At 63.2% G+C, this 56,483-nt stretch carries 52 protein-coding genes and 2 pseudogenes (1 of these 54 running past the window's edge); 25 read left to right on the top strand and 29 right to left on the bottom strand.

All coding sequences use genetic code 11. The annotated features are described in order from the left end of the window. From astA to rpe, 7 genes are all read right to left on the bottom strand, one after another. Window positions 1–748: the 5' portion of an arginine N-succinyltransferase gene (astA, locus tag ACLHZ1_RS16805; RefSeq protein WP_111874024.1), read on the bottom strand. The gene continues 272 nt to the left of window position 1, outside the view; 748 of the gene's 1,020 nt are visible here — the first part of the coding sequence; its start codon is at window positions 746–748; its stop codon lies off the left edge, out of view. A gap of 76 nt (window positions 749–824) precedes the next feature. After that, the gene (locus tag ACLHZ1_RS16800; RefSeq protein WP_408747440.1) at window positions 825–2,042 is read right to left on the bottom strand and encodes an aspartate aminotransferase family protein; all 1,218 of its coding nucleotides are present in this window, start codon (window positions 2,040–2,042) and stop codon (window positions 825–827) included. A gap of 473 nt (window positions 2,043–2,515) precedes the next feature. Next, window positions 2,516–3,097, bottom strand: coding sequence for an aminodeoxychorismate synthase component II (locus ACLHZ1_RS16795; RefSeq protein WP_427263002.1), 582 nt, complete (start codon window positions 3,095–3,097; stop codon window positions 2,516–2,518). Between the two features lie 14 nt (window positions 3,098–3,111). Then, window positions 3,112–3,327 carry a hypothetical protein gene (locus ACLHZ1_RS16790; protein ID WP_427263001.1) on the bottom strand — a complete coding sequence of 72 codons (216 nt, stop codon included), beginning with the start codon at window positions 3,325–3,327 and terminating at the stop codon, window positions 3,112–3,114. Window positions 3,328–3,449: 122 nt separating this feature from the next. Continuing rightward, a complete protein-coding gene (gene trpS, locus ACLHZ1_RS16785) occupies window positions 3,450–4,454 on the bottom strand; it encodes a tryptophan--tRNA ligase (protein ID WP_408792639.1) in 1,005 nt (334 codons plus the stop codon). An 18-nt stretch (window positions 4,455–4,472) separates the two neighbouring features. After that, on the bottom strand, window positions 4,473–5,138 hold the full coding sequence (locus ACLHZ1_RS16780; RefSeq protein WP_427263000.1) for a phosphoglycolate phosphatase: 666 nt from the start codon (window positions 5,136–5,138) through the stop codon (window positions 4,473–4,475). Next, entirely contained in the window at window positions 5,128–5,799 is a 672-nt protein-coding gene (gene rpe, locus ACLHZ1_RS16775) for a ribulose-phosphate 3-epimerase (RefSeq protein WP_427262999.1), read from the bottom strand. Before rpe ends, ACLHZ1_RS16780 begins: the two co-directional genes overlap by 11 nt. 190 nt (window positions 5,800–5,989) lie before the next feature. Here rpe and ACLHZ1_RS16770 point away from each other — a divergent pair, with 190 nt between their 5' ends. Next, a complete protein-coding gene (locus tag ACLHZ1_RS16770) occupies window positions 5,990–6,181 on the top strand; it encodes a DUF2970 domain-containing protein (RefSeq protein WP_041993102.1) in 192 nt (63 codons plus the stop codon). A gap of 12 nt (window positions 6,182–6,193) precedes the next feature. Here the strand turns inward: ACLHZ1_RS16770 and ACLHZ1_RS16765 are convergent, their stop codons facing one another. The 9 genes from ACLHZ1_RS16765 to pilM form a co-directional block, all read right to left on the bottom strand. Next, the gene (locus ACLHZ1_RS16765; protein WP_427262998.1) at window positions 6,194–7,069 is read right to left on the bottom strand and encodes a Dam family site-specific DNA-(adenine-N6)-methyltransferase; all 876 of its coding nucleotides are present in this window, start codon (window positions 7,067–7,069) and stop codon (window positions 6,194–6,196) included. 69 nt (window positions 7,070–7,138) lie between these two features. Continuing rightward, window positions 7,139–8,695, bottom strand: a complete 1,557-nt coding sequence (locus tag ACLHZ1_RS16760; protein WP_427262997.1) for an SPOR domain-containing protein — start codon at window positions 8,693–8,695, stop codon at window positions 7,139–7,141. Further along, entirely contained in the window at window positions 8,688–9,767 is a 1,080-nt protein-coding gene (aroB, locus tag ACLHZ1_RS16755; RefSeq protein ID WP_427262996.1) for a 3-dehydroquinate synthase, read from the bottom strand. Before aroB ends, ACLHZ1_RS16760 begins: the two co-directional genes overlap by 8 nt. A 14-nt stretch (window positions 9,768–9,781) precedes the next feature. Further along, entirely contained in the window at window positions 9,782–10,300 is a 519-nt protein-coding gene (gene aroK / locus ACLHZ1_RS16750) for a shikimate kinase AroK (protein WP_041993090.1), read from the bottom strand. Window positions 10,301–10,491: 191 nt separating this feature from the next. Next, complete coding sequence (locus ACLHZ1_RS16745; RefSeq protein ID WP_427262995.1) at window positions 10,492–12,555, bottom strand: type IV pilus secretin PilQ; 2,064 nt, start codon at window positions 12,553–12,555, stop codon at window positions 10,492–10,494. Window positions 12,556–12,632: 77 nt separating this feature from the next. After that, a complete protein-coding gene (locus ACLHZ1_RS16740) occupies window positions 12,633–13,160 on the bottom strand; it encodes a pilus assembly protein PilP (protein ID WP_427262994.1) in 528 nt (175 codons plus the stop codon). Continuing rightward, the gene (tapO, locus tag ACLHZ1_RS16735; RefSeq protein WP_427262993.1) at window positions 13,157–13,753 is read right to left on the bottom strand and encodes a PilO family type IV pilus biogenesis protein TapO; all 597 of its coding nucleotides are present in this window, start codon (window positions 13,751–13,753) and stop codon (window positions 13,157–13,159) included. Before tapO ends, ACLHZ1_RS16740 begins: the two co-directional genes overlap by 4 nt. Continuing rightward, entirely contained in the window at window positions 13,750–14,319 is a 570-nt protein-coding gene (gene tapN / locus ACLHZ1_RS16730; protein WP_427262992.1) for a PilN family type IV pilus biogenesis protein TapN, read from the bottom strand. The genes tapO and tapN overlap by 4 nt, the downstream gene beginning before the upstream one ends. Continuing rightward, window positions 14,307–15,365 (bottom strand): type IV pilus assembly protein PilM, encoded by a 1,059-nt coding sequence (gene pilM / locus ACLHZ1_RS16725; protein WP_427262991.1) that lies wholly within the window; start codon window positions 15,363–15,365, stop codon window positions 14,307–14,309. The genes tapN and pilM overlap by 13 nt, the downstream gene beginning before the upstream one ends. Before the next feature lie 285 nt (window positions 15,366–15,650). Between pilM and ACLHZ1_RS16720 the strand changes: the two genes are divergently transcribed. Continuing rightward, on the top strand, window positions 15,651–18,173 hold the full coding sequence (locus ACLHZ1_RS16720; RefSeq protein WP_427262990.1) for a penicillin-binding protein 1A: 2,523 nt from the start codon (window positions 15,651–15,653) through the stop codon (window positions 18,171–18,173). Between the two features lie 77 nt (window positions 18,174–18,250). Here ACLHZ1_RS16720 and oxyR read toward each other — a convergent pair whose 3' ends face one another. The 3 genes from oxyR to ACLHZ1_RS16705 form a co-directional block, all read right to left on the bottom strand. After that, on the bottom strand, window positions 18,251–19,150 hold the full coding sequence (oxyR, locus tag ACLHZ1_RS16715; RefSeq protein WP_408792675.1) for a DNA-binding transcriptional regulator OxyR: 900 nt from the start codon (window positions 19,148–19,150) through the stop codon (window positions 18,251–18,253). A gap of 120 nt (window positions 19,151–19,270) precedes the next feature. After that, window positions 19,271–19,903 (bottom strand): DsbA family protein, encoded by a 633-nt coding sequence (locus tag ACLHZ1_RS16710; protein ID WP_427262989.1) that lies wholly within the window; start codon window positions 19,901–19,903, stop codon window positions 19,271–19,273. A 78-nt stretch (window positions 19,904–19,981) separates the two neighbouring features. Further along, window positions 19,982–20,842: a Vmh family MBL fold metallo-hydrolase gene (locus tag ACLHZ1_RS16705; protein WP_427262988.1), complete on the bottom strand. Its 861-nt coding sequence runs from the start codon at window positions 20,840–20,842 to the stop codon at window positions 19,982–19,984. Between the two features lie 125 nt (window positions 20,843–20,967). Between ACLHZ1_RS16705 and ACLHZ1_RS16700 the strand changes: the two genes are divergently transcribed. Beyond that, window positions 20,968–21,864, top strand: coding sequence for a LysR family transcriptional regulator (locus tag ACLHZ1_RS16700; RefSeq protein ID WP_427262987.1), 897 nt, complete (start codon window positions 20,968–20,970; stop codon window positions 21,862–21,864). 34 nt (window positions 21,865–21,898) lie between these two features. On the opposite strand, the gene ACLHZ1_RS16695 is transcribed toward ACLHZ1_RS16700, so the two are convergent. From ACLHZ1_RS16695 to ACLHZ1_RS16670, 6 genes are all read right to left on the bottom strand, one after another. Beyond that, the gene (locus tag ACLHZ1_RS16695) at window positions 21,899–22,672 is read right to left on the bottom strand and encodes a BPSS1780 family membrane protein (protein ID WP_427263004.1); all 774 of its coding nucleotides are present in this window, start codon (window positions 22,670–22,672) and stop codon (window positions 21,899–21,901) included. A 37-nt stretch (window positions 22,673–22,709) separates the two neighbouring features. Further along, on the bottom strand, window positions 22,710–23,744 hold the full coding sequence (locus tag ACLHZ1_RS16690) for a fimbrial protein (protein WP_427262986.1): 1,035 nt from the start codon (window positions 23,742–23,744) through the stop codon (window positions 22,710–22,712). Further along, window positions 23,741–24,454, bottom strand: coding sequence for a fimbrial biogenesis chaperone (locus tag ACLHZ1_RS16685; RefSeq protein ID WP_427262985.1), 714 nt, complete (start codon window positions 24,452–24,454; stop codon window positions 23,741–23,743). The genes ACLHZ1_RS16690 and ACLHZ1_RS16685 overlap by 4 nt, the downstream gene beginning before the upstream one ends. A 53-nt stretch (window positions 24,455–24,507) precedes the next feature. Then, window positions 24,508–26,967, bottom strand: coding sequence for a fimbria/pilus outer membrane usher protein (locus tag ACLHZ1_RS16680; RefSeq protein WP_427262984.1), 2,460 nt, complete (start codon window positions 26,965–26,967; stop codon window positions 24,508–24,510). A gap of 165 nt (window positions 26,968–27,132) precedes the next feature. Next, on the bottom strand, window positions 27,133–27,894 hold the full coding sequence (locus ACLHZ1_RS16675) for a fimbria/pilus periplasmic chaperone (RefSeq protein ID WP_427262983.1): 762 nt from the start codon (window positions 27,892–27,894) through the stop codon (window positions 27,133–27,135). A gap of 10 nt (window positions 27,895–27,904) precedes the next feature. Continuing rightward, window positions 27,905–28,450, bottom strand: a complete 546-nt coding sequence (locus ACLHZ1_RS16670; protein ID WP_427262982.1) for a fimbrial protein — start codon at window positions 28,448–28,450, stop codon at window positions 27,905–27,907. A 275-nt stretch (window positions 28,451–28,725) separates the two neighbouring features. On the opposite strand from ACLHZ1_RS16670, the gene ACLHZ1_RS16665 reads away from it, so the two are divergent. Beyond that, a complete protein-coding gene (locus ACLHZ1_RS16665) occupies window positions 28,726–29,553 on the top strand; it encodes a peptidoglycan DD-metalloendopeptidase family protein (protein WP_427262981.1) in 828 nt (275 codons plus the stop codon). 74 nt (window positions 29,554–29,627) lie between these two features. Here the strand turns inward: ACLHZ1_RS16665 and ACLHZ1_RS16660 are convergent, their stop codons facing one another. Continuing rightward, entirely contained in the window at window positions 29,628–30,968 is a 1,341-nt protein-coding gene (locus ACLHZ1_RS16660) for an MATE family efflux transporter (RefSeq protein WP_427262980.1), read from the bottom strand. Between the two features lie 155 nt (window positions 30,969–31,123). Here ACLHZ1_RS16660 and mscM point away from each other — a divergent pair, with 155 nt between their 5' ends. The 8 genes from mscM (at window position 31,124) to frdD (ending at window position 41,240) form a co-directional block, all read left to right on the top strand. Continuing rightward, window positions 31,124–34,390, top strand: coding sequence for a miniconductance mechanosensitive channel MscM (gene mscM, locus ACLHZ1_RS16655; RefSeq protein ID WP_427262979.1), 3,267 nt, complete (start codon window positions 31,124–31,126; stop codon window positions 34,388–34,390). Between the two features lies 1 nt (window position 34,391). Further along, the gene (locus ACLHZ1_RS16650) at window positions 34,392–34,553 is read left to right on the top strand and encodes a hypothetical protein (RefSeq protein ID WP_427262978.1); all 162 of its coding nucleotides are present in this window, start codon (window positions 34,392–34,394) and stop codon (window positions 34,551–34,553) included. 64 nt (window positions 34,554–34,617) lie between these two features. Beyond that, window positions 34,618–35,376, top strand: a complete 759-nt coding sequence (locus ACLHZ1_RS16645; protein ID WP_427262977.1) for a glycerophosphodiester phosphodiesterase — start codon at window positions 34,618–34,620, stop codon at window positions 35,374–35,376. A 69-nt stretch (window positions 35,377–35,445) separates the two neighbouring features. After that, window positions 35,446–37,323 (top strand): methyl-accepting chemotaxis protein, encoded by a 1,878-nt coding sequence (locus tag ACLHZ1_RS16640; protein ID WP_427262976.1) that lies wholly within the window; start codon window positions 35,446–35,448, stop codon window positions 37,321–37,323. Window positions 37,324–37,859: 536 nt separating this feature from the next. Beyond that, window positions 37,860–39,644 carry a fumarate reductase (quinol) flavoprotein subunit gene (frdA, locus tag ACLHZ1_RS16635; RefSeq protein WP_408792711.1) on the top strand — a complete coding sequence of 595 codons (1,785 nt, stop codon included), beginning with the start codon at window positions 37,860–37,862 and terminating at the stop codon, window positions 39,642–39,644. Further along, window positions 39,637–40,371: a succinate dehydrogenase/fumarate reductase iron-sulfur subunit gene (locus ACLHZ1_RS16630; RefSeq protein ID WP_041993027.1), complete on the top strand. Its 735-nt coding sequence runs from the start codon at window positions 39,637–39,639 to the stop codon at window positions 40,369–40,371. Before frdA ends, ACLHZ1_RS16630 begins: the two co-directional genes overlap by 8 nt. Window positions 40,372–40,382: 11 nt before the next feature. After that, a complete protein-coding gene (locus tag ACLHZ1_RS16625; protein ID WP_427262975.1) occupies window positions 40,383–40,781 on the top strand; it encodes a fumarate reductase subunit C in 399 nt (132 codons plus the stop codon). 102 nt (window positions 40,782–40,883) lie between these two features. Beyond that, the gene (gene frdD / locus ACLHZ1_RS16620; protein WP_427262974.1) at window positions 40,884–41,240 is read left to right on the top strand and encodes a fumarate reductase subunit FrdD; all 357 of its coding nucleotides are present in this window, start codon (window positions 40,884–40,886) and stop codon (window positions 41,238–41,240) included. A gap of 77 nt (window positions 41,241–41,317) precedes the next feature. Here frdD and ACLHZ1_RS16615 read toward each other — a convergent pair whose 3' ends face one another. Together ACLHZ1_RS16615 and ACLHZ1_RS16610 are read right to left on the bottom strand one after the other, a co-directional pair. Next, on the bottom strand, window positions 41,318–42,538 hold the full coding sequence (locus tag ACLHZ1_RS16615; protein ID WP_427262973.1) for a winged helix-turn-helix domain-containing protein: 1,221 nt from the start codon (window positions 42,536–42,538) through the stop codon (window positions 41,318–41,320). A gap of 74 nt (window positions 42,539–42,612) precedes the next feature. Next, the gene (locus ACLHZ1_RS16610; protein ID WP_427262972.1) at window positions 42,613–43,254 is read right to left on the bottom strand and encodes a class I SAM-dependent methyltransferase; all 642 of its coding nucleotides are present in this window, start codon (window positions 43,252–43,254) and stop codon (window positions 42,613–42,615) included. A gap of 130 nt (window positions 43,255–43,384) precedes the next feature. Here ACLHZ1_RS16610 and ACLHZ1_RS16605 point away from each other — a divergent pair, with 130 nt between their 5' ends. The 7 genes from ACLHZ1_RS16605 (at window position 43,385) to ACLHZ1_RS16575 (ending at window position 49,903) form a co-directional block, all read left to right on the top strand. Continuing rightward, the gene (locus tag ACLHZ1_RS16605) at window positions 43,385–44,050 is read left to right on the top strand and encodes a thermostable hemolysin (RefSeq protein WP_106887565.1); all 666 of its coding nucleotides are present in this window, start codon (window positions 43,385–43,387) and stop codon (window positions 44,048–44,050) included. Further along, window positions 44,047–45,552: an AMP-dependent synthetase/ligase gene (locus ACLHZ1_RS16600; protein WP_427262971.1), complete on the top strand. Its 1,506-nt coding sequence runs from the start codon at window positions 44,047–44,049 to the stop codon at window positions 45,550–45,552. Before ACLHZ1_RS16605 ends, ACLHZ1_RS16600 begins: the two co-directional genes overlap by 4 nt. Continuing rightward, window positions 45,549–46,205, top strand: a complete 657-nt coding sequence (locus tag ACLHZ1_RS16595; RefSeq protein ID WP_427262970.1) for a TenA family transcriptional regulator — start codon at window positions 45,549–45,551, stop codon at window positions 46,203–46,205. The genes ACLHZ1_RS16600 and ACLHZ1_RS16595 overlap by 4 nt, the downstream gene beginning before the upstream one ends. Continuing rightward, entirely contained in the window at window positions 46,202–47,050 is an 849-nt protein-coding gene (locus ACLHZ1_RS16590; protein ID WP_427262969.1) for an SDR family oxidoreductase, read from the top strand. Before ACLHZ1_RS16595 ends, ACLHZ1_RS16590 begins: the two co-directional genes overlap by 4 nt. A 1-nt stretch (window position 47,051) precedes the next feature. Continuing rightward, window positions 47,052–47,699: a tetratricopeptide repeat protein gene (locus ACLHZ1_RS16585; RefSeq protein WP_427262968.1), complete on the top strand. Its 648-nt coding sequence runs from the start codon at window positions 47,052–47,054 to the stop codon at window positions 47,697–47,699. An 81-nt stretch (window positions 47,700–47,780) separates the two neighbouring features. Continuing rightward, window positions 47,781–48,473: a response regulator gene (locus ACLHZ1_RS16580; protein ID WP_427262967.1), complete on the top strand. Its 693-nt coding sequence runs from the start codon at window positions 47,781–47,783 to the stop codon at window positions 48,471–48,473. Beyond that, a complete protein-coding gene (locus tag ACLHZ1_RS16575) occupies window positions 48,470–49,903 on the top strand; it encodes an ATP-binding protein (RefSeq protein ID WP_427262966.1) in 1,434 nt (477 codons plus the stop codon). Before ACLHZ1_RS16580 ends, ACLHZ1_RS16575 begins: the two co-directional genes overlap by 4 nt. A gap of 73 nt (window positions 49,904–49,976) precedes the next feature. Here the strand turns inward: ACLHZ1_RS16575 and ACLHZ1_RS16570 are convergent, their stop codons facing one another. After that, window positions 49,977–50,474, bottom strand: a complete 498-nt coding sequence (locus ACLHZ1_RS16570) for an ATP-dependent zinc protease family protein (protein ID WP_427262965.1) — start codon at window positions 50,472–50,474, stop codon at window positions 49,977–49,979. 402 nt (window positions 50,475–50,876) lie between these two features. Here ACLHZ1_RS16570 and ACLHZ1_RS16565 point away from each other — a divergent pair, with 402 nt between their 5' ends. The 6 genes and pseudogenes from ACLHZ1_RS16565 to ACLHZ1_RS16540 form a co-directional block, all read left to right on the top strand. Continuing rightward, window positions 50,877–51,920 (top strand): GMP reductase, encoded by a 1,044-nt coding sequence (locus tag ACLHZ1_RS16565; protein WP_427262964.1) that lies wholly within the window; start codon window positions 50,877–50,879, stop codon window positions 51,918–51,920. 144 nt (window positions 51,921–52,064) lie between these two features. Then, window positions 52,065–52,178 (top strand): annotated as a pseudogene (locus ACLHZ1_RS16560) (GMP reductase); the annotation flags it as partial. A gap of 15 nt (window positions 52,179–52,193) precedes the next feature. After that, window positions 52,194–52,307: pseudogene (locus ACLHZ1_RS16555) on the top strand (GMP reductase); the annotation flags it as partial. Between the two features lie 94 nt (window positions 52,308–52,401). Next, window positions 52,402–53,571: an elongation factor P maturation arginine rhamnosyltransferase EarP gene (earP, locus tag ACLHZ1_RS16550; protein ID WP_427262963.1), complete on the top strand. Its 1,170-nt coding sequence runs from the start codon at window positions 52,402–52,404 to the stop codon at window positions 53,569–53,571. Window positions 53,572–53,616: 45 nt separating this feature from the next. Further along, window positions 53,617–54,183: an elongation factor P gene (efp, locus tag ACLHZ1_RS16545; protein ID WP_041992985.1), complete on the top strand. Its 567-nt coding sequence runs from the start codon at window positions 53,617–53,619 to the stop codon at window positions 54,181–54,183. 962 nt (window positions 54,184–55,145) lie between these two features. After that, the coding region (locus tag ACLHZ1_RS16540; protein ID WP_427262962.1) for a retention module-containing protein at window positions 55,146–56,483 on the top strand (1,338 nt) is incomplete at its 3' end.

Here is a 56,483-nt window from a genome sequence, read left to right as displayed (position 1 = left end):
AGCCGCGGTTCACGAAGCCTTCGTCCTGCAGCATCTTGATGGCGGGGCGAGTCTTCTCATGGGTCTTGCCGATGACGGCCCGCGCCTCATTGCTGAGCAGATTGACGTAGATGGGGTACTTGGGCATCAACTCGGCGATGAAGCGCTTCTTGCCGATCCCGGTGAGATAGTCGACGGTGGGAAAATCCATCGAGAAGAAGTGCTTTTGCAGCCACTCGTAAAACGGGCTGTGGCCATTGGCATCGGAGACGCCGCGCATCTCGGCGAAGACGGTCTTGTCAAACAGCTCCGGGTGCTCGGCCATGAACAGGAAGCGGTGCTTGGAGAGCAGTCGGCCATTGAGCCCCTCGCGGGCACATTCGCGCAAAAACAGGGTACAGAGCTCGGAATTGCCGGTGTAGTCGTTGGACAGGGTCAGCGTCTCGACCACGTTGTAGATGCCGAGCTTGGGGGAAGAGTGGACGACCTTGCCGATGTGATAGTTGTAAAACGGCTGGGACAGGCCCACGGCCGCGTCGATGGCACAGGTGCCGACCATGTCCCCGCTTTCCAGATCCTCGGCCACGAAGAAATAGAGGCAGTCGCCCTTTCCCGCGGGTTTGTCCGAAAAGGTCTGGGTGGAGGCATCGATCTTGCGCTGCAGCAGCTCATCATTGACCGGCAAGGAGGTCATGCCGGTACCGGATTCGATGGCACAGGTCTTGAGCCCGGCAAAATCTTTCTGTTCGATGGGACGAATTAACAACATAGATGACAACTCCCTTTCATTGACGACAGGTGGGGTCCCGGCTCCTGCCGGGAGTGGCCCCCACCTCAATTCGGGATCAGGCGTTAACGACCTGAGCCACGGCCAGCTCGAAGCGAGCCAGCCCTTCCTTGATGTCCGCTTCCGGGATCACCAGGGAGGGAGCAAAACGCACCACATTGGTACCGGCCACCAGGGCCATCAGCCCCTGATCGATGGAGGCCAGCAGGAAGTCGCGGGAGCGGCCCTTGAAGTCATCGTTGAGCACGGCGCCCAGCAGCAGGCCCTGGCCACGGACTTCGCTGAAGCAGTGGTACTTGGCGTTGATGGCGTCGAGCCCGGCACGGAACAGCTGCTCGCGCTGCTTGATGCCGCTGAGCACTTCCGGGGTATTGACCACGTCCAGCACGGCCTCGGCCACGGCGCAGGCCAGCGGGTTGCCGCCGTAGGTGGAGCCGTGAGTCCCCACTTTCAGGTGAGCCGCGATCTCCGTGGTGGTCAGCATGGCACCGATGGGGAAGCCGCCGCCGAGCGCCTTGGCGCTGGTGAGGATATCCGGGGTGACCCCCAGGCCCATGTAGGCAAACAGCTCGCCGGTACGGCCGACCCCGGATTGCACCTCGTCATAGACCAGCAGGGCATTGTGCTTGTCGCACAGCTCGCGCACCCCTTTGGCAAACTCGTCGGTGGGACGAATGATGCCACCCTCCCCTTGCAGCGGCTCCATCACCACGGCGCAGGTATTGTCGGAGATGACGGCGGCCAGCTCGGCCAGATCGTTGTAGGTGACATGGGTGATGTCGGCGGGCTTGGGACCGAAGCCGTCGGAGTAGGCCGCCTGGCCGCCGACGCTGACGGTGAAGAAGGTGCGGCCATGGAAGCCCTGATGGAAGGCGATGATCTGGGTCTTGTGGGCACCGAACTTGTCGATGGCATAGCGGCGAGCCAGCTTGAGGGCCGCTTCGTTCGCCTCGGCGCCGGAGTTGCAGAAATAGACCTTCTCGGCGAAGGTGGCGGCGACCAGCTTCTTGGCCAGGCGCAGGGCCGGCTCGTTGGTCATCACGTTGGAGAGGTGCCACAACTTCTCGCCCTGGGTTTTCAGGGCCTCGACCAGCTTGGGATGGCAATGACCCAGGCCATTGACCGCGATACCGCCGGCGAAATCCACATACTCACGCCCTTCCTGATCCCAGACACGTGACCCTTCACCACGCACCGGGATGATCTTGGCGGGTGCATAGTTGGGAACCATGACTTCATCAAACACTTCACGTGTCACTGCCAACAACTCTGACATACTTGCTCTCCTTCCAGATGGCGACAGAATAATCCACCGCCTAAAAGTTAAATCCGTGTAAACGTGACGGGATTATCACAGAAAAAAAGTAAAAAGTCTGTAACCTGACGACCTACGAGGAACAATGTTCGATTGCTCATGAGATTTTAGGCAGCCCCATTGCATAACGGCTCAGAGGGTGTTGGCAAGAGATAATTTGGGCAGGAAGCGGGGTGAATAAAGTGTCAGGGAAAATTTTTTCGGCGACATATGAAAAACGAGAGTCAGATCACGACTTTCGGCCGAAATGGGGTGAAATCCCCCCGGGATCCCGGGGACAGAGAGCCAAAAAACCTAGTCGAATGAAGCCCTTTCTCCATGACCATTTCGACCGTTGCGCCCAGGGGCGGCCTCGTCTGGACGGGAGCAGAGCGCCGGTCGCTGGGCTTGGTGGATTATCCGGCTAAAGGGAGAAACGGCGCAGAAAATAGGGATCAGCGCCGGGACAGGAAGTTGGCCAGCAGATCGTGGCCCTGCTCGCTCAGTATGCTCTCGGGATGAAACTGCACCCCTTCCACCGCCAGCGTCCTGTGGCGCAGCCCCATGATCTCGTCGAACGAACCATCGGCATGCTCGCTCCAGGCGGTCACCGCCAGGCAGTCAGGCAGGGTGTCGCGCCGGACCACCAGGGAGTGGTAGCGGGTCACCCGCAGCGGATCCTGCAATCCGGCAAAGACCCCCTCCCCCCCATGGCGGATCAGGGAGGTCTTGCCGTGCATCACCCGGCGGGCACGCACCACCTCGGCGCCAAACGCCTGGGCCAGGGACTGGTGGCCGAGGCAGACCCCGAGGATGGGGATCCGGCCGGCGAAATGGGCGATAGCGGCCAGCGAGATGCCTGCCTCATTGGGGGTGCAGGGGCCGGGGGAGATCACCAGGTGATCGGGGGCCATGGCCTCGATGTCGGCCAGGGTCAGTTCATCGTTGCGCTTGACCACGACCTCCTGTCCCAGGGAGCCGAAATACTGCACCAGGTTCCAGGTAAAGGAGTCGTAGTTGTCGATCAGTAACAGCATGGGCAGCGGGAAGCTTAGCGGTCCAGGTAGCGGCCCTGTTCCATCTCCCGCTCCCGTTGGCACTCGGCGAGGTAGATGGCGGCGACGATGGCGGGGGTGGCATGGTGCCGGTCGATGGCGTTGGAGACCATCAGTTGCAGGGTATTGAGGTTCTTGGCCTTGCGGAACTTGCGCAGCCAGTGGCCCTTGTCACCCAACTCTTCAATGGCGGTTTTTTCTTCGGTCAACATGTTCACTCTTGGGACTCAAGGTCCACTCAAATCAGGATCCGGAGATCGCTCATAGCGGCGGGCAAAACAAAGAAAGCCAGGTCGATACCCGGCTTCCTACGGTGTCACCACAATCCGATATATCAGGCTCTTGGAACGAAGCCGACCACATCATATACGCTGGCCAGGGTTTTTTCAGCCCTTTCCCTGGCCTTTTCTGCGCCGGCGGCGAGAATGGCCTTCAGGTGGGACTCATCCTGACGCAGCGCGTGGAAGCGGGCCTGCAGCGGCTCGAGCAGGGCGACCACGGCCTCGGCGGTCTCCGTCTTCAGATGACCATACATCTTGCCTTCGAAGTGCTGTTCCAGCTCAGGAATGGTGCGACCGGTCACACCCGACATCAGGGTCAGCAGGTTGGACACCCCGGGCTTGTTCACCGGATCGAAACGCACCACGGCGGGATCGTCGGAGTCGGTGACGGCACGCTTGATCTTCTTGACGATCTGCTTGGGATCTTCCAGCAGGCCGATGAAGTTCGCCTCGTTGTCGTCGGACTTGGACATCTTCTTGGTGGGATCCTGCAGGCTCATCACCCGGGCACCCTCTTCGGGAATGAAGGGCTCCGGCAGGGTGAACACCTCCCCATGCAGGTTGTTGAAGCGGGTGCAGATGTCGCGGGTCAGCTCCAGGTGCTGCTTCTGATCGTTGCCGACCGGTACCTGATTGGCCTGGTAGAGCAGGATATCCGCCGCCATCAGCACGGGGTAACCAAACAGGCCGACGTTGACGTTGTTCTCAAAGCGCGCCGACTTGTCCTTGAACTGGGTCATGCGCGACAGCTCGCCCATCTGGGTGTAGCAGTTGAGGATCCAGCCGAGCTCGGCGTGCTGGGGCACGTGGGACTGGATGAAGACGGTGCTCTTGGCCGGATCGACCCCCACCGCCAGATAGAGGGCGGCGGCATCGAGACACGCCTTGCGCAGGGCCGCCGGATCCTGGCGGGTGGTGATGGCGTGCAGGTCGACGATGCAGTACAGGCAATCGAAGTCATCCTGCATCTTGACCCATTGGCGCAGGGCGCCCATGTAGTTGCCTATGGTGAGTTGGCCGGAGGGCTGGGCGCCGCTCAGTACGATTGGTTTAGCCATGGAGAGGAGTCCTTGTTCTTATTCGGCCAGCAGGGCGTCGAGTTCACAGAAGCGCTCGCACACCCAGTCAGGGTTGGAGTCGGCGATGGGACGGCCATAGTTGTAACCGTAAGTGAGACCCACCACCTTCATGCTGGCGGCCTGGGCGGCCAGCACATCATTCTCGGAGTCGCCCACCATCAGGGTGCGGGAGGGCTTTACCCCCAGTTCGTGGCAGGCGTGCAGCAGCGGCTCTGGCCTGGGTTTCTTCTCGGGCAGGCAGTTGCCCCCGAGCCAGAGCGCGAAGCAGTCGCCGATGCCGAGGGCATCGAGAATGGGCGCCACGAAGTGGCTGGGCTTGTTGGTCACCACCGCCTGCTGGTAACCCAGGCGTTGCAGGCGACGCAGGCTCCGCTCCACCCCCTCATACATGGCCAGCCCTTCCAGCAGGCAGGCCTGGTAGTGGCGATCAAACAGGGGACGCGCCCGCTCAAACAGCTCGTCGCCGTCGCGATACGCCAGGGCGCGGCTGATGAGCTTGTCGGCGCCATTGCCGACCCAGGTACGCACCACGGCCTCATCGACCTCGGCCAGTCCCAGGTCGGCGAGGGTGCGATTGACCGCCAGTGCCAGCTGGGCGGCGCTGTCGATCAGGGTGCCGTCCAGATCGAACAGCACCAGGTCGAAGGGACGCTCAACGGACATGGGCCAGCTCCGCCCGCATCTGGTCGATCACCGCCTTGTAGTCCGGCTGGCTGAAGATGGCGGAGCCCGCCACGAACATGTCGGCACCGGCCTCGGCGATCTCGCGGATGTTGTCCACCTTGACGCCGCCGTCGATTTCGAGGCGAATGTCACGGCCGCTCTCGTCGATCAGGCGACGCACCTGACGCAGCTTGTCGAGGGTGCCGGGGATGAAGCTCTGACCACCAAAGCCCGGGTTGACCGACATCAGCAGGATCACGTCCAGCTTGTCCATCACGTACTCGAGGCAGGTGAGCGGGGTGGCCGGGTTGAGCACCAGACCGGCCTGGCAACCCTGCTCCTTGATGAGACCCAGGGTACGATCCACGTGATCGGAGGCTTCCGGGTGGAAGGTAATGAGGTTGGCACCCGCCTTGGCGAAATCGGGCACGATGCGATCCACCGGCTTGACCATGAGGTGCACGTCTATCATCGCCTCGATGCCGAAGTCGCGCAGCGCCTGACAGACCATGGGGCCTATGGTCAGGTTGGGCACATAGTGGTTGTCCATCACATCGAAATGCACCACGTCGGCCCCGGCGGCCAGCACCTTGGCAACATCGTCACCCAGGCGGGCGAAGTCGGCGGAGAGGATCGAGGGGGCTATCAGAAAGTCTTTCATCACGTCATCCATTGGCAGCTAGGCGAAAAGCGGCGCAATTTTACCCCAAAGCGGGCCAGGAAACGAGGCCGATCACCGCCTCTCCCCGCCCGAAGACGCGGGAGCGAACCTGCCGGGCAGACCAGAGACGGGGAATGCAGGGGAGGAAGCGGCCAAAGCTGGCTAGGCTGATAACCATCAGGAGGCCCTCATGAACCAACGACTCTCCCTATGGCATACCCTCACCAGCACCCTGGCGGCCCTGTTTGGCGTGCAATCCCAGCGCAACCGCCAGCGGGACTTTGCCGGCGGCTCGCCCCTTCTGTTCATCCTGATGGGGCTGCTGCTTATCGCCGCCCTGGTCGGCAGCCTCTGGTTGCTGGTGAGCTGGGTACTGGGATGAGGCAGGCCTTGCTCAGGCGCTCGCCTCGCTCTCGATCAGATCTCCGGGATACCAGCCCTGCTCGGGGGCGATGCCGGGTGGATAGAGCGCCAGCAGCTCGGCCACCTTGTTGCGGGTGCCGCCATTGCGGCTGATGGTGCGCTTGACCAGGATCTCGTCGAGCCTGGCGCCGCGATACAGCTCGCGGGTCAGCTCGATGTCGTGGTTGCTGATGAGCACGGGCACCCCCTTCTCGGCGGCCGTATGGCGGGCCAGCCGGGCCAGGATCGCCTGATCGTCCAGGGTGAAGCCCCCGGCGGAATAGGTGGTGAAGCTGGCGGTGGTGGAGAGGGGAGCATAGGGGGGATCGCAGTAGATCACCCAATCCGGCTCCGCCCGCTTGATGGCGTCGGCATAGCTCTCACAGATGAAGGTGGCTTTTTGCGCCTTCTCGGCGAAGGCCCACAGCTCCTTCTCGGGGAAGTAGGGCTTCTTGTAAGAACCGAATGGCACGTTGAAGCCGCCCTTCTTGTTGTAGCGGCACAGGCCATTGAAGCCATGGCGATTCAGGAACAGGAACAGCAGGGAGCGATCGAAGCTGCCCTCTGTCTGATTGAACTGGGTACGCAGCCGGTAGTAAGCCGCCTTGTGGTTGTTGTCGGCCACGAACAGCTTGCGCGCCTCGGCGATCAGCCGATCCGGCTTCTGCTTGAGATGGTTGTAGAGCGCAATCAGATCCGGATTGATGTCATTGAGCACATAGGCGTCATAGTCGGTGTTGAGAAACACGGATCCGGCGCCGACGAAGGGTTCAAGCAACACACGCCCTGCTGGCAACCGCTCGGCAATCTCTTCCACCAGGGAGTATTTTCCCCCGGCCCATTTTAAAAAAGCGCGTGTTTTCTTCATGGAAATCCGGCGTTAAGGAGGCAGCAACCCAAAAAGGGGGACGATTCTACCCCCTTATCCGACCTGCTGCTATGGCTTCAGCTCTTTTTGTACCTGGGCGAACGACTTGGGCCAGGGTTGTCCCTTGAGCAGGGCCGGCGGCAACTGGCGGATCGCCGCCTTCGCCTGCTGGGCACTGCCGTAATCCCCCTGCAACACCACGAACCAGGGACTGCCGCGAAATTGGGTCTGATAGAGCCAGATCTTGCCGGCCAGACGGTGTTCGGCCACGAACTTGTCGACCGCCGGGCGATTGCTCGCCCCCATCAGCTGCACGCTGTAGTGGGTCCTCGCCTTCTTCTGCAAGGTGGCGACCGGCGTCAGGGGGACACGGGGGGCGGCCACGGTCGGCTCCTGGCTCTTGCCCGGGTCAAGTTGGGTTGTGCTTGTCTGGCGCTGGGCCGGTGCTGCGCCCTGGCTGGGTTGAGCGGCCTGACTCTGGGGCTTGCCGGGGGCGGCCTCGCCGGTCAGCTCCTTGACCACCTCGGTCGGCAGGGCACCGCTGACGCCGGGCTGAGTCATCAGCTTCTCGACCACGTCATCGGAAATGACCAGGCGGCGCCCCTCGTAGTTGCCGGCATCCGCTGTCACCGTCTCGCTCTGTACCGCCTTGGGCAGGTCCTGACTCTCCGCCTGCCAGTCACGCACCAGGGCCGCGCTGTCCTGGTTGCCACTGCCGGTGCCGATCGCTCCGCTCTGGGCTGATCCCTCCTGGGTCAGGGACCCTTGCGGCTGTTCGCCTGGGATGGGCAGTGGCAGCGGGGCCTCGAGGGCTTGATTTCCCGCCACGCCTTCCGGTTTGTCCCCGAGCAGCGCCGGCACCAGGTAAGTAAGCGCCAACAAGATGCCGATGACGGCGACAAACCCCAGCACGACCGTCTTGATGGGCAGCTTGGGTTGGGGCTTCTTGGGTCTTCTGTCGGTCATGATATCCTCCAGGGCCTGCATGATGGTGGACGGGTGGCCTTTCGCCTGGCTCAGGATCTCCTCTACCTTGCTCTTGGGCAAGAGGCTGGCCGGTATCTTCTGTGCCTTCGCCTTTTCATACAGGAAGATCCGCTGTTCGGGGGCGCTCAGGGGCGCGACTTCCAGCTCCAGGGCAGGCATGGCCCGCCCCTTCAGCCCCGCCCGTCCCCTGCGACACCAGCCGTCATCCCCGCTGAGCAGGATCGCCAGCTGATGGGGTCTGGTCAGGGTATCGTTGTGGCGGCACAGGGCCCACAGCTCGCCAAGCAGCTCGGTGGGCAGGTCACTGGCCCGCTCGATGAGCAGCAGCAGGGTGGCGGGTTTGCCCTCCAGCATGCGAAAGAAGCTGTCGGCCAGGGCATCCTGAGGATTGAACAGGGGCCTGTCGACCACCTGCTCGAGCAGTAACTGGCGCACCTCGGCCATCTTCATGTCGGGGCGGCCGATGAGGCTCACCACGGTCACCTTCTCGGGCAGACGGCTGAGCAAGGACTCGCAGAGGGTGGCACGGCCGCTGCCGGCCGGACCGGAAAGAAAAATGAAGGGGTGATTGAATTCAATCAGATGCAGCAGCCGTTCGACCAGCTGCCGCTGGGAGGGAAACTGGAGTAACTTACTCACATTCGGACTCGATCACCGACTGCAGTTGGGCATCAGACACATCGGCCACCACTTCGGCATGACCAATCCCCACCGGCAATACCAGGCGCAGCTTGCCCGCCAGCACCTTCTTGTCGCGGCGCATGTGGCGCAGGTAAGCATCGAACCCCATGCCGGCAGGGCCCTTCACCGGCAGTCCGGCGGCCAGCAGCAGGGCGCGGATCCGCTCCTCCTGCTCGCCATCGAGCTGGCCGCGCAAGCGGGCCGTGGCAGCAGCCTGCATCATGCCTGCGGCAACCGCCTCACCGTGCAGCCAGTTGCCGTAGCCCTGCTCCGCCTCGATGGCGTGACCGAAGGTGTGACCCAGATTGAGCAGCGCCCGCACGCCGTGCTCCGTCTCATCCTCGGCCACCACTTCCGCCTTGATCTCGCAGCAACGCTTGATGGCATAGGCCAGCGCCGCCGGATCCAGCTGTTGCAGCCGGGACATGTTCTGTTCCAGCCAGTGGAAGAAATCCGCATCCCAGATGATGCCGTACTTGATCACCTCGGCCATGCCGGCGGCAAACTCGCGCGCGGGCAGGGTTTGCAGGCACTCGGTGTCGATGACCACCAGCCTGGGCTGGTAGAAGGCACCTATCATGTTCTTGCCGAGGGGATGGTTGACGGCGGTCTTGCCGCCGACGGAGGAGTCGACCTGGGAAAGGAGGGTGGTGGGCACCTGAATGAAGGGGATGCCACGCTGGAAACTGGCGGCCGCGAAGCCCACCACATCCCCTATCACACCACCACCCAGGGCGATCAGTGTGGTATCGCGTCCATGGTTGGTCTCAAGCAGCGCAGACATGATGCGCTCGAAGGTCGCCAGGGTCTTGTGCGCCTCACCATCCGGCAGGATCAGGTGTTCTACCTGATAATCCGTCAGCAGCTGGCTCACCCGCTCGAGATAGAGGGGCGCCACGACAGTGTTGGTCACTATCATGACCCGCTTGCCCTTGATGGCCTGAGTCAGCGCCTCGGGGCGCTGCAACAGTCCAGCCGCAATTTCTATGGGGTAAGAGCGCTCACCCAGTTCGACCTTCAACCTTTCCATGGACGTCCTCGAGATTACATACCGATCAGCTTGACGATTTGATTGGCGACGACTTTAGCACTCTGATCATCGGTGTGGATAACAAAGTCGGCCACTTCCTCGTACAGGGCGTTGCGCTCTTGCGCCAGACGCTCCAGTACCTCGCGGGGCGGCTCTTCGGTTTGCAGCAGCGGGCGACGCTTGTCTCTCTGTGTGCGTGCCAGTTGCTTCTCTATGGTGGTTTCGAGGTAAACGACGATGCCGCGGGCAGAGAGCTTGTTGCGGGTCTCGCGGCTCTTGATTGCTCCGCCGCCCGTTGCCAGCACTATGCCTTGCTGCTCGGACAGATCGCCGATCACCTTCTCCTCGCGGATCCGGAAACCTTCTTCGCCTTCAACATCGAACACCCAGCTGATATCGGCACCACTGCGGCGCTCAATTTCATGATCTGAGTCGAAAAACTCCATATGCAGTTGTTCTGCCAGATGTCTACCTATGGTGCTCTTGCCCGCACCCATGGGACCTATCAGGAAAATATTGCGTTTCTCAGCCATGTCTTTTCGTTAGTAATTACAAACTGTACGACCCCGATGAACTATGGATCGGGGTACCTATGAACCTTATCTTTCGATGGATCAGGAGGGGGATTATCTCAATAGAAATCGGGACTGGCAACCGCAGCCCTTACGCCCCAGCCTCATTGGGGCGTAAGGTTATATGTGTTTTACCCTCACATGTAAAGCATTCAGAAGCTGTCGGTCACTATCCTCGGGGTCACGAAAATCAGCAGTTCCCGCTTCTTGTTCTCGCTGGTGGTCTTGCGAAACAGGGCGCCAAGACCCGGGATATCCCCCAGCAGCGGCACCTTGCTGACATCGTTCTTGATGGTCTGCTGATAGATGCCGCCGAGCACCAGAGTCTCCCCGTTGTTGACCAGCACCTGGGTGGTGATGGACTGGGCATTGATCGAGACCGCATCCCCGGTACCGGTCGGTACCGTCTCCCCCTTGGTATCCTGGGTCACGGTCAAGTCCAGGATGACCCTGTTGTCCGGGGTGATCTGCGGCGTCACCTTGAGGCTCAGCACCGCCTTCTTGAAGGTGACCGAGGTGGCGCCGCTGGAGGAGGACTCCACATAGGGGATCTCGGTACCCTGCTCGATCAACGCCGGCTTCTGGTTCGCCGTGGTGACGCGAGGGCTCGCGATGATCTCCGCCTTGCTCTCTTTCTCCAGCGCGGAGAGTTCGAGATCCAGCAGGGTGCCGTTGGCGAGACGGGCCACCTGGAAGGCCAGGGTACCGGCGGCATTGGTTACCGGCAGATTGACGTTGAGCCTGTCTTCGATATTGCCCGCCACCCCAGTGCCATTGGAACTGTCATTGCCCTCTATGGTGCCCGAGGTGCTGTTGCCGTGACCATCGTTCTTGGTCACCCCCCAGCGCACCCCGAGCGCCTCGTCGAAGCCATCATCTATGGTCACCATCCTGGCCTCGATCACCACCTGCTTGACCGGAATGTCGAGGATGTCCAGCATCCGCTTGATGTTGCTGATGACCTCAGCCGTGTCTTTCACCACCAGCACATTGGTGCGTTCATCCACGCTCACGGCTCCCTTGGTCGAGAGCAGCTTGGTGCTCTCGGAGGAGAGCAGGGCCGCCACTTCCGCCGCCTTGGCGTAGTTGATTTGCAGGTAATCCGTGTAGAGGGGGGCGAGATCCGCCACCTGATTGCGGCTCTCCAGCTGCTGCTTCTCGCGGGCGGCTATCTCTTCGGCCGGCGCCACCAGCAATATGTTGTCATCGAGCCGTTTGTCCAGCCCCCGTACCTTGAGAATGATGTCGAGCGCCTGCTCCCAGGGCACCCCATCGAGACGCAGGGTGATGTTGCCTGAAACCGAATCCGTGGTCACCAGGTTGAGGTTGTTGAAATCCGCGATGAGCTGTAACACGGTGCGTACTGGTATGTCCTGGAAGTTCAGGGAGATGGGTTTGCCCTTGTACTGCTTGGCAACCGTGCCAACCGGTGCCCGTTTCTTCACCTCTATGATGAACAGCTTGTCCGCCTGATCGTAGCGATAATCGAACTGGCCGGTCACCGCCAGTTCGAATCGGGTGTCATTGCCCTGGCGAAACGTCTCTATCTGGGAGACCGGGGTCGCAAAATCCAGCACATTGATGATGTTCAGCAGGTCATCCGGGATCCGGGTGCCATGAAACTTGGCGACCACCTTCTGCCCGGTACTGCTGACATCGACGGCCGCCGAGCTGTTGTCCAGACGCACCAGAAATTCCCCCTGGCCATCCTTGCCCCGGCGAAAGTCGACCCCCTTGACCGAATTGAAATAGGCACCGCCCTGAGCACCATTGCTGACGGGCGAGAGCATGGGCGCCTTGGCGACGGGGGCCGGCTCAGGCTTGGATGCCTTGTCGCCGAGGGAGACCAGCAGCTTGTTGCCCTGTTGACGCACCTGATAGGGCATCAATCTGTCCAGTGCGATCCGCACCTCCAGCCCGGTACCCTTGCCATCGACCTTGATGCTGTCGACCCCCTCCTGCTGGATGGGCAGCGGATTGACCTTGAGCGCCCCGACCGCCCCCGGGATGCTGAGCATCAGCTGGTTCGGTTGATAGTCCAGGCGATCGGTAAACCCGGATACGGGCTCGCTGAAGCCAAGCTCCAGCAGGAGTTCACCGGCCAACAGGGGGTTGACCTTGACCTCCTGCAGGGTCGGGATCGCCCATGCCAGCTGCAAGCCACTACCCAGTAACAGCGCAGCCACCCTGAAAAGTATCGCTATTGTTGTTCTCATCGACGCTCGTCCCTGATTATCGTGTTGCTTCAAGAAGATGGGTCATTACCGGCCGCGAACCTCATGCTCATCCCTGATTATCTTTTTGCCTCGAGACCCGCCATCACCAACTGGGTCTCTCGCGTCACCCAACACCCCTTGCCGTCGGGTATGGTCTCCAGCAGATCGACCGCCGTCTTGCTGATCCGGATGATCCTCCCCTGATCCAGCCCCATGTAATGATTCAGCCCCATGCGCATCGACTGGCCATCCGGCGTGCGAATGAGCGCCCACAACTGCCCCTGTCGGCCCATGGTGCCCTGCATGGCCAGGCTTGCCAGCGAATAGTTCTCCAGCACCTCCTTGGGTCTGTCGGCAACGATCTGGGCACAATCAGCCTTGGGTTTTTGCTCCACCCCGGCGCGGCTTTCCGGCTGGGGCGCGATAAATGGGCTTCGTTTGTCACTCGAATCATAGCCCATGGGGGAGAAGGGCGTGATGGTGGGCAGTGGTGCTATGGCAACTGGTGGCCTGGCCCTGACCTCACTGATGTAACCCTCCAGGTTCTCCTGACTGTTACAACCGGCCAGCACGAGCACGAGCCAGCATCCGGTTAGCCGTTTCATTTTTTCTGCCCTCCGGCATTGCCATTGTATTTGTAAGTCTTGGCCAGCATGGACATGGCGATGATGTCGCTGCCGGTGCCATGGCTCAGGGTAAAGGAATCAAGGATGACGATGCGCGGCAGGGCTGCCATGGCGGCGGTGAACTTGCCTATCTCATGATAAGTACCGGCCACCTCGATGCGCATGGGCAGTTCGGTAGAGAACTCATGGGGCGTCTCAGGCTCCCAGTGAATGCGCCTGAGGGTGAGGCCATTGTCGGTCGCGATGAAGCTGATGTCATCGAGCAGGCCGGCGACCTCATGGGTATTGGGCAACTGCTTGAGCTGGGTCTCGACCAGCTGCTCCAGCTCGATCAACTGCGTCTTGTAGGCGGGCAAGCTGGCGGCCAGCATGGCCTTGCTCTCGAACTGCGCCTTGAGATCCCCCTCTTTGCCTCGCTCCTGGGTCAAGGCGGTCAGGGAACTAGCAACCACATAGTAATAGATGGCGGCAGCGAGCAGGGCACAGCCGAACAGGATCAGCAGCAGCTTGGCCGCCTTGGGCCAGCCACCTATGTTGTTCAGATCCAGATCGTTGAATTGTTGCAGATTCATGATTTGTCCCCCATGCCATCGACCGGCGACTCTGTGACCTGAAACATCATGGAGAACTGGCTGAGGGCGACGGGGGCCACATCCGAGGCGAAGATGGTGCTTATTCGCGATGCTCCCAGCCAGCCGGCCCCGTCGATGCGACGCATCATGCTGGCCACCCGGCCATAGGCTTCCGCCTTGCCGTTCACATCAATGGCATCATTTTTCAACGCCAGCGTGTTGAGGTAGACGCCATTGGGCACCAGGAGTGGCAACTGGTTGAACAGGCGCACCGGCAAGTTGCGCCGCTGCTGCAACCGCTCGATGAGATGCATCCTGTCGAGCAGACTCTGGCGTTTCTCCTTGATGAGCCGGATCTCGCCCAGTTGGGCATCCAGGGTGGCCATCTCCTGTACCAGACGCTGATTCAGACCGCGCTGCTGGGCTATCTGCTGGTTGACGAACCAGTCCACCGCAAATCCCAGAGAGGCCGTCACCGCGAGGCAAACCCCGAACAGCATCCCGAATTGCGTCTTCTCGCGCTTTTGCTTGGCTTCACGCCAAGGCAGCAAGTTTATATTTGACATGGGGTGAAGCTCCGCAGGGCCAAACCAAACGCCGTCATGTACTTGGCGCCATGGCCACGGGCGTCATCGGCGCCACGGCCAAACAGGGCAAAGGGATCGGGATGCAATACCTCCAGGGATAACTCCTGGCGCAGCATGTCGGCCAGGCCGACGACCAGGCTCCCTCCCCCGGTCAGCACCAGCTTGGCCAGCTCCCGCTGCCCCGACGAGCTGGCAAACAGTTGGATGTTGCGGCGCACCTGTTGCAACAGGCTCTGCAGATAGGGTTGCAGCACCTCCATCTCATGGTCGGCAGGCAACTGTTGCTGGGTCTTGGCGAGTTCGGCCTCTTCCAATGGGAGGTTATAAAAGGAGGAGATGGCCTGGCTGTACTGGTCGCCACCAAAATTCTGCAGTCGAAAATAGGTGACCTCGCCCCTTTGCAGGGCGGCAAAAGTCATGGCGCTCGCCCCTATGTCGATGACCGCCACCGGTTTTTCCAGGCTGGCAAGCTCGGGCTGACAGGCCAGCACGGCACGCACCAGGGCATGGGCCCCGACATCCACCACCCGGGTGGCCAGTTCGGCTTCGGCCAGGGCGCTGACCCGACCATTGACGCTCTCGGTGCGGGCGGCGCTGAGCAATACCCGCTGGCGATCCGTCTCGGCAGCGTCAGCCAGCACCTCGAAGTCCAGGCTGACTTCATCCAGGGGATAGGAGATGAGTTGCTCAGCCTCCCGCTGAACCTGATCCTCCAGCTCCCCCTCGCTGAGACTGGCATCGACCAGTATCACCTTGGTAATCACGTTGGATCCGGTCACGGCGGTCGCCACCTGCTGATTGCTGCCGGCCAGTTGTCGCTTGAGAGCCTTGAGGGATTGGCCGGCCCGCTCGATGTCCTGCACCTGATAGTCGATCAAGGCCCCCTTGGGCATGGGCACATCGGCAACCGATTCGAGCCTGGGCCTGGCCGCAGAGCCGTTGAGGGTGACCGCCTTGATGGACTGGCTGCCAAAATCCACCCCTATCAGGGGGATCAGAGTTCCTTTCTTGAATAGCCCAACCATATACACATCCATGCGTTGCTGGTTTTGGCATTGATTGTAGAACAGCTGGCGCCATGTTGAGGGAGACCTCAATTTAGAATGGTTGAATTATCAGTGCCATAACACATCTTCACCATATCGCCAGTACAATGGTCATCCTGGCGCGGCTTGGTGAAAAGGGCCCGGGATGCTAATCTGAGCGCTCTTTGGCCAGCGATCCCCTGCCAGAAAATATCGAGTTTTCGCAGACGGTGAGGGTATACTCTGCGCCCTTTGGTTAATTTTAAGACGATTGGTAGTTCTTCCATGCTGAAATGGCTCGTACGCCTGTTTATTGTGATGATGCTGGGTGCCGTGCTGGGTGTCGCCAGCCTCATTGGCATCTATTTCTACATCAAACCCCAGTTGCCGGATGTCTCGGCCCTGCGCGACGTCAAACTGGCCACCCCCATGAAGGTGTACAGCCGCGACGGCGAACTGATCGCCCAGTTTGGCGAGATTCGTCGTATTCCGCTGCAGTTGAGCGAGATCCCCCAGCCCATGATCGATGCGGTGCTGGCCACCGAAGACGCCCGTTTCTACGAGCATCCCGGTATAGACCCCATCGGGATCCTGCGGGCCGCCACGGTCTGGGCCGTCTCTGGCCGTCCTCAGCAGGGGGCCAGTACCATCACCCAGCAGGTGGCTCGCAACTTCTTCCTGACCAATGAAAAGACCATAGTGCGCAAGGTGAAGGAGGTCTTCCTCGCCTGGCGCATCGAACAGAATCTCAGCAAGGACGACATTCTGGCGCTCTATCTCAACAAGATCCCCCTGGGCTATCGCTCATTCGGGGTCGGTGCCGCCGCCCAGGTCTACTTCGGCAAGGAGGTGAGCGAGCTCACCCTGGACGAGATCGCCATCATCGCGGGTCTGCCCAAGGCCCCCTCCATGCTCAACCCCATTCGCTCTCCCGAGCGCGCCTTCGCCCGCCGCAACGTGGTGCTGGGTCGCATGCTCGATACCGGCAAGATCACCCAGGCCCAGTATGACGAAGCCAGCAAGATGCCCATCAAGGCTCGCTACCATGGTGCCGAGACCACACTGCACGCCCCCTATCTGGCCGAGATGGTGCGCCAGAAGATGGTGGAGCAGTTCGGCGAAGATGCCTACACCATGGGGCTGCATGTCTATACCACCGTCAGTGCCAACCGCCAGCGCGCCGCCAAGGAGGCCCTGCTGGAAGGCATCATCGCCTACGACACCCGTCACGGCTACCGTGGCCCGAGCGCCCAGCTCTGGAAGGAAGGGGAGCCCCAGTGGGACTACAACCAGATAGTCGCACACCTCAACAAGGCGCCCACCTACTCCCCCCTGATCCCCGCCGTGGTGACCAAGCTGGGGGACAAGAGCGCCAGCCTGGTGCTCAAGAACGGCAAGCAGGCCGAGCTGAACTGGGATGGCATCAAGTGGGCTCGCGCCTTCATCACGGACTCCCGTCAGGGCAATGCCCCCAAGAGCGCCAGGGATGTGCTGAGAGTGGGCGCCCAGGTCTGGGTGCGAGAGCAGGGTGAGACCCTGATCCTGGCCCAGATCCCGGACGTCAACGCGGCCCTGGTCGCCATGAACCCGGCCGATGGTGCCATCGAGGGCCTGGTGGGCGGCTTCAGCTTCGAGCTGTCCAAGTTCAACCGGGTCGACCAGGCGCGCCGCCAGATCGGCTCCAACATCAAGCCCTTCCTCTATGCCACCGCCCTGGAGCAGGGCTATACCCTGGCGTCCATCATCAACGATGCGCCGATCAACCAGTGGGATCCCGCCAAGGGCCCCATGTGGCAACCTAAGAACTCCCCGGCCGTCTATGAGGGCCCGACCCCCCTGCGCATCGGTCTGGCCAAGTCCAAGAACGTGATGTCGGTGCGGCTGATGCGGGCCATCGGCCTCGACACCTACATCGACGGCCTGACCCGGTTCGGCTTCCCCCGCGAACACATACAGCGCCATGAATCCCTCGCGCTCGGGGCCGCCGAGTTCACTCCGCTGGAGGTGGTACGCGGCTTCGCCATGCTCGCCAATGGCGGCTATCAGGTGACCCCCTACTTCATCAGCGAGGTGAAAGACAGCTTCGACAAGACGCTGTTCTCCGCCAACCCTGCCGCCGCCTGTCGTGGTTGCGGCACCCTGGCCACCGCCGACATGAACGCCCCCGATGCCTACCTCAACGTGGCCGGTGACTGGCGCGCCCAGTGCGCCATCGACCCCGTGGTGCCCAACAATCTGGCGCCCCAGACCATCAGCGCCCAGAGCGCCTTCCTCATCACGGACACCCTGACCACCGCCATCTGGGGTGGCCGGGGCTGGATGGGCACCGGCTGGCGAGCGGCCCGCGACCTCAAGCGTCGCGACATCTCGGGCAAGACCGGGACCACCAACGAATCCCGGGATGCCTGGTTCTCCGGCTATACCCCGAATCTGGTAGCGACCGCCTGGATCGGGTTTGACAACCATCAGCGGGCCCTGGGCCGGGCCGCCTACAACCCGAACATGGGTCGCGATCAGACCGCGGGAGGCGAGTTTGGCGGCAACGCGGCGCAACCCATCTGGATCGACTTCATGAAGGTGGCCCTCGACAAGGTGCCCGAGCAGCCGATGCCGGTGCCCGAGGGCATCATCAAGCTGCCGATCGATGGCGAGACCGGGCTGCTCTCCCACAGCGGCGCCACCACCACCGAGTATTTCAAGGAAGGGACCGAGCCGACCCGCTATGCGACCCCGAGCTCGGACGGCAATCGCGTCTATGGTGACGGCTACTATGGCGAGGGCCCCGTCTCCACCGACGATCTGTTCTGAATGATGCGGCTCTCCCTCACAAAACCCATGAAAAAACCGGCGCACTGGCGCCGGTTTTTTTGTGTCAGACTCCTGGGTCAAGCAGCCAGATGTGCCTTCATCAGGGTGCGGATGCGGGCCGCCAGCTCATTGAAGCAGGGGCGACGCACCGAATAGTGGCGATAGAGCAGCGAGATGGCCCGCCCCGGCACGGGATCGACCACGGGCCTATAGCTGACCCCGCCCTCGTCACGCTGGGCAGGCACCGCCAGCCGGGGGATCAGGGTCATGCCGCTGCCCGCCGCCACCATGTTGCGCAGCGTCTCCAGGCTGGTGCCCTTGAAGCGCACGTCCTCCCCCACGCCGGCGGCGAAACAGAACCCCATGGCCTGATCCCGCAGGCAGTGGCCGTCTTGCAGCATCAGCAGCTTCTTGCCCTTGAGATTGCCAAGCGGCACCGCCTTGGCCTGGGCCTCAGGGTGCTGCCTGGGCACCGCCAACCACATGGGCTCCTCATAGAGCGGCAGAGAGCCGAAACCGTCCATGCCGTCCAGTTCCGCCAGGATCACGCAGTCCAGCTCCCCCTCCTCCAGCCGCTTCATCAGCAGCTGGGTCTGCTCCTCGTAGAGGTAGAACTCGAGTTTGGGAAAATGTTCGCGCAGATCCTGGATGATGTGGGGCAACAGATAGGGGCCGACCGTGGGGATGAGGCCGATGTGGATCTCCCCCGACATGGGTTCGGCGAAGTGCTGGCCTATGCTCTTGAGCTCGCGCGCCTCCCGCAGCACCTTGCGGGCCTGCTCGGCCATGGCGTCACCGGCGGGGGTGAACAGCACCTTGCGGGAGGTACGCTCGATCAGGATCACCCCCAGCTCGTCCTCCAGCTTGCGCAACTGACCGCTCAGGGTCGGCTGGCTGACGAAGCAACGCTCCGCCGCCTTGCGAAAATGCTTCTCCTCTTCCAGCGCCACCAGGTATTCGAGATCGCGAAGGTTCATATATCTCCACTGCTTGCCGATAAAATCGGCCCCTAGCATGCCCAATAAGTGCTTGAGGAACAAGGCGATCGACGCCAGCGCCCGCCTGCCCTCGCCTCCCCTGGGCACCCGCGCAGATCATCAGCCCTGTTGCAGACGGGCCAGGAAGGCGGCGGGATCCCCCAGGTAGGCCCCGACCGCGATGGGCTGCAGCTCATCCCCCCACGCCAGCCCCAGGGTCGGATAACCCTGGCCCCCGAGGCGACGCAGCCAGGCCTGACTCTCCCTCAGGGCGGGCTCCAGCGCCTGCTGTTCATAGGCGTGGCGAAAGGCCGCCTCGTCCAGCCCCAGCTCGGTCGCCAACCGGGTCAGCGTGGCGAGATCCCCGACCCAGACGCCGTCCCGATAGTGGGCACTCTGGATCCGCTGCAGCAGGGTCAGCTCGTCCGCCCCCAGGGCACCCGCCGCCAGGATGGCCCGAATGGGGGGCGCCGAATCGAGCATGAGCGTCTCGTCGAGCAGCAAGCGGTTGAAGTAGACCTCACCGAAAGGTTGCCCCGTCATCGCCTGGATCCGCTCGTCGTGAGGTTTGACGTAGTCCCGCAGCGCCGGTCCCATCCGTTGACGCCGCTCCCCAAGCCAGAGCCCGCCCGGATGGAGCCGGATGCTCACCGTCGCCAGGGTGGCCGCCGCGGCCAGCAGGGGCGCCGCGCCATAGCACCAGCCACAGAGGGGGTCGTACACATAATGCAGTGTCTTGTGAGGTATCGACATGCTGTTCGCCTCTTTGTTCAATGACAAAAAAACCGGGCCAGGGCCCGGTAAAAAAACACAGGGAAGCAGGCGTTGGTCTTACCAGCTCATCTCGCCGGTATTGACCTTGGCACCGATGGCCAGGCCGTCATCGACCGGCAGGGACGGGTAAGCCTGCTTCAACCCTTCGATCAGCGCAACAGAACCCTTGCTCCTGGCCAGCGCCTGCTCGAAACGCTGCACATAGTCACGGGTAAAGGTGACGGCATCCACGCCCTTGGGCTCGTCCCCCAGAAAGTGGCCGGGCACGACGCGCTCGGGTTTCATGGCCAGCAGCGCATTGAGGGTCTTGACCCAGTGGGCGCGGGCTTCCTTGGTCTGGCTGTCGGCCATCCATACATGCACGCCGCTGTAGACAGGCACGCCACCGAACGCGGTCTTGATGGACGGCGCCCACAGGTAGGCGGTCGGGGTGTTCATCTCCTTGACCTCGATCGTCTCCCCCTCCAGGGTCAGATGGCTCGCCGTCATCACCTGGGGAATGGTCAGGCTCTTGGGCGCGCTCTCACCCAGGATCGGCCCCCAGTACGCCAGCTTGGCATCCTTGGTCTTGTTGATGTGATCGACCACGTGCTGATCGGCCAGCACCTTGACGTTCGGGAAGGCCGCCATGATGGGCTCCAGACCGAAATAGAAGTCGGGATCGCCACCACTGATGTAGACGGTGGTCAGCTGCTTGCCGCTCTGCTTGATCATCTCCACCAGCGCCTGGCCACTCTTCACGTCGAACTGGGCATCGATCAGGATGGCTTCCTTGTCACCGGCCACCAGGGAGGAGGAGACGGGGAAGATGGCGTTCTCGCCGGGGTTGTAGACGGTGACGCTCAGCGGCACCGCCATGGCGGCGCCACTGAGCAGGGTGGTCGCCAGGGTCAGATTGTGGATCAGGGTGCGCTTCATTCGGTATTCCTCAACAAGTTAGCGGGGTTCATCAGATGGACAGAGTGTATTGGATCACTTAAGGTACAAATACCGCATAAAAAGCGCATCACTGTTGCTTATATCGATCATATAGAGGTCTGAAGATGGATCGACTCACCGCGTTGCGGGTCTTCGTCAGCGTCGTAGAACAGGGCAGCCTGAGCGGCGCCGGAGAGAGGCTGGAGATGTCGCGCGCCATGGTTTCCCGCTACCTGGCCGAGCTGGAGCGCTGGATGGGGGCCCGCCTGCTCCACAGAACCACCCGTCGCCTCAGCCTGACCGGGCCGGGGGAAGAGGCGCTGAACCGGGCCAGGGCCATGCTGGCACTGGGGGAGGAGATGGAGCAGATCGCCATCCGCGGTGACGAGGCGCCCAAGGGCCAGCTGCGCATCACCAGCAGCTACTCTCTCTCGGATGCCCTGCTGGTGGGGGCGGCCAACGAGTATCTGGCACTGTATCCCGGCACCGCCATCGATATCCTGCTGCTGGACAGAACCGTCAACCTGGTGGAGGAGCGCATCGATCTGGCCGTGCGCATCACCAACGATCTGGATCCCAATCTGGTGGCCCGCCGCCTCGGCACCTGCCACTCCGTGGTCTGCGCCAGCCCGGCCTATCTGGCCAGGCACCCGATCCCGCAGAGCGTCCAGGATCTCGCCCTGCACAACTGCCTCACCTACACCTATTTCGGCAAGAGTCTGTGGGAGTTTCAGGGGCCAAGCGGACCACAGTCGGTGCCGGTCAGCGGCAACCTCAGCGCCAACATCTCCAACCTGCTGCTGAGCGCCACCCTGGCGGGCGCCGGTATCAGCCTGCAACCCCGCTACTCGGTGGAGCAGCACCTGGCGCGCGGGGAGCTGGTGGCCCTGCTGCCTGAGTGGCAGCCCAAACGGCTCGGGGTCTACGGTGTCTATGGCACCCGCAGACAGATGTCTCCCCTGCTGCGCAGCTTCCTCGACTTTCTGGTGGCCCGGATGGCCGAGGATCCGCTCTGGCAATGAAAAGGGGCCGAACGGCCCCTTATTAATCGCGGGATCAGGCTTCGAAGCCCGTCATGGGGAGTGGCTCCCCCTCCTCCCTGGGCGCGAGGAAAATATCCTGATAGGCCATGTAGATGGAGTAGTTGAGGGCGGGCAGCACCACCAGCAGGCCGATCAGCATCAGCAGGGTGCCAAGCAGCAACATGGCGCAGCCCAGCAGGCCCCACCAGAGGAAGGGCCACATGTTGCGCAGGCACCCCTGAAAGCTCAGCCTGGCGGCCTGCCAGACGCTGACATCGTGAAAATAGATCAGCGCCGGGGCGAAGGTCACCGCCATCAATACGGGCACCAGCAGCGCCATCCCCACCAGCAGGCAGAGCAGCACGCCCCTGGCCTGCTCCACCGTCAGGGTGAGCTGCTCCGGATCCTGGCTGAAGATATCCTCCAGCCCCCACAGGGAGAGCAGCCCCAGACAGAGCATGACCACCAGGGTGAAGAGACCCAGGGTGAGCAGGCCCCCCATCACCAGTAGCGTCAAACGGTGACGAAAACCGGCGAAGAGATCGGAAAAGGTCAGCCGTCCCTGCTCGTCACCGCCCTTGGCCACCACCATCCAGCCCGCCATCCACACCATGTAGAGCAGCTGGGAGATGAAGCCCCCCGCCGGCAGCTGCTCGATCAGCAGGCCGATGCCGAGCCAGAGCAGCAACATGGCGACACTCGGCCCCATGCCCTTGTTGAAGATGTCGAATCCGCTTCGGATCCACAACCAGCCACGACCCAGGGGGTGGCGCTGGGGCTCGACGCGCAAGGCGCGGTTACTGTTCATCATTAAGCCTCGGTTCGGTTGTCGGGGAGGAGGGCGCTCAGGGTACCGTCACCGTCACCATGATGGTGGCGGTATAGGATCCGGTTCGCACCGGTTGGCCCGGCAGCCTGGTCGGGTACACCCTCACCCTGTAATCTGTCTTGTGGGTAATGTGCGAATAGGGTACCGCGATGCCGGTATCCAATGGAATAGGTGTGTCCCCATCCTGCTCGAGCAGCCCTAGGCCCACCCCCGCCAGAGAGGTAGTGATGAAGTTGCCCTGGCTGGCGAGGGCACCGCCGAAACGGTAATCGAGGGGAGTAATATAGTCGCTCGGCACCTGACTGCAGGTCACGCTCACGTTGACGCTGCGCGGGGCATAGCCCTGGGGCACGCCTCCCTCGACGAAGGCGCTCTGGGCCACGGCGCCGAGATCCAGGGGAATGCTGCTACCCGCCGGGAACTGGCAGCTCGGGGTCGAGGTGACGCTGATGTTCATGGCCAGCCGGCTGAACTCGTTGCCGACCCCGGTATCCGGCGCATTGACCCGGCGCACGAACAGGCTGGCAACCGTGCCGCTGAAGGTCTGGGTGCCGGTGATCCCCTTGAGCAGCTTGAGGGTGTAGCTGCCGCCATTGACATGGATGCCGCCGAGCGCCAGGTCGAGCAGATTGCCGACACAGAGCAGCAGCACGCCTGACGTGGTCGCATTGAATGGCACGGTCTGATAGCTCCCCCCCACGTTGAACGCCACCCTGAGCCCGAAGTAGTCATTGAGCCTGATCAGGGTGCCCATCGGGTCGGCAATGGTGGGCAGCGTGGTGGTGCCCTGATAATGGGTCGTCGTCAGCAGACCCAGGGTGATGCCGGTGCAGTCGCAACTGGCCGAGCTGGTGGTGGCAAACGTACCGCCGGTCTCCTCCCCTGGCTGGTAGAGCGCCGACGGGCTGGCCAGGGGCACGGTCGCCATGAAGGGACTGATGCACTGGCCGTTGACGGCATGGGCCCCGGGCAGGTAACTGAGCGCCACCAGCAAGATGAGCACTGTGCCAAGCCCCCTCAGGCCCGGTCCCTTGCGATCTTCCCCCATCATCCCCCTCCCAGCCCAAAGCCCTGTTCATGGTAATTGCCATCGTCATCGATCCAGCGCAGCCGGCCACGACGGACGTTCTTGAGCCCCGCCATAGGCAGCCTCAACTCCCCCAGGGGCGGGATCAGCGCCGCCTGGCGCCAGGCCTGCGGCCCCTGCCCCCCTTCCAGCAACACCTCGCTCACGCTGATGTGAAAAGGGCTGCCATTGCGCACCCTCAGCCCCTGTCCAGGCTCCAGCCGCCAGACCAGGCGAGCCACCGCCTGACGGGGGGTGCCCGCCAGGCCGGCGGGGCGATAGAACAGCTTGATGCGGGTGCGATAGGCGATCTGCACCCTGGCCCCCGCCGCTTGCGCCTTGGGGGGCAATCCCAGCACATTGAGCCAGAACAGGGATTCCCGATCCCGGGCCAGGGGGCGACTCGCCACCCTGTAGATCCGCAGCGCCTGCCCCTTGCCCGCCCCCAGTCGCATCACGGGCGGCGTCACCAGAAAGGGCGCCTCGCTCCGGCCTGGCCCCAGGTTCGCCTCCCCCTCATCGACCCAGGCCTGCAACAGGCTGGGGGCCCCATCGTCGTTGCGCACCATGAGGCTGGCCTCGGTCGCCTCTGCCGGGTAGATGAGACGGGTCGCCAGCAGATTGATGGCCCCCTGCGCGCCCCCCTGAGCCAGCAGGCACCCGCACAACAGAGCATATCGAATCCCGTTTGTCATAGTGCCTCCCCGGCCAGCCTGACCCGCCCGGCAGGGCGCCTTTCTCTGCCCCATCACCGCGCCTCCTCCCGCAGGCAGCGAGCCGCCACCTGCTGATAGGGAATGGCGGGATCCACCTCGGGTTGCCGATAGTCCAGGCGACAGCGTTGATGGTCGCCCTTGCCCCACTCCACATGGAGCGGCCCCGGTTCACCGCGCACGAAGATGAGGCCCCCCTGACCCACCACGGCCACGGAGCGACCGACGGCGTCCACCACATCGGCGCCAAAGGGCAGCGGCTCCTGGCTCCCCAGGCTGGCCTGCAGCAGCAGGGGCTGGCCAATCCGGGTCTGGTAGTCGAGCTTGACGATGGCGCCGCGCCTGGGCGCCACCAGCTGAGCGCTGCCGTCTATCTCCACGTCCACCGGCAGGCCGCTCGGATCCAGGCTGATGATGTTGTTGCGATAGGGATTGAGCCCGGCCACGACGGCGTAGCCATCCCCATCCACCTCGCTGCCGATCCCCTGGCTTATCCTGGCCCCCTGGGCGCCCCTGGCCTCCACCAGCGCCATCGTCTCCCCCTGACTCTGGCCGAGGGCCCAGCCCTCCTCATGGATCAGCAGAGTCCCCTTGGCCGATGCCACGTACTGGGCGTAATCCTCCCCCTGGCTGGTGCTGACGCCGAGCTGGGTCTTGGCCCCCTGATACTGCAGGTTGCCGCCATAGCCATAATGGCTGGCCGTCCCGCCGCCATGGCTGGCATAGAGGCCGTAATAGAGGCGACCATCACGGGCTCCGCCATTGAGATCCGCCCGGATCAGATGGCCCTGTCCCTCCTGATAGGAGAGGGTGCTGCCAAGGCGGGGGCTGCCCAGGCTATCGCCTATGGGGATGCTGAGGCTCAGCACGTATTGGTTCCCGCCGTCATCGTCGAGGGAGTGACTGGCGGAGAAGGTGAGGCTGCCCCAGCCAAACCCCTTGTTGTAGCCGAGCTGGAAGCTGCTGTTGTTCCCCTCTCCCCCCCAGTAGTTGCGGGTGATGCCGCTCAGATAGAGATCCCCCAGCTCCCCCACGGGCTGGCTGATGTTCAGCTGGAAACGGTTGCGCTCCCGCTGCACCAGGCTGGGGCTCTCCCCCTGCAGCACCGCCATGTCGTTCAGATCCAGATACCCCTCGCTCGAGAAACGGTAGGCGGCCAGGGTGACGTAGGTGCGGGTGTAATCCATCTGCTTGCTGTAGGCCAGGCGATAACTCTGACCCGACTGCGCCTCGGCAAGGCCCGACTCAGCGGGCAGATCCCGCGCCCAGGAGCCGGTGACGTCGAGGGCCAGGGCGCCATAGTCGGATCCGAGTGCCAGGCCGCCGAGCAGGGCACCGTAATCCTGGGCCCCGATGAGCCCGCCGTAGAGGGTCAGGGTGTTGGAGAGGCCGCGCCGGTAGGTGCCTTGCAGAAAATGGGGGCCCTGATCCCCGTTGTCGCCGCGATGGCGGCCCAGGGTCAGGCTGAAGCGGGACGCATCTGCGCGCAGCATCTGCACCACGGAGGAGAAAGGCAGGGTGAAGCTGCGGCTGCGGCCATCCGCCTCCGTGATGGTGACATCGAGATCCCCGGCGAAGCTGGTGGCATAGAGATCATCGATGGCGAAGGCCCCCGGGGCGACCTGGGTCTCATAGATGAGGTCGCCCCCCTGGCGTATGGTGACCCTGGCATTGGTGTCGGCGCTGCCGCGCACCACGGGGGCGAAGCCCCGTTCGAAATCCGGCAGCATGGCATCATCGCTGGCGAGCTGGATGCCGGTGAAGGGGACGCTGTCAAAGCTGTCCCCCGGGGTGAAATACTCCCCCAGGGTGAGCTGGGCCCGCGTTGCCGTGACATCCCGCTGGACATAGCTGTTGAGCGCCCGATAGTCCCCATGGCCCTCGAAGGATCCGTTGTGGCGCAAACGCCAGCCCGCCAGATTGAGCCCGCCATTGAGGTTGACGTTGCCGCTGAGCCGCTCGGAGGCGCCACGCTGGTCGCTGTAATAGAGGTTGGCGTTATACCCGACGAAGGCGGCGTTGATCCCCTCGACCCACTGATCCGGCCCCACATGGTTGCGGCGCACCCGCCCGACATAGGCCTGGGGCAGGCTGAGGGCGCCGGTCAGGCTGGGCAAGTCCAGGGTGAAGCTGGCCTCGGGCACCAGGGCCGCCACCTCGATGCAGTCGCTCTTGAGCAGTGTCTTCACCGTCCGCTGACGGGGGAGGCGCTCGACCAGCAGGCCCCACTGCTCGACCTGGCTGGCCTTGAAACAGAAGCGGGGGGCGTCGGTGGTCTCCCCCGCCCGTATCTCCAGTCGCTGGCTCAGCTTCTCCTTGCCATTGATGATGATGTCGAGCTGATAGAGTCCGGGGGGGACGAAGTCGGGGCGGGAAAAACGGGTCAAGTCTATCTCCATGCCGAGACTGCTCAGCAGCTGGCTGTCAAACTCCACCTCGGCGGCGGGCGCCGCGGCCGGTTCGGCGGCCATGGCCCCCTGGCCGATGAGCAGCAAGAGCGGCAACCACCCGAGATGAGCACCCCGCCACAGCGCGCGGAGGCCGGAAAGCGAAAAGCCGGGGGGAGGCATGGCAGGACGCTCACGGGCTATCAGGGCTCACCTCCTTCCAGGGACGAACAAGGGCCGGATAGGGGACCGAAAACGCCGGCCCCTTGCGCGTCAGTTGAACGAAAAGCGGCCCCTCTCCCGGGCCCCGTAGTCATTGAGCCAGTAGAAGTTCACCGCCTTGGCCTTCACGGCGCCCCGCAACTGTTCCAGCGGAAAATCGAAGCTGTCCCCCGGCGCCACCATGCCGCCGCTGCGGTTGCTGAACGCCCTGGCCTCGGCTGTCTGCAACTGGAGATGGCTGATGCTGACGTGAAAACGGCCCGGATTGCTGGCCCGCAGCACATAGCCCTCGGCCCGGGGCACCAGCTGCCAGCGCAAGCGATTGGCCGACTGCTGGATATCGCCGGGCAACCCCTGGGGCCGGTAGAACAGCTTGATCCGGGAGCGAAAGGCCAGCTGCACCAGGTTCTGGCCCGCCATGGCCGCCTTGGCACTGGGGGGTACCTCCAGCACATTGAGCCAGAGCACGGACTCCTTGTCGGCCGGCAAGCCCTGCCCCACATAGGCGACGCGAAGGGATTGACCCCGCTGCGCCTCGATGCGGGTGATGGGAGGAGTGATGAGAAAGGGCAGCTGGTCGGCCCCAGGCCGGATCCGGCGATCGCCGGCATCCATCCAGACTTGCACCAGCGCCGGCGCCATGCCCTTGTTGGTCAGCTCCAGCGTCACCTCACGGGCCGTGGCGGGGTAGATGACCCGGGTGCCGGATATCTGGACCTGGGCCCAGACCAGCATGGGAAGCAGGGCCAGGGTGCCTATCAGCAGACGGCCCCACCACCTGACGCCAAGGGCCTGACTCGCCAGCGGGGTCATGGGCGCTCACTCAGTGATAATCGAGGGAGTAGATGAGATCCGCCGATACCAGACCGGCTCCCACCGTCCCCGTGGCGATGTAGCGGGCGCTGTAGTAGAGGGTGGCATCCCCGGTGGCGCTGAAGTCGACCAGCACATCGTTGCCCGTGTTGTCCCTCAGATCGATGGCCGTGCTGTTGGCCGAGAGGATCTGCACCTCGACGTTGGCGGCGGGGTTCTTGCCGCCGGAGGCCACCGCCTTGTTGCTCAGGTTCCCGGTACTCTGCTCGACCCCTATGTTCTCGAAGTAGGCGCGCACCGAACCCGTGGTGGGGCAGCTGGTGAGATCCAGTTTGAAGCCCGTGGTGCCGGCGGTCTGCCCAAGACCGGAGAGGGCATTGGTGCTGACGGTGGGCAGGGTCACGAACGCCGACGAGTTGCCACCGTTGACCGAGATGTCACAGGTGCCCGCGGTGACTTCTCCCGTGATGGTGATGGTGCCGTTGAACGCCAGGGCGGCGCCCGACACCAGCAGGCCGGTCGCGGCGCCAATCGTTACTAGTGGGGTCATTTTCATCACAGCCTCCAGCCAATCCATTGAGGTAGGTACGCTCCATGTACTGTGACTGAACCACTTGCCACCCAGTACCGGACTGTTGGGGTCATTCAGCGCCCCAACTACTACTGACCCATAAGTAAATAGCACACGCCAATGAAATGCGCTTGCACCGTCTGAACATGACGCAAGCCGCCATGACGCCTCCCCCGGACCGCAGTGCCGAGCGCCGACGCCAGACAGCCGGATGACAATGTGGCATCATCGCCCCCTCAATGACCCATGCCGGAGCCCCCATGCGCCTCTTGTTCTCTCTGTGTCTGCTGCTGTGCAGCGCCAGCCTCCATGCCGAATCCGGCTTCATCAGCCGCCTGCTCAACCAGCCGGTACCCGGCGGTGTCGCCGTCATCCCCCTCGACGAGGGGGGCCAGTCTCCCGCTCCCCGCTATCAGGACAAGCCGGTGCTGGTGGTCAAGGAGGAGGAGAAACGGTGGATCGCCATCGTCGGCATACCGCTCAAGAGCAAGCCGGGGCGTCACCAGCTCAGCCTGGCCGATGGCCGCACCCTGGGGTTCACCGTCACCGACAAGCACTACCGCGAGCAGCGCATCAAGCTCAAGAACAAGCGTCAGGTCAATCCCGATCCGGATGATCTCGCCCGGATCCAGCGCGAGCTGGCGGAGCAGACCCAGGCCTATCAGACCTTCAGCCAGACCCAGCCGAGCAACCTGCTATTCGACAAGCCGGTGCAGGGCCCGCTCTCCAGCCCCTTCGGCCTGCGCCGCTTCTTCAATGGCGAGGAGCGCAACCCCCACTCCGGCCTCGACTTCGCGGTCGGTGCCGGCACCCCCATCAAGTCCCCCGCCGCCGGCAAGGTGATCCTGATCGGCAACTACTTCTTCAACGGCAATACGGTGTTCGTCGACCATGGCCAGGGGCTCATCAGCATGTTCTGCCACCTCTCCAAGACGGAGGTCACCCAGGGCCAGACCCTGCAAAGGGGCGCCGTCCTCGGCCGGGTCGGTTCCACCGGACGCGCCACCGGCCCCCACCTGCACTGGAACGTCAGCCTCAACGATGCCCGCGTCGATCCCGCCATCTTCATCGGGGCCTTCAAGCCCTGAACGGGGCGTGAAAACCAGGAGGGCAGCCCATCGGCTGCCCTCCTGCTATTCCATCGTGGGATGAGCTCGCCCTGTCATGGCCGGGCCGCGCCATGGCGAGCCGACTCCTGCCCCATGGCCCACACCATGATGATCACCAGCAGGGCGCTGCAACTGGGCAGGGCCAGCCAGACCCCGGCCACCCCCCACAGGGTGGAAAAGATCCACAGGAAGCCGCCGATCAGCACCAGCTTGCCCCCGGTGAGCAGGGAGGCCATCCTGGCCCGGCCGATGGCCTGAAAGTGGGTCGACCCCACCAGCAGCAGCCCCTCCAGCGGCAGGCCCCAGAAGTAGAGCCAGATCCCCAGGGTCGCCACCGGCAGCAGGGCCGGGTTGTCGCCGGCAAACAGGTAGACGGCCCCCTCGGGCCAGAGATAGAGCGGCAACAGCGCCACCAGGGCGATGGCCAGGGTGGTGCCAAGGGCCAGGTTGCGCACCCGGATGACCCGCTGCCACAGCCCGGCCCCGGCGTTGAAGCTGGCGATGGGCTGGATGCCCATGGCGATCCCCTCGAAGATGAGATAGAAGAAGGCCTCGGTGTAGCTCACCACCCCGTAGGCGGCGACATGGAGCGAGGTGCCCACCGCCAGCAGAGCCTTGTTGTGCATGGAGAGCACCACGGACAGATAGAGATACATCAGGAAGCTGGAGGCCCCCAGACGCAGGACTTGGCCAATCTGCCGCCAATCGGGACGCAGACTGTCCCAGCGGATGCGCAGCTCGCTGCCCTTGCCGAGGAAGTGCCACAGGCACAATCCCCCCGTCATCGCCTGGGAGATCATGGTGGCGATGGCCGCCCCCGCCAGCCCCCAGGGGATCACCGCCATCAACAGGTAATCGAGCAGCACGTTGAGCACGCCGCCCCCCACCAGGATCCAGGTGGTGAGCCCGGGGCGGCCGTCGTTGCGCAGCAGGGCGGTAAACGCCATGGAGAGCACGGCGAAGACCCCGAGCCAGGCGTACCAGCGCAAGTAGGCGGCCCCGGCCGTGAAGATATCCCCCTCTGCCCCCATCCAGGCCAGCATGGCGGCACCATGACGAATGCCGATGAAGGTGAGCGCGGCCGAGGCGATGAGCACCATCACCAGCGCATTGCCGACGATGTGGCGCGCCCTGGCCTGCTCCCCCTTGCCCAGGCAGAAGGAGACCAGGGAGGAGGATCCCATGCCGATCAGCGCCCCCACCGCATAGAGCACGGCGCAGATGGGATAGGCCAGCATCATGCCCGCCAGGCCGTCCTGACCCAGGAGATGCCCGACGAAGATGCCGTCTATGGTGACATAGACGCCGGTGACCAGCATGGCGGCCACCGTCGGCGTGACATAGCGCAGAAACAAGCGGCCGAGGGGGGCCGTACCCAGATCCAGGGGCGACATAGGGTGCTCAACGAGGCGGAGAAAGGGGCAGAATAATAGCCAAACAACGCCGTTCTCACCCGTTATTTATGTTGTGAATCATTAATATGTAAAACTTTACCCACCCAGGGCCCTGCTTTAGGCTAGGGCTCTTCTCCCGAACGGAAACGCGCCTCATGTTGCACCGCCTGCTCCCCCTGCTTTTCCTCTGCCTTCCCCTGCTCGCCCAGGCCGATGATGCCACCAGCCAGATAGAGGAACTGCTCCAGAGCGTGCCCAAGGGCGAGACCCCGGAGAATCAGAAGCTGAGGGAGAGTTACCAGCAGGCGCTGCAATTTGCCCGGGATGCCGAGCGCTATCGGGCCCAGGGCAAGGCCTATCAGCAGCTGATGATCGACTACCCCAAGGAGTCGGCCCGGCTCAAGGATGCCCTGCACAACTACCAGCCCGTCAACCGGGTGGCCCTCGCCAGCCTGAGCGAGGATGCCCTGCGCCAGGCGCTGGGGTTGAGCAGCAGCCGCCAGCTCAACCTGCGCAAGGAGCGCCAGGCGCTGCTCGACGGCCTCAATCAGCAGGAGATCACCGGCCAGGAGTTTCACCTGCGCATCGATGAGCTGCGCAAGCAGTTGCAGCAGACCCGGGCCCAGCTCGATCGCATGAGCTTCAGTGGCGAATCGGATCGCCTGCACGAGGCCCAGCAGCTGATGACCCGCCTCAAGGAGCAGTCCCTGTCGGACAGGATCCAGATGCTGGAGCTGGAGCAGCTCTCCGCCCAGCAGCGCAGCGATCTCGCCAAGCTCGAGGTGCAGGGGCTCAACCTCGCCATCACCGACGAGGATGAGTGGCAAAACGCCCTCGTCAATCAGCAGAATCAGCTCAGGCGCAAGAACACGGAGCGGACCCTGGCCGAGAGCGAGCGCCTCCAGGCCCAGCTCACCGCCGACATGCCGCTGCTGCAAGAGCAGCAGCAACAGAACCAGACCCTCTCCATCCAGCTCGGCGCCCTGGAGGAGCGGATCGAGGGGGTGCAAGACGAGCAGCGGGATGTGGACAACAGCCTCTCCCACCTCAACGATCTGGTGAACTCGGTACGCGAGCAGCTTGAATGGCTGCAAATCAGCAACGCCTATGGCGAGAACCTGCGCAGCAAGCTGGCCGACCTGCCCGCCCTCTTCCCCCTCGACAAGCTCGAATCGGCCATAGTGCAGTCGCGCATCGCCAAGTACAGGTATGAGGGAGAGCAGGAGGCGCTCAAGGATCCGGCCAAGGTGCGGGATCAACTGCTCAAGGAGGAGGACAAGCTGGATAGAGCCCAGCTCACCGTGCTCGACAACCTGCTCAAGACCCGCCGCCTGCTGCTGACCCGGCTCAATGATGCCGCCGACACCCTGATCCAGGAGCAGACCCGGCTCAAGCTGCTCTATATCCGCCAGAACAGCAAGATAGACGAGATCCGCGAGCTCAGCGCCAGTCACCTGTTCTGGCTGCCCGACGTGCCGCCTCTGACCCCGGCCGTCCTGCTCGGGGTACCGGCCGCCCTGGGGCTGGCCCTCGATCCCGCCAACTGGTGGCAGCTGCCCCTGGCCCTGTCCGAGGGGGGCACTACCCGACTCACCTTCACCGTGCTCGCCCTGCTGCTGCTGTTCGTGACCTGGATCCGGCTGGCCCGCCACCTGAGCCACTTCAGCCAGCAGATAGCCCCCAGGGTCGGCAAGGTGACCCAAGACAAGTTCAGCCTCACCAGCCGCCTGCTGCTGCGCTCCCTGATGGCTGCCCTGCCGCTGCCCGCCATGGCGCTGCTGCTGCGCTATCAGCTGGAAGGGGCCTGGCAATATCCCTTCGCCATCGCCATCGCCAAGGGGCTGGGGGAGATCTGGTTCCTGCTGCTGGCGCTGCTGCTGGTGCGCCACCTCACCCTGGAGAAGGGGATCCTCATCCACCATTTCGGCTGGAACGGCGCCCGGGTCGCCCGGGTCTGGAGCCAGTTTCGCACCCTGCTGCTGATCCTCATCCCCAGCTTCTTCGTGCAGGGCATGGCCGACAGCTACCAGGAACACGCCTTCTACGACACCCTGGGCCGACTCGCCTTCATGGTGGGGGCGCTCTGGCTGCTGCTGTTCTTCGTGCGCCTCAACCGGGAGCGCCTGCCGCTCACCTGGGGTCAGGCGGACATGAACAAGCCCCACCTGCTGCACCACTTCATCTGGAACGCCCTCATGCTGGCCCCCCTGGTGGCGGTGGTGGGAGCCCTGCTCGGCTACTTCTACACCTCCCGCACCCTGCTGCGCCAGCTGGAGGTGAGCCTGCTGATGGGGCTGGGCTGCCTGCTGGTCTACTACCTGGCGCGGCGCTGGATGCTGATCCAGCGTCGTCGCCTCGCCTTCGAACGTGCCAAGAGCCGACGGGCCGAGATCCTGGCCCAGCGGGGACGCGAGGAGCAAGATGATCTCAGCTCGGAGATCCCGGACGTGGTGGAGGAGCAGGAGCTGGATCTGGACACCATCAGCGCCCAGTCACTGGGCCTCATCCGAACCCTTCTGATGCTGGGCTTCACCATGCTGCTGGTGGTGCAGTGGTCCGATCTCAACTCCGCCTTCAGCTTCCTCAGCAACATAGAGGTGTGGCAGGTGAGCAGCAAGGTGGCGGGGATAGAGCAGCTCTCGGCCATCACCTTGCAGGATCTGATGCTGACCCTGTTCGTCTTCATCCTGACGGTGATGACGGCGCGCAACCTGCCGGGCCTGATGGAGCTGACCCTGCTCCAGCACCTCAGCCTCTCCCCCGGCACCGGCTTCGCGCTGACCACGGTCAGCAAGTACCTGGTGATCCTCATCGGCGCCCTCACCGGCTTCTCCATGCTCGGCATCGACTGGTCCAAGACCCAGTGGCTGGTGGCGGCCCTGTCGGTGGGGCTGGGCTTCGGTTTGCAGGAGATCTTCGCCAACTTCGTCTCCGGCCTCATCATACTGTTCGAAAAACCGATCCGGCTCGGCGATACCGTCACCATTCGCGATCTGACCGGCACCGTCTCCAAGATCAAGACCCGGGCCACCACCATAGTGGACTGGGACAGGAAGGAGATCATCGTCCCCAACAAGGCCTTCATCACCGAGCAGTTCATCAACTGGTCCCTCTCAGACGCCATCACCCGGGTCAAGCTGCGCATCCGCATCGGCCTGACCCAGGATCCGAAACGGGTGCAGCAACTGCTGGAACAGTGCGTGCAGGAGTCCAGCCTGGTGCTGGATACCCCGACCCCTGAGGTGTTCCTGATCGAATTCACCGATTCGGCGCTGATCTACGAGATCCGCCTCTACGTCAACAACATGGACCACAGGATGCCCATCACCCACGAGGTGCACTCCGCCATCCTGGAGAAACTCCATGCCCTGGGCATGCACCTGCCCCACCAGCAGATCGACATCAGGATGAGCCGGGGATGATATGGATAGCGGTGCAATTCACGTTGTTCATCGCAGCCTACGGGGCTGGCAGGGTGCAACAAGCGCAGCGCCGTGCACCAACACCAACACCAACACCAACACCAACACCAACACCAACACCAACACCAACACCAACACCAACACCAACAACATGAGCCCATGATGCAGGGCTGGCAGGGTGCAACAAGCGCAGCGCCGTGCACCAACACCAACAACAGGAGCCAATCATGCAGATCATCGCCCACCGCGGGGCCAGTGGCCTGGCCCCGGAGAATACCCTCAAGGCCATCCGCCTCGCCCTGACCCTGGGGGCCCCCGCCATCGAGATCGACGTGCAGCAGGCCGACGGCGAGCTCTGGGTGTTCCACGACCGTCGCCTGGAGCGCTGCACCGATGGCCACGGGGTGCTGACCCGGCAGAGCGCCGACTACCTGCGGGGTCTGGATGCTGGTGAGGGGGAGTCCATCCCGACCCTGTGGCAGGTGATGGCCGCCATCGCGGGCCGCTGCGAGCTGCACATAGAGCTCAAGGGGAGCGACACGGCCGACGGGGTGGCGGCCCTGACCCGGCGGGCCGAGCGCGATCTCGGCTTCACCCCGGCCCAGTGGCTGGTTTCCTCCTTTCATCACCCCGAGCTGGCCCGTTTCGGCCGGTTGCGCCCGGAGGTCCGGCGCGGCGTCCTCATCGCCCACCGCCCCCTAGCGCTCGCCCCGGCAACCGATGCCCTCGCCCCCTGGTCCCTCAACTGCGACCTCGACTTCGTTGATCAGGCCATGGTGCGCGAGACCCATGACCGCGGTCTCAAGATCCTGGTCTATACGGTCGATGGGCTGGACGATGCCCGCCAGCTCGCCGAGTGGGGAGTCGATGGCATCTTCACCAACCATCCTGAGCAAATGCTCAAAGCAATCCAAATGGGTCAAAACGGCCCAGACCGCGAAAATAAAGGCTCGCAGGGGATAAAGAAGCCGGAAATCGGCCGATAACCTAGGGGACCAAAACAATAAAATACATCCCCATGACTAACGCAGACTGACGCTCACAAGGACGTAGATATGAACCTATCCATCAAGAACAAGCTGGTACTGGCCGTCGGCCTGATCATCCTGATCATCACCGGGCTGCAGGTCTGGTACAACACCACCCAGCTCAAGGGGGAAACCCAGCGCCTGGTCTGGAACATCATTGACGAGAGCTCCAGCTCCAACGTCAAGGGGATCTCCCGCTGGCTCGACTCGCGCATCGGCATGGTCACCTCCGCCAAGGAGGCCTTCACCGACCAGGATGCCCCCATCAGCCACCTGGCCCAGGCCATGAATGCGGGCAACTTCGATCTGGTCTATGCCGGCACCCAGGACGGCAAGATGATCCAGAGCAAGCCCACCAACCTGCCCGCCGACTATGATCCGCGCCAGCGCCCCTGGTACAAGGCGGCCATCGCCGCCGGCAAGCTCATCGTCACCGAGCCCTATGCGGACATCACCACAGGCCAGCTCATCGTCACCATCGCCGAGCCCTTCACCCGGGGCAACACCCAGGGGGTGATCGCCGGTGACGTCTCCATCGACAGCCTGGTCCGCGACATTCTGGCCATGAGCCAGGAGGGCACCTACGCCATGCTGGTGGACAAGAATGGCACCGTTATCGCCCACCCGGACAAGACGCTGGCCCTCAAGCCCGCCACCGAGATCTCCCCCGAGCTGACGGCGGCCAGGATCAACGAGCTGGCCCATGACGGCATGATTTCCGACATGGTGATCGGCGGCAAGGCGAGCGTGTTCGATCTCACCGAGATCCCCAACTCCAGCTGGTACTTCGGCATAGTGGTGGACGAGGCGGTGGCCTATCAGTCGGTCTCGCGCATGGTCACCTCCACCCTGCTGCAAGGGCTGCTGACCATCCTCATCGTGGCGGGCTTCTCCTACCTGGCCATCAGCCGTGCCCTCTCCCCGTTGCAGGCCCTGGGTGACGCCATCGCCGATCTCTCCCGCGGCAACGGCGACCTGACCCGCCGCATCAAGATCGAGCGGGAAGACGAGGTCGGCGCCGTGGCCAAGCACGTCAACACCTTCATCGAGCGCATCCACGTCATGGTGCAGGACATCTCCAACTCCTCCGGCCAGCTCAACCTGCAGGCCCGCTCCTCCCACGACATGGCGGAGAAATCGAGCCAGGGTCTGGCGCGCCAGCAGAACGAGATCTCCCAGATTGCCACCGCGGTGCACGAGATGTCCGCCACCGCGGTCGAGGTGGCCAGCAATGCCGAGCAGACCGCAGACGCGGCCCGCACCTCCTCCGAGAGCTGTGAACACGGCAAGCAGGTGATCGCCCGCAACCAGAGATCCATCACGGATCTGGCGGGTCAGGTGGAGCAGGCCTCCAACATCATCCAGGAGCTGGAGAAGAACGCCCAGGAGATCAACACCATCCTCTCCACCATCCAGGGGATCGCCGAGCAGACCAACCTGCTGGCCCTCAACGCCGCCATCGAGGCGGCCCGGGCCGGCGAGCAGGGCCGCGGCTTCGCCGTGGTGGCCGACGAGGTGCGGGTGCTGTCCCAGCGCACCCACAGCTCCACCGTCGAGATCCGCAGCATGATAGAGACACTGCAACGCAACACCCAGGGCGCGGTCAGCACCATGCACGAGGGGCAGCTGCTGGCCCAGAACAGCGTGGACGATGCCAGCAACGCCACCCTGGCCCTGGAGCAGATCACCGCCTCCATCAACCAGATCTCCGACATGGCGACCCAGATCTCCAGCGCCGCCGAGGAGCAGCGGGCCGTCACCGACGAGGTGAGCCGCAACATCCAGGCGGTGAAGGATGTCTCGGACGAGCTGGCCGGGGATGCGGACAGCTCCCGCGACCTCTCTGCCCAGCTCAAGAACATCTCGGGCGAGCTGAGCAACCAGGTCGGCATGTTCCGCATCTGATCTCGCCATGGCGCTCGCCAGCAACCATGATAAAGGGGCCGCACGGCCCCTTTCTGTTATGGGCACGCCATCCATGGGCACAGGCGCCCCCTCACCTCTTCCCCCCATCCGGGCACGAAACAAGCATCCTCATATGGGGAGCTTTCTGTTATAAAACAGCATGCTATTGCCGATTTCGAATTAGTTTTTTAAAGCCAATACCGAGCGTGCCCATCAGAGAATAATTCTTATTAAACAATTTTAATAAAAAACTTAAAAACTTTAGGGTTAATACCTAAAAAGAGAGGTATTTCTCGTTTTACTGACATAAAACTACGTACAATTCTGGGGTTAAAATAACCAAAGCAAGGCGTGTGGCTGATCCTGATCACTGATGGATGGCGATAATTCTGGTGTTTTCATCCAAGGAATGGGGTGACTCTAATAAAAGTCACCATTGCCAAGCACTAAAACAAAGCAGTTTGACTTGCATCAAGCCTGAATTTTTTTGATAGAGCAAAATCGTGCCCAGCAAATCTATCCCTAAGGAGGCAGATGTGGATATTATCAAGACCGATGTCGCCATCATCGGTGCCGGTGGTGGTGGCCTGCGTGCCGCTATCGCCATAGCAGAAGCCCATCCCGACCTCGAGATCGCCCTGATCTCCAAGGTCTACCCGATGCGCAGCCATACCGTCGCCGCCGAAGGTGGTGCCGCCGGTGTGGTCCGTGACGACGACTCCCTCGAGAACCACTTCAACGACACCGTCTCCGGTGGCGACTGGTTGTGCGAGCAGGACGTGGTCGACTACTTCGTCGAGAACTGCACCAGCGAGATGATCCAGCTGGAGCATTGGGGTTGCCCCTGGAGCCGCAAACCGGACGGCAAGGCCAACGTGCGCCGTTTCGGCGGCATGAAGATCCCCCGTACCTGGTTCGCCGCCGACAAGTCCGGCTTCCACATCCTGCACACCCTGTTCCAGACCTCCATCAAGTACCCGAGCATCAAGCGCTTCGACGAGCACTTCTGCCTGGATCTCATCGTGGAAGAGGGCCGCGTCCAGGGGGTGCTGACCTTCGACATCCAGAACGGCATCACCCGCTTCATCCAGGCCAAGTCCGTCATTCTGGCCACAGGTGGCGCCGGTCGCGTCTATCGCTACAACACCAACGGCGGCATCGTCACCGGTGACGGCATGGCCCTGGCCTACCGTCACGGCGTGCCCCTGCGGGACATGGAGTTCGTCCAGTATCACCCGACCGGTCTGCCGGGCACCGGCATACTGATGACCGAAGGCTGTCGTGGTGAGGGCGGCATCCTGGTCAACAAGGATGGCTACCGCTATCTGCAAGACTACGGTCTGGGCCCGGAAACCCCGGTCGGCGAGGCCAAGAACAAGTACATGGAGCTGGGCCCGCGGGATCGTCTCTCCCAGGCCTTCTGGCAGGAGCAGCAAAAAGGCCGCACCATCCCAGGCCCCATGGGCGACGTGGTTCACCTCGACCTGCGCCACCTCGGCGAGAAGTACCTGAAAGAACGCCTGCCCTTCATCTGCGAGCTGGCCAAGGCCTACGTGGGTGTGGATCCGGTGAAAGAACCGATCCCGGTGCGCCCGACCGCCCACTACACCATGGGCGGCATCGAGACCAACGGCCAGTGCGCCACCCGCATGCCGGGCCTCTATGCCCTGGGCGAGTGTGCCTCCGTCGGTCTGCACGGCGCCAACCGCCTGGGCTCCAACTCCCTGTCCGAGATAGTGGTGTTCGGCAAGGTGGCCGGTGAGCATGCCGGCGAGTTCGCCAAGACCCAGCAGCACGGCAACACCCAGGCCCTGGCCGCCAAGGCCGAGGCGCTCATCAAGCAGCACCTCTCCCTGCTCGACATCGACGGCACCGAAAACCCGGCGGATATCCGCAACGAACTGGGCCTCTCCATGGAAGCGGGTGTCGGTATCTACCGCACCGAAGAGCTGATGCAGGGCACCATCGACAAGATCAACGAGCTCAAGGCCCGTTACAAGAAGATCAAGATCAACGACAAGTCCTCTGTCTTCAACACCGACCTGCTGTACGCCATCGAGCTGGGCTACATGCTGGACGTGGCGGAAGCCATGGCCCACTCCGCCATCAACCGCAAAGAGTCTCGTGGCTCCCACCAGCGGCTGGACGGTTTCGAGGAGCGTGACGACGTCAACTTCCTCAAGCACACCCTCTCCTTCTACAACCAGGAAGGCACCCCGACCATCGACTACTCGGATGTGAAGATCACTAAATCCCAACCGGCGAAGCGCGTATACGGCTCCGAGGGTGAGAAACAAGACGAGGCTAAGAAGCATGGCTGAGATGATCGAAATTGAAATCCTGCGCTACCGTCCGGAGCAGGATAACGAGCCCTGGATGCAGACCTTCCAGGTGCCCTACCTCAAAGAGATGTCCCTGCTGGACGCCCTGCAATACATCAAGGATCAGCTGGACTCCACCCTGAGCTTCCGCTGGTCCTGCCGGATGGCAATCTGCGGCTCCTGCGGCATGATGGTCAACGGCATTCCGAAGCTGGGCTGCAAGACCTTCCTGCGGGATTACCTGCCGGGCAAGATGACCATAGAGCCCCTCAACAACTTCCCCATCGAGCGCGATCTGGTGGTGGACATGTCCGACTTCATCGAGAAGCTGGAGAGCATCAAGCCCTACATCATCCCGTCCGAGCCCCGCAGCCTGTGCGATGGCGAGTACACCCAGACCCCGGCTGACATGGCGAAGTATCACCAGTTCTCCATGTGCATCAACTGCGGTCTGTGCTACGCGGCCTGCCCGCAATACGGCATCAACAAGAAGTTCACCGGCCCGGCGGCCCTGGCACTGGCCTATCGCTACAATGCCGACAACCGCGACAGCGCGTCCAAGGAGCGGATGAAGATCATCAGCCAGGACGAGGGCGTCTGGGGCTGTACCTTCGTGGGCTACTGCTCCGAAGTGTGCCCGAAAGGGGTGGATCCGGCCGCCGCCATCCAGCTTGGCAAGGTCGAGAGCGCCAAGGACTACATGATCGCCATGTTCAAGCCGGATTGAGGAGTGAGACCATGAACAACACCCAGAGCAAACGTAAGCCCTACGTGCGCGAGATGAAGAAAGACTGGTGGCTGAAGAATGCCTTCTACACCGGTTACATGATCCGCGAAGGCACCAGCCTCTTCGTCTCCATCTACGCCGTGGTGCTGATGTGGGGTCTGCTGCGACTGGTGCAGGGTCAGGAGGCGTTCAACGGCTGGCTGGAATCCCTGCAAAGCCCCATTGCCATCCTGTTCCACGTCATCGCCCTGGCCGCCTGCCTGTTCCACGCCAAGACCTGGTTCGCCCTGGCCCCCAAGGCCATGCGCATCTTCCGTGGCGAAGACCTGGTGCCGGAGAAGCCGATCGTCATCGCCCAGTATGTGGCACTGGCGGCGGTATCCCTGCTGATCCTGTTTATCGTGGCTTGAGGCAATCAATGATGAGACGTTCTGACGCACCCGGTTATTGGTGCCGGGCTGTCACTCAGAAACGTTGGCCACGATCTCTCAATCATGATTTGAGGAAAAAATATGAGACGTTCTGACGAGCCTATATATTGGGGACTCTTTGGTGCCGGTGGCATGGTGGTCGCCATGCTGCTGCCGGTGATTGTCCTCATCACGGGTCTGCTGGTGCCCATGGGCATCATGGACGTGGAGACCATGAGCTTTGAGCGCGTGCATGATTTTGCCAGCTCCTGGTGGGGTGCCTGCATCCTGCTGGTCATCATCGCCCTGCCCATCTGGCACGGCATGCACCGCATCTACCACGGCCTGCACGATCTGGGGATCCACACCACCAAGCTGCACCACTATGTGTTCTATGGCTTCGCCTTCCTGGTGTCCGCCATCACGGTCGGTCTGCTGATGGTGCTGGTGTTCCAGTAATCCTTAGGTTGCCAGCAACAGATGATAAAACCGGGCCCAGTGCCCGGTTTTTGTTTGGCTGATATGCAGCGGGCGGGCTAAGGGCGCGGCGTTGGCCACAGGGCCCGCAGGGGCGCCGGCATGGCGCCGAGGCGAAGCAGCGGGGTCTGGTGCCAGTGCGCCAGTTTTTGCAGCGCCTTCTCCAGATCCTGCGCCAGGGTGCGGGTCACCCTGACTCCCTGCTCCAGATAGAGGCTCTTGACCTCGAACACCCCCTCCTTGCGATGGGCCTTGGCATCCATTCTGCCCACCAGCTGGCCCCGGCGCAGCAACGGCAGCACGAAGTAGCCGTACTGGCGTTTGGGGGCCGGGGTGTAGCACTCGATGCGATAATCAAAGCCAAAGAGCTCGCTGGCCCGCTTGCGATCCCACACCAGGGGATCGAACGGCGAGAGCACCGCGGTGTGGGTCGCCTTGAGGCTGCCCGCCTCTGCCCGGGCAAGCTCATCGGCCAAGGAAACGTGCACGAAGGCGCCGTGCTGCCAGCCCTCCACGCGCACCGGCAACAGCTCCCCCTCGTCCGCCAGCTGGTGGAGCAGGGCGTCGTATTTGCCGCGCCGCAGGCGGTAGTAATCCGCCACCCAGCCGGTCTTGACCAGCCCCAGCGCCCGGCAGCTGGCGCGCACCATGTCCCGCCGGGCGAGCTCAGGGCTCGGCAGATCCCGCCCATCGTCCCACTCGGGCATGACCCGCTCGGCGAGATCGTAGACCCGCTGGAAGTTGCGCCGCTCGCGCACCATCAGGCGCCCTGCGGTGAACAGCACCTCCAGATGGCGCTTCTCGGGCTTCCAGTCCCACCAGCCGTTGCCCTTGCCCTCCTTGCGCTCAAAGTCGGCGGCCCGCACCGGGCCATCCCGGCGAATCCGCTCGACTATCTGCGCTATCTCGCCGCCGTGGGTCTTGAGCCACTGGGCGGAGAACTTCCAGCCCATGGCGGCGGGATCCAGCATGCGATGGCGCAGCAGCCGGTAATCCTCGCGAGGGACGAAGCAGGCCTCGTGGGCCCAGTATTCGAAGAGATCCCCCTCGGCCAGCAGTTGTTCCAGCCAGCGCGGATCGTAGTGGCCGAGCCGGCTGAACAGCACCAGATAGGGGCTGCGGGCCACCACAGAGATGGTGTCTATCTGCAGCAGCGCCATGCGGCGGATGCAGGCCAGCAGATCGGAGGGAGCAGCCTTGGCGCGGCGCGGGGTCAGCAGCCCCTGGGCTGCAAGTTGCAGGTGGCGGGCATCTTGCAATGACAAATGGGGGATCGACATGGAAATAGGGGCATCCGTTCCTGGGTTTCAAGCCACCAGCATGCCCAAGCCGCCGCCAAATGAAAATGCCCCGTTCAGGGTTTGGTGAACACGGCTACATCCGCATGGGGAAACTCGACCTGCGCCTGCCAGCGGGCCGCCAGGGCGCGGAATGACGTCTCGGCGAAGAAGACGATGTGGGTCGGATCGTGGCGGTAGCGCCACGTCTTGAAGCGCTCGTCACCCAGCACCCGCTGGGTCTGCAACACCAGGACACCGCCGGGGTTGAGGCAGGCCCAGAGCCCGTCCAGCACGGCGCGGGGGGTGGCCAGGTGCTCGATCACCTCGGTGCTGGTGATGAAATCGTAGCGACGGGTGAGCAGCTCAGGCTGGTCGGCGTAGAACTTGTCGTAACCCGCCATCTCGAAGCCCGCCTCCCGCCCCATGGCGATGAGGGCAGGCCCGGGGCCGCAGCCAAAATCGAGGCCGCTGGCAGGAGGGCTCACCCGGGAGAGCACCTCGCCGAAGGCGCGCATCAGAAAGGTCCGGTAACGGGGATCATCCACCCGGTTGTCGTGCCCGTCATAGACCGCCTTCTCGGCCTGATCGTCCAGGTGGTCCGCCTCATCCAGCCAGACCAGCTCGCACGCCTGGCAGCGGTAATAGCCCTTGCCCGCCACCGGCAGGGGGTAGCTGTGGCGAGCCGAGCAGAGGGGGCAGCTGGCGCTTGATGACATGACGGATCCTCCTGGGTGACAGCCGCGCAGATTGCCTGCCCGCCGCCTTGCTGACAACTTTTTTTACTCCTTAAGGGTTTCTTAAGTTTGCCCTTTTACTCTCAAGCCATCCCAAGAGAAGGAGCCAACCATGACCATAGAGATCCAAGCCCCCTACAGATTGCTGCTGGCACAGTCCCCGCAGCAGGTCATGGCGCTGCAAGCCTATATCCAGGCCGCCTACACCCTCGAATTCAACGCCCGCATTCCCCATTTTCTGCCCTGTCTGCTCGGGCTCTACCGGGCCGATGGGGTGCTGGTCGGCGCCTGTGGCCTCAACCACGCCAGCACGGGGGAGCGTGAGCAGCCCCTCTATCTGGAGCAGTATCTGGAGCAGCCCATCGAGGCCGCCATCGAAACCCGCCTCGGGGTACGTCCGGCCCGCAGCCGCATCATCGAAGTGGGCAACCTCGCCTGCAGCGAGCCGGGCAATGCCCGCCTGATGTTTGCCGCCCTGTGCCGGTTGCTGTGTGACAACGCCCTCGACTACGTGGTGTTCACCGGCACCGCCAAGCTGCGTAACAGCTTTGCCCGGCTGCGCCTCAACCCGGTGGAGCTGGCCCCTGCCCAGGCCCATCAGGTGGGGGAAGACGCCAGTGCCTGGGGGGAATACTACCGCTGCCAGCCCAAGGTGATGGCCGGGGACATCAACCAGGGGCGCGAGGTGCTCGCCCAGAGCAGCCTGCTGCTCAACCTGCTGGGGCCCATGCCCATGCTTTTTAACCATGCCGGCCATGACAAGAGGTGCGCCCAATGAGCCTGTTCGACGCCATCGCCCGCCACGCCAGCCTGACGCCGCAACAACCGGCACTGCAAGGCAGCCAGGGAGAGCTGGATTACCAGACCCTGTGGCAACAGATCCAGCACCTGGCCGACCGCTTGCAGCAAGCCGGCATTCGCCGCCTGGCCCTGCAGCTCGACAACGGTCTGCCCTGGGCGCTGATCGATCTGGCCTGCACCCGGGCCGGGATAGTGGTCATTCCCGTGCCCCACTTCTTCAGCCCGGCCCAGCAGGCCTGGCTGCTGGAGAGCAGCGGGGCCGATGCCCTGGTGGGCCCCGAGCACGAGGGCTGGCAGGCCGCCGCCCCCCTCATCCTGATGACGGGCAGACCGGATGAGCAGGCGCAGCCCCTGTGGCGTCGCACCCCAACCAGCCTGCCCGAGCTGCCGGCGGGCACCGCCAAGATCACCTATACCTCGGGCACCACGGGCCAGCCCAAGGGGGTCTGCCTGTCCCTTGCCCAGATGACGGCGGTCTGCGAGTCCCTGGCCCTGCGGGTCGCGCCTGCCGGGGTCGAACAGCACCTGACCCTGCTGCCCCTGGCCACCCTGCTGGAGAATCTGACCGGCTTGTATGTGCCGCTGCTCACCGGCGCCTGCAGCCGCATCCCCTCCCTCGGCGAGCTCGGCTTCACCGGCTCCAGCACCCTCGACCCGGCCATGCTGGGCCAGGCCCTGGCACGCTGGCCCAGCCACAGCCTGGTGCTGGTGCCCGAGCTGCTGCGCCTGCTGCTGGCCCTGTGCGCCAATACCCCGGCCCTGGCCGAGCGGCTCAAGGGGCTGCGCTTCGTCGCCGTCGGTGGCGGCAAGGTCGCCCCCGATCTCATCCGCCATGCCCGCGCCTTGGGGCTCCCTGTCTATGAGGGCTATGGCCTGTCGGAATGCGGCTCTGTCGTGGCGCTCAATGGCCCGGACGCCGACCTGATGGGCAGCGTCGGCCGCCCCCTGCCCCACTGCCAGGTCACCCTGGCCGCCGATGGCGAAGTCATGGTGAGCGGCAGCGCCATGCTCGGATATCTGGGGGAAGAGAGCACCGCAGGCGAGCCTGCTGACCTGCAGATCGCCACCGGGGATCTGGGTCACCTGGACGCAGAGGGCTACCTGCACATCACGGGGCGCAAGAAGAACGTCCAGATCACCGCCTTTGGCCGCAACTTTTCGCCCGAATGGGTGGAAGCCCAGGCCCAGCTCTGTCCGGCCATCGCCCGCATGGTCATCTTCGGTGACGGCCAGCCCGCCAACGTCGCCCTGATCCAGCCGCTGCCGGGCAGCCAGTCCCAATTACCCGAGCAGATTGCCCGGCTCAACCAGCAACTGCCCGATTACGCCCGCATCCATCACTGGCTGCCGGTGGCGCTGGATCAGCACCCAGGCCTGCTGACGGCCAACGGCCGCCCCCGTCGCAACGAGATTTATCACCACTTTTCCCGGCAGATCGACCAATGCCTGACCCAAGGCCTCACAGGAGAGACCTCATGAGCTTCTACCAGACCCTGCAACACGCCACCGCCTGCGAGCGCGAGCACCTGTTCAATGCCCCCATCATCGAGGCCTGCCGCCGCGGCGACATCAGCCGGGAGACCTACCTCGCCTTCCTGGCAGAGGCTTACTACCACGTGCGCCACACGGTGCCGCTGCTGATGGCCACCGGCGGCAAGCTGGGACAGGCGTATGAGTGGGTGCGCGGCGCCATCCGGGAGTACATAGACGAGGAGTACGGTCATCAGGAGTGGATCCTGAACGACATCCGCGCCTGCGGCGGTGACGCCGAGGCGGTGCGCCACGGCCAGCCGGGTCTGCCCATCGAGCTGATGGTGGCCTTCCTCTACGACCAGATCCAGCGCGGCAACCCCATGGGCTTCTTCGGCATGGTGCAGGTGCTGGAAGGCACCAGCGTCGCCATCGCCCTGACGGTGGCGGACCAGCTCAAGAGCGGTCTGGGCCTGCCGCCCCAGGCGATGAGCTACCTGAGCTCCCACGGCGCCCTGGATCAGGAGCACCTCAAGTTCTTCGAGTCCCTGATGAACCGGGTGGAAGACCCGGCGGATCAGGCCGCCATCATTCATTCGGCCAAGGTGGTCTACCGCCTCTATGGCGACATGCTCCATCGGCTCACGGGATCCTGCCAATGAAGCTTGAAGGGAAACGCATACTGCTCACCGGCGCCAGTGGCGGCATAGGGGAAGCCCTGGCCCATGAACTGGCGGCCCAGGGGGCGCACCTGCTGCTGCACGGACGCCGGGCCAGCGCCCTGGAGCGCCTGCGCAAGGAGCTGCCTCATTCCGAACGCCACCAGACGGTGACCGCCGATCTCGGCTCGCCCCAGGAGCGGGCCAGGCTGTTGCAGCACCCGGCGCTGGAGCAGGGGCTGGATGTGCTCATCAACAGCGCTGGCTGCAACCAGTTTGCCTGGCTGGAAGACCAGAGCGGCGAGCAGGTGACGCGCCAGTTGCTGCTCAACATAGAGGCGCCCATCCAGCTCACCCGCGCCCTGCTGCCCCGGCTGCGCAAGCCCGCCGTCATCATGAACATAGGCTCCAGCCTCGGGGCCATCGGCTATGCCGGTTACAGCGTCTATTGCGCCAGCAAGTTCGCCCTGCGGGGCTTTAGCGAGTCTCTGGGGCGGGAATTGGAGGGCACCGGCATCAAGGTGCTGCACTTTGCCCCCCGCGCCACCCGCACTCACCTCAACTCCCAGGCGGCCTATGCCATGAATGCCGAGCTCGGCACCCGGACCGACAGCCCCCAGGACGTGGCCGAGGAGGCCGTCATCGCCCTGTGCAACGAGACGCGCCGCAACTGGCTCGGCTGGCCGGAGAAGCTGTTCGTGCGGCTCAATGCCCTGCTGCCCGCCCTGGTCGACAAGGCGCTGGCCAGACAACTGCCCATCATAGAACGTCATGCCCGCCACCCTGTCCCCCTGGCCACAGATCACGGGGACAACCCCGTCTGTGCCACGCACAAAAAGGAACATTGAGATGAAACACGCCACTTTCCGCCCCCGATTTGGTCACAGTCTCCTGCTGCTCGCCCTGGGAGGCACGTTGACAAGCAGCCTGGTTCAGGCCGCCGATGCCCTGCCCACCATTCAGCAGCAGTGGGCCCACTGTCAGTATCAAGAGACCGGCAAGGCCAAGGAGCGCTGCCTGGAGACCCTGAGCGCCCAGGCGGAGCAGGCGAGCGCCAAGGAGGCCTTTCGCACCGATCTGCTGATCTGGTCCGCCATCGTCAAGAGCACCTGGGCCGGCGCCAAGGGCGGCCTCGGGGCCCTCAGTCTGGTGAAGGAGGCCAAGGCCAAGCTGGAGATCGCCATCAAGCAGGATCCCAAGGCACTGGAGGGCTCCGCCTATACCAGTCTGGGCTCCCTCTACTACCAGGTGCCGGGCTGGCCGGTGGGGTTTGGTGACGACGACAAGGCCGAGCAGTTGCTCAAGCAGGCGCTCGCCATCAACCCCACCGGCATCGACCCCAACTTCTTCTACGGCGACTTCCTGCTGGATCAGGGGGACAAGGCCCAGGCGAAGCGCTATCTGGACAAGGCCCTGGCCGCCCCGGCCCGCCCTGGCCGCGAGCTGGCGGACGAGGGGCGCAGGGCGGAAATTCGCGAGCGTCTCGCCAAGCTATAAACACAAGCAGATCAGTGCGCTATTTCAACTCTGCCCACCGGCTTGCATACTGGTGGGCAGCATCGTTTGAGGGAGAGAAGAATGCGAGTCCTGTTGGTGGAAGATGATGTGATGCTGGGAGACGGCATGGTGGATGCCCTGCGCGGCAGCGGTTACACAGTGGACTGGCTGCAGCAGGGGTTGCCCGCCCTGTCGGCGCTCAAGAGCGAGGAGTTCGCCGCCCTCATCCTGGATCTCAATCTGCCGGACATCGACGGCATCAGCCTGCTGCGCAAGCTGCGCCGGGAGGGACAGACCCTGCCGGTGCTCATCCTCACCGCCCGGGATGCCCTGGACGATCGGGTGCTGGGGCTGGATGCGGGCTCCGATGACTACATGGTCAAGCCCTTCGCCCTGCAGGAGCTCAACGCCCGGCTGCGCGCCCTGGTGCGCCGCAGCAAGGGCCAGGCCCAGGCGGTGCTGGAGTATGGCGACATCCTCATCTACCCCGAATCCCAGCAGGTCACCTATCGGGGCGAGCCGGTCAGGCTCACCCCCCACGAGTACAAGCTGCTGCAGGAGCTCATCAGCCAGAGCGGCCGGGTGCTGAGCCGCGATCAGCTGCAACAGAGCCTCTATGGCTGGGACGAGGGGGCCGAGAGCAACGCGGTGGAGGTGCACATTCACCACCTGCGCAAGAAGTTCTTCCCCGAGCTCATCCGCAACATCCGCGGTGTCGGCTACATAGTGCCGCAGCCAGATACCCAGGGCAGCAGAGGGATGCCCGCCCGATGAGTCGCGTTCGCTCCATCCGCCGCTTCCTGCTCACCGGCATCCTGACCCTGGTCGGCGTCAGCCTGGCCGTCAGCGCCCTCATCGGTTATCTGGAGGCGAGCCACGAGATGGAGGAGCTGTTCGATGCCCGGCTCGCCCAGTCGTCCCGCATCACCAACCAGCTGCTGGCCAACTACCTCAAGCAGAGCAAGACACTGCCCGCCGATGGCGCCCTCTACCAGGACTGGACCCGGCAAAACCCCGGCAGCCACCCCGAGGAGCGGGGGCTCAATCTCGGTGGCGAGGACAGGGAGCTGACCCCCTACGGCCATGAATTTGAACGCAATCTCACCTTCCAGCTGGCCGATGGCGAGGGCCGGCTGCTGCTGCGCTCCCCCAGCGCGCCGCCCCGGCTGCTCGGCAAGCTGACCATCGGCTTTGATACGGTGCGCCGAGATGGCCATGACTGGCGCACCTTCACCCTCTACAACCAGGATGAGCAGACCTGGCTCATCGTCGCGGAGCGGGATGACGAGCGAGGGGAGCTGGCCAGCAAGATGGCCACCCTCACCATGCTGCCGCTCTTCATCACCCTGCCCTTCCTGCTCGGCCTGCTGTGGTGGCTGGTGACCCGCGGCCTGGCACCGCTGCGCCAGCTGACCCAGGCCATCGGCGAGCGCCACCCCGCCAACCTGAGCCCCCTCAATCTCGCCATCAAGGCCGAGGAGCTGACGCCCCTGGTGGGGGAGATCAACCGGCTGATGCACGCCCTGGCCGATACCCTGGAGCGGGAGAAACAGTTCACCAACGAGGCGGCCCACGAGCTGCGCACCCCGCTGGCGGTGCTGAGGATCCACAGCGAGAATGCCATGGCGGCAGCAGATGAAACGAGTCGACGCCAGTCCCTGGGCAAGATGCTGCTGGCCCTCGATCGCAGCGACCGCCTGCTGCGCCAGCTGCTGACCCAGGCCCGCATCGACAACCAGCAGGATCCCGTGCTGGAGCGCGTCGATCTGGGTCAGTTGCTGCAAGGCTGCCTCGCCGCCCTCACCCCCCTGGCACTGAACAAGGAGCAGCAGATCTCCCTCGAGCGCAGCGGCCGGGTACAGGTCATGGGTCAGCCCACCCTGCTGGAGCTGATGTTTGGCAACCTCATCGACAATGCGCTGCGCTACACCCCGGCCGGAGGCGTGATAGAGGTCGCCGTCGAGCCGTCGGGCAACCGGGTGCGGGTGACGGTCAGCGACAATGGCCCCGGCATCCCCGCCGAGGCGATGGCGCGCCTGTGCGAGCGCTTCTTTCGGGTCAATCCCCAGCAGGGGGATGGCGTGGGTCTGGGCATGGCCATAGTGCGCCGCATTGCCGAGCTGCACGGCGCGGACATGAACATCCGCAACCGGCCCGAAGGGGGGCTGGAGGTGAGCCTGCTGCTGCCCGCGCCGCCGACCTGATCGGGGCACCATGGACGACAAAACGCGGGGGCCAAGGCCCCCGCGCGCGACTCATGCCCCCAGGGAGGGTTCCCTAACCGCAGCTGGGCTGTACCGTGAAGGTGCGGGCGGAGTCCACCGGCCCCAGCTCCGCCAGCAGGCGGCGCCCGAGCAGCACGGGATAGAGCATGTCGCTGCGATCCCGCAGGGTGAACCACTCCTTGTAGACCTTGTCACCGACGCAAACGGACAGGGTCACCGTCGGGCGCTGCTCCATGCCACCGGCGCCGCGCACCGTCACGCTGCGCTCCACCGGCCGCTCCAGAGTCTGGCGCACCACCTTGTCGGTGTCGGCATCGGTCAGCTCCAGGGTGAAGCGCACCCAGGGCTTGCCGTCACGCTTGAAGTGGTGCAGATCCCGCGCATCCATCGAAGAGGTGAGGGCGCCGGTATCGAGTTTCATCTTGACCGCCACGGCGCCGGGCATGATCAATCCCTTCTCGATCCAGCCATAGACGGTAGGGGACGCCGCCATCCCGGGCAGGGAGAGGCAGGTCAGTAGCAGCAAGGTCATGGTTCGCAATGCAAGCACGTTTACTCCTGAGCAAGGCAGGGCCGACGCTGACCCCAGCGGTCAAGAGTGGGGATGGAACGGCCAGCTGTCAACCGGCGAGAGGCGACGTCCTGGGCAGGATGGCGCCCCTCGCGCCGCCCGCGTCAGGATCCGGGCCGGGGACGAAAAAAGAGACTCATAGGGGGAGATTTCTGGCTGGCGCCAAGGGGGGCAGAGCCGGGGAACAAGAGCCTGGGCTGCGCTCAGGTTGTGACGCCAAAGGCTACCACAGCGCAGCGTGAATTATCAGTCTTGTTCTGGCGGGATTTCTGGCTAGACTGTTGTAAACCGGAGGCCTCGAAAACCTGCGGTTTTTTTGCGCCTGCCGAAAAGTTGCCACTGCAAAGTGACGTTCAAACAAGGCTCAATAAGGAATTTGCAATGCGTATCGAAGAAGACCTGAAGCTCGGTTTCAAGGATGTGCTGTTTCGCCCCAAGCGCTCTACCCTCAAGAGCCGCGCCCAGGTCAGCCTGACCCGTCAGTTCACCTTCAAGCACACCCAAACCCAGTGGCAGGGCACCCCCATCATCGCCGCCAACATGGATACCGTCGGCAGCTTCGCCATGGCCAAAACCCTGGCCGGCTTCGAGATGATGACCGCAGTGCACAAGCACTACAGCCTCGCCCAGTGGCAAACTTTCGTCAGCGACACCGACCCGGCCCTGCTCGGCCATGTGATGGTCTCCACCGGCACCTCCGAGGAGGACTTCACCAAGACCCGCCAGATCCTCGCCATGTCAGAGGCCCTGCGCTTCATCTGCGTGGATGTGGCCAACGGCTACTCCCAGCACTTCGTCGAGTTCCTGCGCAAAATTCGTGAGGCCTGCCCGAACCACGTCATCCTGGCGGGCAACGTGGTCACCGGCGAGATGGTGGAGGAGCTGATCCTCTCCGGCGCCGACATCGTCAAGGTGGGCATAGGCCCGGGTTCGGTCTGCACCACAAGGGTCAAGACCGGCGTCGGCTACCCCCAGCTCTCCGCCATCATAGAGTGCGCCGATGCGGCCCACGGTCTGGGCGGCCAGATCGTCGGTGACGGCGGCTGCACCTGCCCGGGCGACGTGGCCAAGGCGTTTGGCGGCGGCGCCGACTTCGTGATGCTGGGCGGCATGCTGGCGGCCCACGAGGAGTGCGGCGGCGAGGTGGTGGACGTCGATGGTGCCCCCTTCATGAAGTTCTACGGCATGAGCTCGTCGAGCGCCATGGACAAGCACGCCGGCGGAGTCGCCGATTATCGCGCCTCCGAGGGCAAAACCGTGCTGCTGCCCTATCGCGGCCCGGTGGAGAACACGGTGCGCGACATCCTCGGCGGCGTGCGCTCCACCTGCACTTACGTCGGTGCCAGCCAGTTGAAAGAACTCACCAAACGCACCACCTTCATCCGGGTACGCGAGCAGGAGAACAATGTCTACGGCAAGGAGTAAGCCAGCTCCCGTTGTGTTCGCTCCACCTGCATCCATGTGGTCGGTGCCAGCCAACTCAAGGAGCTGACCAAGCGCACCACCTTTATCTGGGTGCGCGAGCAGGAGAACAACGTCTACGGCAAGGAGTAAGCCAGCTCCCGTTGTGTTCGCTCCACCTGCATCCATGTGGTCGGTGCCAGCCAACTCAAGGAGCTGACCAAGCGCACCACCTTTATCCGGGTGCGCGAGCAGGAGAACAACGTCTACGGCAAGGAGTAAGCCAGCTCCCGTTGTGTTCGCTCCACCTGCATCCATGTGGTCAGTGCCAGCCAGCTCAAGGATCTGACCAAACGCACCACCTTCATCCGGGTGCGCGAGCAGGAGAACAGTGTCTACGGCAAGGAGTAACCTGTCGCAGACCCTGTCACGCGCTGACGGTTAGAAGCCAATCCACCGGTGTGCTACCCTGCGCACCGGTTTTTTGCATCTGGAACCCCGAGCCATGACCAGCCCCCTGCCCCCATTCGACTGGGACATCTTCTGCACCGTGGTGGACAACTTCGGCGACATCGGCGTCACCTGGCGGCTGGCCCGCCAGCTGAAGCAGGAGGGGCATGGACAGGTGCGGCTCTGGGTGGACGATCTGGCCAGCTTCGCCCGCATCTGCCCGGGGCTGGATCCCGCACAAGATGGCCAGTGGGTCGACGACATCTATGTCCAGCACTGGCACGATCGCCTCCCCGCCGACATGACCCCGGCCAGGGTGGTGATCGAGGCGTTTGCCTGCGAGCTGCCCGCCCCCTTTATCGCGTGCATGGCCGAGCAGACCACGCCCCCCTGCTGGATCAACCTGGAGTACCTCTGTGCCGAAGCCTGGGTCGAGGATTGCCACGGCCTCGCCTCCCCCCGGCGGGTCGGCAGCAAGCGCCTCGACAAGTACTTCTTCTTCCCGGGCTTCACGGCCAAAACCGGTGGTCTGCTGTGCGAGCGCGGCCTCATCGCCGAGCGAGATCGCTGGCAGCAGGACGAGGCGGGGCTTGCCGCCTACTGGGCGAGCCTCGGCCTGCCGCCGAAGGAGGAGAGCGAGCTGAGGATCAGCCTGTTTGCCTACGAGAGCGAGGCGATCCGCTCTCTGGTGATCGACTGGCAGGCCAGCCCCATCCCCATCACCCTGCTGCTGCCCCTGGGGCGCGCCGTGCCGGATGTGCTGCGAGGCCTGGGCCTGGAGGGAGAGAGGGTGCAACCCGGGGATCTGCTGCGCGCCGGCAGCCTCGCCGTCAAGCTGCTGCCGATGACCAGTCAGGCAGGCTACGACCGCCTGCTGTGGAGCTGCGACCTCAATCTGGTGCGCGGCGAAGACTCCTTCGTGCGGGCCCAGTGGGCGGCAAGGCCCTTCCTGTGGCACATCTATCCCCAGGAAGAACAGGCCCACATGGTCAAGCTCGACAGCTTCCTCGACCACTACCTGGCCGGCCTGCCCCAGGAGACGGCCAGCTGGCTGCGGGCCTTCAATCACGCCCTCAACCAGGGGGAGAATACCCGCGAGCTCTGGGGGCAATGGCCCCGTCACTGCGCGGGTTGGCGCCAATATGGGCGAGACTGGTCACATAAGCTGCACCGGGATGGGGATCTCGTCACACGATTGGTGAAATTTCTGGAAAGCCGTATATAATCTGGCAGTTTTTTATTCGTCCGTTTCACGAACAGGAATTTTGACATGAAAACCGCACAGGAAATCCGCGCTGGTAACGTAGTCATGATCGGCACCGAGCCGATGGTGGTGCAGAAGGCTGAGTTCAACAAATCCGGCCGTAACTCCGCCGTGGTCAAGATGAAGCTGAAAGGCCTGCTGAACGGCAGCGCCACCGAGACCGTCTTCAAGGCTGACGACAAGCTGGAAGTGGTTCAACTGGAGCGTAAAGAGTGCACCTACTCCTACTTCTCCGATCCCCTGTATGTCTTCATGGACACCGAGTACAACCAGTACGACGTCGAGAAGGACAACCTGGGTGACGTGCTGAACTACCTGGTAGACGGCATGGAAGACATCTGCGAAGTGACTTTCTACAACGAGAAAGCCATCTCCGTCGAGCTGCCGACCACTATCGTGCGCGAAATCGAGTACACCGAGCCGGCCGCCCGTGGCGACACCTCAGGTAAAGTGACCAAGCCTGCCCGCCTGAAAGGCACTGGCTACGAGCTGGCCGTTGCCGCCTTCGTCGAGATCGGTGACAAGATCGAGATCGACAGCCGCACCGGTGAATTCAAGCGTCGTCTCTCCTGATAGACTCTTGAACGATGAGCCAATGGCCTGATGCGGATCGATCCAGGATCCAGTAGCCATTGTCCCTGATGTGCAAAGATCCGAAACCTTTGATTGGGTTTCGGATTTTTTTATATCCGCCCGGCGGGCACCCTATCCCCCGCCCCTTCTCCCCTCTCCCTCAGATCTCATCGCAAGTTCACCCAAGCGATCTCTCGCCCCCGGGGACAAGAGGGCGCACCGTTCAAGGTCCCCCGGCATCCCATCCCTGCCGGGCATTGAACTTGGCGGCGATGCGCCATGCCTCCTCATGCGGAGTGGGATGAGGCCGACACCGGGCCCAGTGCGCGCCAGCATGACCAGGAAACCAGAGGAGAAAAGCAAGGCTGCACTGATATGGAGTGCGGGATGCTCAACCCGCTCATATTCCCCTATATCAATCCGGTCTGACGAAGATGATGGCTTGAAATATACCTTGTACAATATATTTCGGCATATTAAGGCGGCAACATGGATATTTATCCTTTATGGGGATGGATAGTAAACTATATCAATCAGTACGTAACAGCGTGTCCCCGCCATTTTAATAGACTGCCATTGAATAAATAAGGCCATCTGAAAAAGACGTAATGCAAATATACCTCACCACATAAAATCATTAATGACCGATAGCTGGTGACACGCAATTTGACATCAGGACACCCATGGGAAAATACGCATAAACAAATGATTTTATTGAGCATCACTCCATTTGCGTTTGCAGTCCTTCTACCGAGGCAGCAAAGGGGTAGCGCGGGGTGTTATTTAAAATATCCAGTACTGGCGCTGAACGAGAGATAAAAAACATTTGTGATCCAGATCGATAAATAACAGTGGCCTATCATATAGATCCTTTATTTGTGACCTGGGGCGGGAGAGGGCCATGCCCTTCACCTCCATTTTTGATACTTTTATCCATAGCGAGTAACAAAAGGGTTTCTATTATGGATAAGATATTTCAGATACAGGGCGCCGTCATCACGGCGATCGAGGGACAAGTCAATCTGATAGTCGATGGGACAGAGGTGCCATTGGATGTTGGCATGACATTGCCAGAATACGGCCAACTGACCACAGGGGAGAATGGGCGATTGGGTCTCTCCCTCGAAGAGGGTCACACCCAGGAGATCCCCCCCCTTCAGACTCTGACTCTACAAGATGGTGCCGAAACTGCTCTGGACGATGAGATCTCGGCACTTCAGCAGTCGATCGTCGACGGCGCGGATCCGACCCAGATATTCGAAGCAACGGCGGCCGGGGAAGAGATGGCGGACGACGGTGCCGACGGTACATCGAACGGCGGTTATATCAATCTGATGCGTGATGGCGCCGCAACCCTGGCAGAAGCCGGGTTTGATACGGCTTACGCGAGCGCCGCCGAGGAGGAGAGGCCAGAGTGGCTGGGCTATCAGGATAGCCTGGACGGAGGGGAGGATCCCGAGCCCGATTTCGCCTCCCCCACCATTGGCAGTGTCACCCATACCGTTTATGAGGCCGCGCTGGCGGGGGGGAGTGCGCATCAACCTGAGGGCGCAGCCACACGTGGTGCCTTTAGCGTCGATCTCCATGGCCTGGGGGGCGAGGTACAGATCCTGGATCAGCGCTTCACCCTGGATGCGGGCGGCAATGCCATCCTGCCAGAGGGAGGGGTTCATATCGAGACGGGGGCCGGTGTCTTGCATATCACCGCCATTCGCGATGGCGTTTTTACCTACTCATACCAACTCAACGAAGCCCAGAGCCATGCCCCCGGCGAGGGTAACAACACCCTGCTAGAAGCGATCCCACTGACCGTCACCGACAGCCGTGGCGAGTCCGCCAGCGGCAGCCTGGACGTCACCATAGTCGATGACGTGCCGAGCGTAGGTGTCATTGGTTCTGATGACTCGGTAGATTCGGGTACCTCATACGCCGAGGGCAGTTGGAGCCACAGTTTCGGTGCCGACCTGCCGGAGGTGGCGAGCATCACCATCAACGGTGAGACGCTGACGTTGGCGCCGGGGACATCACTGGCGATACGTGGGCAATACGGCACGCTGACGGTGCACGCTGACGGCCGCTACGACTACCAGGCCAACCCGAATGCCAGTGGCACCGAGGAGTTCACCTTCTCCATTACCGACACGGATGGCGATAGCGACGAGGCGACGCTGACGGTGACCGTGGTCGACTCGACGGTGAAGCCAGAGGGCATGACGTTTGAGACCCACGACCATGAGGTGGGGAGCAGCGGCGAGTCGGTGCAGGTACTGGCGCTGGCGGAAGGGGTGATCCTGACTCAG

It is taken from the genome of Aeromonas sobria, from assembly GCF_050266975.1.
Lineage (GTDB): Bacteria > Pseudomonadota > Gammaproteobacteria > Enterobacterales > Aeromonadaceae > Aeromonas > Aeromonas sobria_B.
This window is presented reverse-complemented; position numbering and strand designations above follow the sequence as displayed.

Bases quoted from the DNA above. Each gene is read 5' to 3' on its own strand.
- ACLHZ1_RS16575 (WP_427262966.1), top strand. From the start codon at position 48,470: ATGAGTCGCGTTCGCTCCATCCGCCGCTTCCTGCTCACCGGCATCCTG.
- mscM (WP_427262979.1), top strand. From the start codon at position 31,124: ATGTTGCACCGCCTGCTCCCCCTGCTTTTCCTCTGCCTTCCCCTGCTC.
- ACLHZ1_RS16565 (WP_427262964.1), top strand. From the start codon at position 50,877: ATGCGTATCGAAGAAGACCTGAAGCTCGGTTTCAAGGATGTGCTGTTT.
- oxyR (WP_408792675.1), bottom strand. From the start codon at position 19,150: ATGAACCTTCGCGATCTCGAATACCTGGTGGCGCTGGAAGAGGAGAAG.
- ACLHZ1_RS16740 (WP_427262994.1), bottom strand. From the start codon at position 13,160: ATGAAACGGCTAACCGGATGCTGGCTCGTGCTCGTGCTGGCCGGTTGT.
- ACLHZ1_RS16745 (WP_427262995.1), bottom strand. From the start codon at position 12,555: ATGAGAACAACAATAGCGATACTTTTCAGGGTGGCTGCGCTGTTACTG.
- ACLHZ1_RS16675 (WP_427262983.1), bottom strand. From the start codon at position 27,894: ATGACCCCGCTGGCGAGTCAGGCCCTTGGCGTCAGGTGGTGGGGCCGT.
- earP (WP_427262963.1), top strand. From the start codon at position 52,402: ATGACCAGCCCCCTGCCCCCATTCGACTGGGACATCTTCTGCACCGTG.
- ACLHZ1_RS16795 (WP_427263002.1), bottom strand. From the start codon at position 3,097: ATGCTGTTACTGATCGACAACTACGACTCCTTTACCTGGAACCTGGTG.
- aroB (WP_427262996.1), bottom strand. From the start codon at position 9,767: ATGGAAAGGTTGAAGGTCGAACTGGGTGAGCGCTCTTACCCCATAGAA.
- ACLHZ1_RS16765 (WP_427262998.1), bottom strand. From the start codon at position 7,069: ATGAAGAAAACACGCGCTTTTTTAAAATGGGCCGGGGGAAAATACTCC.
- ACLHZ1_RS16610 (WP_427262972.1), bottom strand. From the start codon at position 43,254: ATGTCATCAAGCGCCAGCTGCCCCCTCTGCTCGGCTCGCCACAGCTAC.
- ACLHZ1_RS16670 (WP_427262982.1), bottom strand. From the start codon at position 28,450: ATGAAAATGACCCCACTAGTAACGATTGGCGCCGCGACCGGCCTGCTG.
- ACLHZ1_RS16625 (WP_427262975.1), top strand. From the start codon at position 40,383: ATGAACAACACCCAGAGCAAACGTAAGCCCTACGTGCGCGAGATGAAG.
- ACLHZ1_RS16695 (WP_427263004.1), bottom strand. From the start codon at position 22,672: ATGAACAGTAACCGCGCCTTGCGCGTCGAGCCCCAGCGCCACCCCCTG.
- ACLHZ1_RS16790 (WP_427263001.1), bottom strand. From the start codon at position 3,327: ATGTTGACCGAAGAAAAAACCGCCATTGAAGAGTTGGGTGACAAGGGC.
- tapN (WP_427262992.1), bottom strand. From the start codon at position 14,319: ATGTCAAATATAAACTTGCTGCCTTGGCGTGAAGCCAAGCAAAAGCGC.
- ACLHZ1_RS16630 (WP_041993027.1), top strand. From the start codon at position 39,637: ATGGCTGAGATGATCGAAATTGAAATCCTGCGCTACCGTCCGGAGCAG.
- ACLHZ1_RS16705 (WP_427262988.1), bottom strand. From the start codon at position 20,842: ATGAAGCGCACCCTGATCCACAATCTGACCCTGGCGACCACCCTGCTC.
- ACLHZ1_RS16585 (WP_427262968.1), top strand. From the start codon at position 47,052: ATGAAACACGCCACTTTCCGCCCCCGATTTGGTCACAGTCTCCTGCTG.
- tapO (WP_427262993.1), bottom strand. From the start codon at position 13,753: ATGAATCTGCAACAATTCAACGATCTGGATCTGAACAACATAGGTGGC.
- efp (WP_041992985.1), top strand. From the start codon at position 53,617: ATGAAAACCGCACAGGAAATCCGCGCTGGTAACGTAGTCATGATCGGC.
- frdD (WP_427262974.1), top strand. From the start codon at position 40,884: ATGAGACGTTCTGACGAGCCTATATATTGGGGACTCTTTGGTGCCGGT.
- ACLHZ1_RS16690 (WP_427262986.1), bottom strand. From the start codon at position 23,744: ATGATGGGGGAAGATCGCAAGGGACCGGGCCTGAGGGGGCTTGGCACA.
- ACLHZ1_RS16720 (WP_427262990.1), top strand. From the start codon at position 15,651: ATGCTGAAATGGCTCGTACGCCTGTTTATTGTGATGATGCTGGGTGCC.
- ACLHZ1_RS16615 (WP_427262973.1), bottom strand. From the start codon at position 42,538: ATGTCGATCCCCCATTTGTCATTGCAAGATGCCCGCCACCTGCAACTT.
- ACLHZ1_RS16780 (WP_427263000.1), bottom strand. From the start codon at position 5,138: ATGTCCGTTGAGCGTCCCTTCGACCTGGTGCTGTTCGATCTGGACGGC.
- ACLHZ1_RS16590 (WP_427262969.1), top strand. From the start codon at position 46,202: ATGAAGCTTGAAGGGAAACGCATACTGCTCACCGGCGCCAGTGGCGGC.
- ACLHZ1_RS16770 (WP_041993102.1), top strand. From the start codon at position 5,990: ATGAACCAACGACTCTCCCTATGGCATACCCTCACCAGCACCCTGGCG.
- ACLHZ1_RS16665 (WP_427262981.1), top strand. From the start codon at position 28,726: ATGCGCCTCTTGTTCTCTCTGTGTCTGCTGCTGTGCAGCGCCAGCCTC.
- ACLHZ1_RS16600 (WP_427262971.1), top strand. From the start codon at position 44,047: ATGAGCCTGTTCGACGCCATCGCCCGCCACGCCAGCCTGACGCCGCAA.
- aroK (WP_041993090.1), bottom strand. From the start codon at position 10,300: ATGGCTGAGAAACGCAATATTTTCCTGATAGGTCCCATGGGTGCGGGC.
- ACLHZ1_RS16645 (WP_427262977.1), top strand. From the start codon at position 34,618: ATGCAGATCATCGCCCACCGCGGGGCCAGTGGCCTGGCCCCGGAGAAT.
- ACLHZ1_RS16700 (WP_427262987.1), top strand. From the start codon at position 20,968: ATGGATCGACTCACCGCGTTGCGGGTCTTCGTCAGCGTCGTAGAACAG.
- ACLHZ1_RS16580 (WP_427262967.1), top strand. From the start codon at position 47,781: ATGCGAGTCCTGTTGGTGGAAGATGATGTGATGCTGGGAGACGGCATG.
- ACLHZ1_RS16685 (WP_427262985.1), bottom strand. From the start codon at position 24,454: ATGACAAACGGGATTCGATATGCTCTGTTGTGCGGGTGCCTGCTGGCT.
- ACLHZ1_RS16660 (WP_427262980.1), bottom strand. From the start codon at position 30,968: ATGTCGCCCCTGGATCTGGGTACGGCCCCCCTCGGCCGCTTGTTTCTG.
- ACLHZ1_RS16640 (WP_427262976.1), top strand. From the start codon at position 35,446: ATGAACCTATCCATCAAGAACAAGCTGGTACTGGCCGTCGGCCTGATC.
- ACLHZ1_RS16650 (WP_427262978.1), top strand. From the start codon at position 34,392: ATGGATAGCGGTGCAATTCACGTTGTTCATCGCAGCCTACGGGGCTGG.
- rpe (WP_427262999.1), bottom strand. From the start codon at position 5,799: ATGAAAGACTTTCTGATAGCCCCCTCGATCCTCTCCGCCGACTTCGCC.
- ACLHZ1_RS16605 (WP_106887565.1), top strand. From the start codon at position 43,385: ATGACCATAGAGATCCAAGCCCCCTACAGATTGCTGCTGGCACAGTCC.
- ACLHZ1_RS16595 (WP_427262970.1), top strand. From the start codon at position 45,549: ATGAGCTTCTACCAGACCCTGCAACACGCCACCGCCTGCGAGCGCGAG.
- trpS (WP_408792639.1), bottom strand. From the start codon at position 4,454: ATGGCTAAACCAATCGTACTGAGCGGCGCCCAGCCCTCCGGCCAACTC.
- ACLHZ1_RS16710 (WP_427262989.1), bottom strand. From the start codon at position 19,903: ATGTCGATACCTCACAAGACACTGCATTATGTGTACGACCCCCTCTGT.
- pilM (WP_427262991.1), bottom strand. From the start codon at position 15,365: ATGGTTGGGCTATTCAAGAAAGGAACTCTGATCCCCCTGATAGGGGTG.
- ACLHZ1_RS16800 (WP_408747440.1), bottom strand. From the start codon at position 2,042: ATGTCAGAGTTGTTGGCAGTGACACGTGAAGTGTTTGATGAAGTCATG.